The organism is Nocardia sp. NPDC057663, from assembly GCF_042799895.1.
In the GTDB taxonomy this organism is placed as follows: domain Bacteria; phylum Actinomycetota; class Actinomycetes; order Mycobacteriales; family Mycobacteriaceae; genus Nocardia.
In genome coordinates this window covers 224,575-280,880 of sequence record NZ_JBHVHX010000001.1, presented here as the reverse complement: position 1 = coordinate 280,880, position 56,306 = coordinate 224,575, and the positions used below count along the sequence as shown (strand labels likewise).

Sequence of the window (56,306 nt, the reverse complement as noted above, 5' to 3'; positions counted from 1 at the left end):
CGCGCTGTCGCTGATGTTCACCGACGTGACCTTCGGCGGTGTCGGCGGTAGCGCCCTGATCGGCCAGGCGGTGCTCGGCACGTTCGGCGTGTTCTTCGGCATGCTCGTCGTCTACAAGACGGGCGCGATCCGGGTCACCCCGCGGTTCACCCGCATGCTGCTCGGCGCCATGGTCGGCGTGCTGGTCCTGATGGTCGGCAACCTGATCGCGAGCTTCTTCACCGACGGCGGCTTCGGCCTGCGCGACGGTGGCGCGCTGGCGATCGTGTTCAGCCTGGTCTGCATCGCCATCGCCGCGTTCAGCTTCCTGCTGGACTTCGACGCCGCCGATCAGCTGATCCGCGCCCAGGCCCCCGAGAAGGCCGCCTGGGGCGTCGCCCTCGGCCTGACCGTCACCCTGGTCTGGCTCTACGTCGAGATCCTGCGCCTGCTGAGCTACTTCCAGCGGGATTGAGATAGCTAGCAACTGACGACTGGTAACAAGCGGCTCCCCATTCTGAAATGGGGAGCCGCTTTGCTATGTCCGGTGAGGACCGGGTACGAAGCCCGCTTTCCGGGCGCGCGGGCCGTCACTTCGGGTTCCGAGGTCGGCCAGCAGGGCGTCGAGGCTCTCCAGGTCGCCCCATCCGTTGACCTCGATCATGCCGTCGACACCCACTCTGACCTCGATCCGGTCCGGCGTCGCAGCGTAGTCCAGATCGGCGTATCGGCTGGTCAAGGCACGTAGCCCCTGGTTTGTCGACCCCACCCAGGGGCGGCGATGGTCGAGCAGGTCGGCACGGAACGGGCCGTCGGCGAGGAGGTCGGTGTGCGCGAGCAGATCGGCGATATCGCGACGATGCCGCGCCCACGTGCGGAGATCGGCGTAGGTGTATCCGGTGAAGGTCATGACCGACAGACCTCGCGCACGGACGGCTGCGGCGCAGCGTGCCAGCGGGGCGGCCTGGTCGAAGGGTTCTCCGCCGAGCAGCGTGATGCCCTCCGTCTGCGCGGTCACGGCGTCGTCGATGAGCTGCTCAATCCATTCGGCCACCGGCACGGCGTCGCCGCCCGCCGGTGCCCACATGTGCGGATTGAAGCAGCCGGCGCAGCGAATCGCGCATCCCTGCACCCAAATCGCGGTGCGAATGCCTGGTCCCTCTGCCGCGGTCGCGGTGACCACCCGCGCGATGCGCAACGAGTGATCGGGTACCGCGTCCGGAATCACAGATCTAGCTTTCGTCCCCGCGACGCGGACGCGGCGGCCACCGTCTCGGAGTAGGCGAGGCGGTTCGCGAAGGGCTGCAACTCATGGGGTTTCAACCCGGTGACCGAGGCGAAATCGCGCAGATCGCGCAGCGGTCCGTTGTGCTCCCGTGCGTTGACCACCGCGACCACCGCACCGACGGGTATACCCGCTTCCACCAATTCTTCCGCCGTCGCGGAGTTCACATCTACCCGGTCATCGCGAAGACTCCCGCCGGGTCCTGCCGATCCCCAGTTCGTCCCAGCCGCCACCGCGGGCACATCAGCCCGCTGTGCCGCGAGTCGTGGATCGAACGGCGGCATCGCGGAGACGGCAGGCTGTTGCCACGGTGTGCCAGGCAGGGGCGTGGACGCGGGCTGCGGGGCGGGCTGCGGTGCCCAGTACTGCCGGCTGCCATCGGCGAGCCAGGGGGAACCCGATTGCGGCTGAATCTGGTTGGGGTACACCGGCTGCGGGGGAACCTGGTTGGGATACATCGGCGCGAACATCGTCTGACGCGAGGTCAACCGGATCCACAGCAACTCCAGATACTGGGTTCGGATCAGCAGGACGTGTGCGAAACCCGCGATCCAGTTCGCGAATATCACCCCGGTGGTCCAGGTGTCGACAATCCGTTCCTGGCCGGTCTTCGGCGGCGCGCCTGCGGCGACCTCGGCCACGGTCGGCCCGGAATGCTCTACACCGACGAAAATCCCGATGAGCACCAGCAGGTAGACGAGGCCGGCGATCAGCCAGGCTCGTTTACCCGTCCTGGCACCGATATAGAAGAAGCTCGCCCAGGTGAGCATTCCGAGCACGAAGGCAGGCAGGATCCACAGGCTGTGCAGGATGCGCCAGCGTGGGCTGCCGGGCTGTTGGGGCAGGGTCATCCGCGCTGATCCAGTCGCGCTTGCGCCTGCTGCTGCGTAACCATCGGTGCACCTGCGGTTTTCCACCAGTCCTCGGTGAAAGCGCTGTCCACGGTTTCGGCGCCGAGTAGATCCTCGAGCGCGTTCAGGTATGGCAGGCACTGCTCGCCGATCGTGTGCTGGGTCTCGGCGTGCACCTGTCCGTCCGCGGCCACGGTCACGGTGATACGAATCGGCCGGCTCATCCCCGGACCTCGAGCACCATGGTGACCGACCGGTCGGAGTTGGCCGTTTCCGCGACGAGCGACATGCCCGCCGCCGGCGCCTGCTCACGAACCCGGCGCAACACTTCCGCTTGTACCCGCAGCCCATATGCCGCATCGATCGCGAGCACCCGGTCGACGCAGCGCTGCTGGTCGGCGGTGCCGTGGAAATGAGCCTGCCAGATGCCGTCGCTACCGCGACGCAACTGGGCGCTGAGATCGGCCCATCGCGCATCGATCGAGTCCGCGGCGGTAACCATCGTCTGGGCTCCGGTGTCCTGCGCTGCGAGCGTGAGCAGCCCCGCGTCCCGCAACCGGGTGGACACGCTGCACACCTGCTGAGCGGGCGAGCTCTGCGCGGCCGCGACCTTGGCGACCGTGCCGAGCGCGATCGGCAGCAATATCAGGGAGATACTCACGGGGGGATTATTCCGGGATTCGCCCCTCGCCGCCAGCGGTCTTGGACGCTGGAACTGTGCGCAACTTGGCCCACTCCCGCAATTCGTTGACCCGTGCGGCGTGCACGATCGACAGCGGAACTGTGCTCTCGACCGCGTGTTGCAGGTCGCGCGCGGTCAGCGCGCGCCGATCGAAATAGGCTTCGAAAAGCCCTGACACCACGGCCTGTTCGATCTCCGCTCCGGAGAACCCCGCCGAGATCCTGGCCAGTTCCCACAGCAGTTCGGGTGTGTGTTCCTGGCCGGTCGCCGGCCCGGGACGACGGGCCAGGTGCAGCCGCCAGATCTCGATGCGCTCGGCGAAGTCGGGCAGGTCGACGAAGAAGATCTCGTCGAATCGACCTTTGCGCAAGAACTCTGGTGGCAGGTTCTCGATGCGGTTGGCTGTCGCCATGACGAATACCGGCACGGTCTTTTCCTGCAACCAGGCCAGGAAGGAACCGAACACACGCGCGCTCGTCCCGGTGTCGGACGCGGTGCCCGCGCCCGCGAAACCCTTGTCGATCTCATCGACCCACAACACGCACGGTGCGCAGGCTTCCGCGGTCGCCAATGCGGTCCGCATATTGTGCTCACTCGCGCCGACCAGCCCCGCGAATACCCGGCCGATGTCCAACCGGATCAGCGGAATTCCCCACGCGGCCGCAGCCGCCTTGGCGGTCAGCGACTTTCCACAACCGGGCACCCCGGTGATGAGAAGGCCTTTGGGCGCCGGTAGCCCGTAGGCCGCGGCTTCGGCGAGCCAGGAGTCTCGTCGCTTGTCCAGCCAGGTCTTCAACGCGTCGAGACCGCCGACGTCGTCGAGGGCGACTTCGGTCGGAACCAGTTCGAGCAGACCGGATTTCCGGATCGTCTGGGCCTTCTCGGCAAGCACCACATCCACATCAGCTTCGGTGAGGCTGGTACCGGTGACCATAGCCAGGGAGAAGGCGTTCTCGGCTTCGGCGAGGGTCATTCCGAGCGCCGCCCTGGTCAGCCGGTCGCGACCGCGATCGTCGAGCCGCACGGAGACACTGTCGCCGTTGCGCGCGATCATGCCTGCCAGCAGGGCACGGATCTCGGCTGCGTCGGGGAGCGGGAAATCGACGACAGTGACGTCTTTTTCGAGTTCCGGTGGAATCTGGAGTACCGGCGCGACCACGATGATCGTGCGAGCGAGTTCGCCGGACCGGAAGTCGCGCACGACATCGCGCAGCGCGCGCACCGTCTGCGGGTCGGCGGGCTGGGTGTTCCCGCCGAGGAAGGCGTGCAGGTCGCTCAGCACGAACACAGCGCGTTCCTGTGTCCGCGCGATGGCCCGCAGCATGGCGACAGGCGCGTGCGTCTCGCGTTCGGGGGCTCCGCCCGCCCGTCGAAGTCCCTCGGTCGCCGACCAATGCCACAGCCCGCGAGGGTTTTTCAGACTGCCGACCGCAGCGTCGATCTCGTCGAGCACACGCTGTTCCTCGAAGGACTCGATGAACATCAACGGAAAACGCGCTTGCAGGAGATGGGTCAAGCCAGAGCGAAACGGCGGCACGGCAGCCGATACTAGTGGGTCCGCTACTACCGGTAACCTCCCTGACGTGAGTCAGGGTTTAGGGGTGGGTACCGACGATGCCGTCGGGATTGCAAGGGCTGCAGCAGAGTTCGAGTGGACGTGGACTGCGGACGATATCGGACGATTTGCTCGGCGCGTCGGCTGGACTGTATCGGCACCTGCGGCGGACCCGGACAGATCGCCGACATATGTCGAGTGCCGCACCTTTCTCCAGGTCAACGAACCCGAGGCGACCTTCGCGATCGGTGCCGAGGGCGGAGTCGATGTCGCGTGGCTGGGGGTCACCGATGTGCGCCCGGCGCGGCAGGGTCCGGTACCTGCGGTGGTGTTCGAGGAATTCGTCGACCGGTTCCGATCGGTCTTCGGCGAACCCAGTTCCCGCAGCGACAATCCCGGCTACACGCCTGCCGTCGACTGGGGGCTGCCCACTGTGGTCATCACCCTGACCAGAGACGACGCGGTCTACTTGCGGCTCGCCAAGCCGCGCGATCCCGAACCGGTCTCGACCGAAAACCGTGTCGACGAGCTGTTAACCGGCCTGACCGATCGCGCCCGAGCTGGAGCGGAATTCGCCGATCGGATCGCCATCGTGCTGGCCGCCGATTTCGGACGCGGCTTCGGGCCGATTCGGGTTCCAGGGCCCGGACCCGAACGCCAGCCACGCCCGGAAAAGCGCTGGGAGCCCGGCGCCGACGTCGTCGGTTCCTGGTCGAGGACCGAAATTCTGCGCCTGTGCCACGATCTGGGCTGGACGCTCGAAGCGAACACCTACGACGAACACGCTGATGGTCCCCATCTCCTGTCACTGCTGGTCTCGAAGGTCTCCGACTACCAAAAGCGTTTCGGCTATGGCGAATACGTTGCACTGCATCTCAATCAGTACCTTCCCGACAACGCGGTCGACGACGCGTTCCGGCTGGCATTGCGCGAATGTGTGCGGTTGCTCGGTACACCCCATCTGGTCGGCGGGCCCGACGCATTCGCGAAGTGGCGCTACACCGACACGACCATCGAATTGTCCCGCGACTTCGGCCTTCTGGGCGCGGTGATGCTGAGTGTCAGGCCGAGCCACGCCTACGAATGGGAAGAAGGCCGCGACCAGGAATACGGTGAATACGGCGAGGATTGGGTCGGCAAGCTCTGGCAATTGCAGCCGGATGTCGATCTCACCTACGCGCTCGGCGGGTCGATGTACTACCCGGAACCGCCCGCCGAGGATTGGGAAGAACTCGGCTGGAATCTCGAGCAGGTCTTCGCCTCACTGGCCGCCGATCTGCCGGTGCTCGACCCGTTCGCTACCGAAGTGGGGTGGGCGATCAAGCGCACTCGCGGAGCGGAGGCGATCGCGCGCGGCTGGTTCGCGCCGCAGGGCGGCATGCTGGAAGTCGCACGCGACGGAGTGTGGGAGCAGCAGCTGTATCCTTCCGGCGCCGAGGCCGGTCGGGCGATCGCCGCGGCGACCATCGCCGCGATCCGTGCCGGCGGCGCGAAGTCGCCACGCGAGCTGACGGTCACCGCGCAAGCGACCCGGCCGCCGCAGCGACTCAACGACATCCGATTCGGCATCGGCGGCGACGGTATCGACTGGGGCGACGGCGATGACGACGACCTCGATGACGATGACCATGACGACGACGATGCGGACTTCGACGTTCCGTCCCGTCCGGGGCGGGCGAGCGCGACACCGCGCACCAACGGCCAATGGGAACAGACCGCCGCCGCGGACGACGAGTTTCTGCACCGCCTGACCGCGATCGCCGAAAACCAACTTCGAGTCGGGGGTACGGCGGTTCCCGACGAGGATGCCTGGGTGATCGCGCAACAGTGGCGCGACGGTGCCGAGGCCTTCCGTGGCGTGGCCGGTTCACCACCGCCCGCCGTCGACCCGCACGCGACCGCCGCGCTGATCGGCATTCTCGATTCCTGCCGCCCCCGCCTGACTGCCATGCTGGCCGCGGCCGAACGCAACGGGCTGGCGCTGATCGCGCATGCGGCAGCGGCCTACCTCGCAGCGCCCGGCTCGCAGGCGAATGCGCTGGGTGCGGCGGCTATCTGGGTGTTGGTCGAGGAGGACTACTGGGAGTGCTGCCAGGCGGCCTTCCCACACATGGATCATGTCGAGCGCGATATCCTGCCTCGCTTCCTCGACAGCTGGATCGCCTGCTTCGGCCTTGCCTTCGCCGCGGAAACCGTTGTGCTCGCACGCGGTTTCGATGTCGAGTCGAGCTATCCGCACGGTGCGCTGGTCGCCATGGCCGCAACCGATTGCGGGCGAGGTTCATACGATCAGATGATCCGCCTGGTCCGTGCGCACCTCGCGGCGGCACCTGAGCCGACGTATCGCCACGTTGCCGCGCACTTGTCCGGGCTCCGGGCGCGCCTCGGTACCGTGTGGGGCCGCATCGCCACCTCGTACCTGCTGCCGCACCGGCAGGATTGGGTCGACGCGGATCTGGCCGTGGACGGGCTGGACCGGTACAGCGACTCGGCGGCGATGCTGGCCACCTCGGTGACGCGACCCGATCAATACGCCCGCCTACGCGACGCGGTCGGCATGCCGACGATCAGCCATCTCGCCCAGGTCTACAGCCTGCTTGTCCAGGTGGGTCCGGACTGCTTCGACGTGGTCGCCGACTGGATGACCGAGGCCGTGAACGGCGTCGACGATCTGCGCAGCGCCGCAGAGATTCTCGCGTGGATCCCCACCGACGAGGCGTATGAGACGCTGCTCGACCTGCGCGAGAACGACCAGGTGACCGGCGCCCTCACCCTCGCTACGGCGCGCTATCCGCACCGGGCGCTACGGCTGCTCTGCGAGGCGCGGGAGTTGGCGTGGACAGCGGATCGGGCCGGCTGGTTCGACCCATTCGGCCTCCTCGATGCCATGTCCGCGCTACGTACCCGCATCGGAATGCCGGCTCGGATGCCAGTGCGCCCGATACCCGTCGCATCGGTGAGCATTGTTGGTTTATGCGCTGTCGTCTACGTGATCGCCGCACTGCAAGCGCACAGCTTCTCGCCTACAACGCAGAATTCGACGTTGTACGCGCAGTTGATGATGTCGCGTGGTGCTGTGGTGAACGGGCAGGTGTGGCGGGTGTTCAGCGGCGGGCTTGTTGCCGGCAATCTATCGGGGCTGCTGTTCCTGGCGGTCTCCGCCATCGGCGCTGGATACTTCGTCGAACCGATCTTGGGTCGGCTCCGCGTCCTCGCGATCAGTGCGACCGCGACAGTGGGTGGTTCGGCCGCGATCATGTGGTTGGCGACCGGCCCCGCGGTATTCGGCGCCAATGTCGTAGGTACCTCCGTCTGCGCCATATTGCTCACCTTGCTGATGCTGAGCGATCGTTATGATCGGACGGTATGGATCGGCCTGCTGGTGCCGGCGGTCCTTGTTCTGTGGCGGCTATGGGTGAATCCGAACTCGGTATGGGGCCTCGTCGGAGCGGTCGTCACCGCGGTGGTGGCCACCTTGGGCTTCGTCCTGATGCCACGCAGGGCCCATGCCAGGACCGACCGCGCGGCCCGGACCAGCGGGTGGCGCGCTCTAGCCGTGATCGCACTGGCGGCGCTGACGCTGAATGGCGCGGTCATCGCAATTCTCGCCTGAGCCGACATGAAAGAGCGGCCCACCGGATTCGGTGGGCCGCTCTTTTCGTTCTATCTCAGCTCAGGCGCTCGATGACCAGAGCCATGCCCTGGCCGCCGCCGACGCACATGGTCTCCACGCCGAACTGCTTGTCGTAGGTCTGCAGGTTGTTCAGCAGGGTGGTGGTGATGCGGGCACCGGTCATGCCGAAGGGGTGGCCCAGCGCGATCGCGCCACCGGAGACATTGAGCTTGTCCTCGTCGATCTTCAGCTCACGGGCCGAGCCGAGCACCTGCACGGCGAAGGCCTCGTTGATCTCGAACAGGTCGATGTCGGAGACCGACTTGCCCGCCAGCGCCAGCGCCCGCTTGACCGCCTCGACCGGGCCGAGGCCCATGATCTCGGGGGACAGGCCGGAGACGCCGGTGGAGACGATGCGGGCCAGCGGGGTCAGGCCCAGCTCCTTGGCCTTGGTGTCACTCATGATGACCAGCGCGGCGGCGCCGTCGTTGAGCGCGCAGCAGTTACCGGCGGTGACGGTGCCGTCGGGACGGAAGACCGGCTTGAGCCCGCTGACCGCCTCGTAGGTGACGCCGGCGCGCGGGCCGTCGTCCTTGCTGATCACGGTGCCGTCGGGCAGGGTCACCGGGGTGATCTCCCGCTCGAAGAAGCCGGCCTTGATGGCCTCTTCGGCGCGGTTCTGCGAGCGGACGCCCCAGCGGTCCTGGTCCTCGCGGGTGATGCCGGTCAGCGAGGCCACGTTCTCGGCGGTCTGGCCCATCGCGATGTAGGCGTCGGGGAGCAGGCCGTCCTGGCGCGGGTCGTGCCACGCGCCGGCGCCGCCCTCGGCGGTCTTGGCGGTGCGGGCCTCGGCCTCGGCGAACTCGGGGTTCTTGGTGTCGGGCGAGCTGTCGGCCGAGCCACGGGCGTAGCGCGAGACCGTCTCCACACCGGCGGAGATGAACACGTCACCCTCGCCCGCCTTGATGGCGTGGAAGGCCATCCGGGTGGTCTGCAGCGAGGACGCACAGTAGCGCTGCACGGTGGTGCCGGGGACGACATCGAGACCCAGCTTGATAGCGACGATGCGGCCCATGCCGAAGCCGCCCTCACCGGCCGGGGAGCCGGTGCCCAGGATGATGTCGTCGATCTGCGTCGGGTCGAGCGAAGGCACCTTGGCCAGCGCGGCCTGGACCATCTGCGCGGTCAGGTCGTCCGGACGCATACCGGCCAGGGACCCCTTGACGGCACGGCCGATGGGGGAGCGGGCGGTGGAGACGATGACGGCCTCGGGCATGAGGACTCCTTTTCGGATGGCTGCGTGAACGGCTGTTTACCTTGCCGGTCTTTCGTGAATCTAACTCTCGCCGTGCGCGACGGGAAGAGCAGGGCGTGCGCGCACCGCCTCGATCAGGACGGGAAGCAGCTGAGCTGCGGCCAATTCGTACCCCGCCGCGGACGGGTGGAATCCGTCGGTGGCGAACAGGATTTCCGGGGCGGCGCGGAACTCGGAGGCGACCAGCGGTGAACCCATCGCCACCGGCGTACCACCCGCGAGCGTGGTCGCCACCGTCTGCGCCTTGGCCAGGCGCACGCTCCAGTTGGCCACCACCGTGCGCAGCGGCTGCTGGATCGCGGTGACGGTGCCCAGGTTCGGGCAGGTGCCGACGACGACCAGCGCGTCGGCCGCACGCAGCCGCGACACCGCGGCGGCCAGCCTGCGCGCCGACGCCCGGATGGAGTGCTTCTTGGTGATGTCGTTGGCGCCGACCAGGATGACCGCGGCGTCCGGCGGCGGACCGGCGATGAACATCGCGTCGACCTGACCCGCCAGCCCCTTGGAGGTGGCGCCGGAGATCGCCTTGGTGCTCAGCCGGATCCGCAGCCCGGTGGCCTCGGCCAGTCCGCGCGCCAGCCGCACCCCCGGCACATCGGCGGCGCTGAGGCAGCCGAGCCCGGCGGCGGTGGAGTCACCGAAGATCATCAGATGCAGGTCGCTCGGCACGCCCTTGCGCCACGGCTCCGGCAGTTGCGCACCCGGCGCGTAGACACCGTCGGCCTCCGGCGGCTTGGAGGTGTCGCGCCCGATGACCGCGCGCGCCGCCCCTGCCTGTGTCATCAGCAACCGATAGGTAGCCCAGGAAACGGTGCCCGCGCCGGACCCGGCGAGCACGGTGGTCGCCCCCGTGACGACAGCGGTACGCCAGCTGATTCGAGGTGCGCTCACATCCGAAAATTCTACGACGCGGATCGGCGCGGGCGCAGCTGCCGAACCGGCTCCGGCGGGGCGGCGCTCGTGGTGCCGCTGCTCACAGGATCCGACCAGGTCGCGACGCCGAGCTACGGTTCTGCAACGATGGAGGCATGCGCATTGCGGATCATGTCGTCGACCTCATCGGCAACACCCCCCTGGTTCGGCTGAACTCGGTGGTCGGCTCGAACGCGGGCCTGGTCGCCGCCAAGATCGAATACCTCAACCCGGGCGGCAGCTCCAAGGACCGGATCGCGGTCAAGATGATCGATGCCGCCGAGGAGGAAGGGCTGCTGAAGCCCGGCGGCACCATCGTCGAGCCCACCTCAGGTAACACCGGTGTCGGTCTCGCGCTGGTCGCCCAGCAGCGCGGGTACAAGTGCGTGTTCGTCTGCCCGGACAAGGTCAGCGAGGACAAGCGCAACGTGCTGCGTGCCTACGGCGCCGAGGTCGTGGTCTGCCCGACCGCCGTGCCGCCGGAGCACCCGGACAGTTACTACACCGTCTCCGATCGCCTGGTCCGCGAGATCGAGGGCGCCTGGAAGCCCAACCAGTACGCCAACCCGGGTGGCCCGGACAGCCACTACGAGACCACCGGTCCCGAGATCTGGGCCGACACCGAAGGCAAGATCACCCACTTCGTCGCAGGCGTCGGCACCGGCGGCACCATCACCGGCACCGGCCGCTACCTCAAGGAGGTCTCGGGCGGGAAGGTGAAGATCATCGGCGCCGATCCGGAGGGCTCGGTGTACTCCGGCGGCACCGGCCGCCCGTACCTGGTCGAGGGTGTCGGTGAGGACTTCTGGCCCTCGGCCTACGACCCGTCCGTCCCCGACGAGATCATCGCCGTCTCCGACGCCGACTCCTTCGAGATGACCCGCCGCCTGGCCCGCGAGGAGGGCCTGCTGGTCGGCGGCTCCTGCGGCATGGCCGTGGTCGCCGCGATCGAGGTGGCCCGGCGCGATCCCGACGCCGTCGTCGTGGTGCTGCTGCCCGACGGTGGCCGCGGCTACCTGTCGAAGATCTTCAACGACAAGTGGATGAGCTCCTACGGCTTCCTCACCACCCCGCTGGAGGCCGGTCCCGAACCGCTGGTCGGCGACGTGCTGCGCGGCAAGTCCGGCGAACTGCCCGACCTGGTGCACACCCACCCGTCGGAGACCCTGCGCGACGCCATCGAGATCCTGCGCGAGTACGGCGTCTCGCAGATGCCGGTCGTCGGCGCCGAGCCGCCGGTGATGGCCGGCGAGGTCGCGGGCAGCGTCACCGAGCGCGATCTGCTCTCGGCCGTCTTCGAGGGCCGCGCCCAGCTCACCGATTCGGTGGCCCAGCACATGAGCCCGTCGTTCCCGCTGATCGGTTCGGGCGAGCCGCTCTCGACCGCCACCAAGGCCCTGTCCGACACCGACGCCCTGATGGTCGTCGAAGACGGCAAGCCGGTCGGCGTCATCACCCGCCACGACCTCCTCGGCTTCCTCAGCACCGGCTCCATCGGCCACTGAGGAGGCTGATTCCTGACTCGCGTGCTGGGATTAGGTTTTCGGTTCGGTCTCCGACGACGACATGCGCTTTGCCGCCACGGCATTCGATGAACTCGACGGGGTAGCGGGCGTCCGGCGAGAGATCGCGTGACGCTGCCGATCGTGCTCGATTCGACGGGCTGAAACCACACGACCACCCGTGGCAGCGCCCGGTGGCTATCGTGCCTACCGACTTCGGCATGGACAGGCTGGTCGGTGCCGTCCTCCACGGCGCACAGGCCGGTAGTCGCTACCTGGTGGATGCTCACGTTGTGGCGCTGTGTGCCCGGTACGGCGGCGGTCTGGTGATCACCTCTGACCCGGACGACATCCGCCACCTGGCAGCAGCCGTCCCCTCCGCGCGAATCATCGTCCGCCCTCCGGACTGAGCTCCCTGAGTGAGCGAGCCGGCATCTCTCGGCAGTCGCTGGCGCGCAAGCGTTTCCGAGACGCTGTCGTTCGTCCAGGAATTGACAACCTGCCTGAACATCCGAGATGGTGGGGTTGAAACTCTACGGAGAAGGTCTGGACAAGCGGGGGATTGATGGCGATTCGACTCATGATGCCGACATCGTGCGGAATCGTCGAGGTTTGGTGATGGCGACTGGCGGCTGGTTCAACCACTATGACGATCCGGACGAGTTCTGGGACGACGAGCCACTGACAAGGCCTCAGGCCACCCGAAACACACACACGCCGGATCGGCTGCATGACTCCTACCGAGGTGAACAGGCTTATCGATCGGAGCCAGGCGCCGGCTTTGGTGATGACCGCCGGTACCAGGGAGTGGACCCATCGGTATCGAGAACCGGCGCGAGTGACCTCGATATCCGCCCCGGCGCGAACTCCAGCGACTACCAGGGGTCTTCCTTCGCAACAATTGAAGTCGACCTGGGGCTCTTGCCGTCCCGTGTTGAATTGAGCCGCCAGTGGAACCGGTACGTGAATCCGGCTGATGCTGGCGATGAGCTGATGCGCGCCTATAAAAAGCGGTGGCAGATCACATTGGACGTAGCGTCGCGTCTGGAAAGCTTCTGACAGGCGAGTTCCGGCACGCATGTCCGGTTCCGGATAAGCGCACAGTCACGATGCTTCTACTCGAATCCCGAAGCTGGGCTGATTATCGGGAAACTCAGACCCGAATTTTTACTCGAGGTGTCTTCGAGGTTCATGGTCGAGCGCTAATCGACAATAGGTTGATCGTGTCGATGACGGCGGACTGCTTTCAGGTGAAGTCTATGCATGTGTGGGTCGGGTGGGGGCAGCAAGTCGACCCGATCCAAATTAGTGACGAAGTTTTGAGCTGCGCCGATCGTGTGCGGACCCTCCGCCCGACCTTCAAGGTCGAGGGGGACTACTCACGGTACGCGGATGAGGACCTTGAGTATCAACTTGTTCGCCATCGAGACAATTTGATTCGAGAGTTGGGGAAATAGAAATATGGGTGCGCCATCGCAACAGGCAATCTCGGTCGCGGTCAGCGCTGTGCGGACCGCCGCAAACAACTGGGACGAGGCGATTGGAGAATTGGAGACTGCGAGGCTAGCTGCCGAAAAGGCCAAGTTCACCGACCTTGAGGCCGGTGTTTTCATCCTGGCATACGACAAGTACAAAGACGTTCCAGACTTCTTCGCCAGTAGGATGGCCGAGGGAAAACTAGTGTTCGCTGAAATCGCAAGTACCCTGCGCTATGTCGCGGACACATACGAGGCGGAGGATGCAGCCAACGAGCACGCGATCCGCAATCTTTACTAGTCGGGGGGCAACAGGGTGGCAGAAGATAAGAATCCGCAAACTCGAATAGACTTGAACGAGAATGCTGAAACAATAAAAACCAAAATGGCGGAGTTGGAGAAGAAGCCCGATGAGGTAAACGATGCCTTTGGGGATATCGTATTGGCGGTTCGCCTGACCGGATGGGTGGGCGGTGGTGTGCTTGGACCGATTGGTAACCTCGCGGGAGGAGTGGCCGCCGAAAATACTATCGACAGGCTTTGGGAGGAACGCGATAAGGTTCTCGACTGCATAAGTAAGGCAGTCGCAAAGCTGAAGGAGCTAATAAAAGGCATATTCGTACCTGCTACTTTTATCGACTATGCCAATTCATGGCGAGATGTCGCCAGTGCTGTCACCAATGCTGGAACTCAGATTGACGAGACGAAGCTGAATGCCAATTGGTCCGGGATCGCGGCGGAATCGTATGAAAATTCTCGACAGCGGCAAGCGAAACCGTGCTCGCAGCTGGCAATTCCGGCTTCATGCGAGACCATAGCACTGGCCCTTGAGGCTGTTGCGGTTAAGACTTTGGAGCTTTACCGGGAAATTGTTGAAGCAATTCTCTCGTTCATTTCGAGTATTGCCGAGATTGTCGCTGCCGCTGCTACCGGACCCATCGCGGCGGCGCAGACCGCGGACATCGTTGCCAGTATCGGAAATATGTACAACGCAATCGCCCTGGCGATTGGAAGCATTGCCTCATCTGCGCAGGAAAGCATTATTGGCGGGAATCAGATCGCGCAGGCGAGCTCGGATATCGACGGTCTACCTGAAAACAAGTGGCCGTCCATGGTTGTCGAGGGGACTCAGAAGTTTGATGATGCGACGGTTACTGACGGCACAAATAATTGGTCGGTAAATACTGACAGGCGCACACAGTGAATATATTTGCGAGACGCGCTGTCGGCGCTACGGTGGCAGCAATCGCAGTTTCGCTCTTGTCGTCGTGCGGGCTGAATTCTTCGGAAAGTCCTGTGATGACAGAGTCGAGTCATACTCGTCGCGAGCAGTGCGATCGGACGCTGGCCTTCTTCTCAAAAGATCTCGGAATATCCTCTGCGGATATTGAATACGGATCCGGCGCGCCCGACGAAAAAATTGAGCTGGGAGCTCACTGTACCATTACGCAGGATTATCTTGCAGTGGGGCAAACGCGCCTACGGGCAATGTTGCCGAGCGAGTCGAAGCCCGCCTTACTCAAGGACGACCTGAGCTACATCCCGCTGTCCGGGATTGACGAGAAGGTATGGATAAAGACGGCGGCCAGCGCGGTGTACATTGTTACCCAGGTTGATGGTTGGCAGGGCACTCTCCATATTGAGACGGCTCAGATCAACGCCGGTCGAACTAAGTTCGAGGTATCGGACTTGCAGATCCGAACCGCGTCTCAGTTCCTAATCACGTTGACCAAAGAACTCGGGGCACAGGGCTGAGCGAAGGCAGGTGCTAACCGGAAACCTCGAGTGATCCGGCGAGGAAGAGGGATATGCGCTTCTGGCGGGAGGCGAGGACGCTGCTCCAGTTCCGTAGCCTGAACATCTCTCCGGATGCACCGGTCGCGCAGTGGCGGACCGGCGCAGTGCAGACCGCCCTCGAGCGCGGCGACCCCGATGATTGGCGACGGATCGGCCGGAATTGCGTCGTGACCCCTGGGGCCTGATCGCCCGACGGCTGTGGAAGAGGTGCTGTCGCAGCAGTCGCCCCTATGGCGTCGCCGAGATAATGGAATGCCTCCTCGGCCTCGGCTTCCTCAGCACCGGCTCGATCTAGCGACCTGCCCGACCCGCGGTGCCGCCCAGGGGACGGCACCGCAGAACGGCTAGCCCGTCAGCGCCGAGTGCAGTGACACCCACTGTTCCGGGTGGACGTAGGCGACGACGGTGTCGTGGGCGACGCCCGCGCCACGCAGGGCCTCGTCCACGTCCTGGTAGCGGGTGCGCAGGGACGCGCGGACGGTACCGCCGATGCCCGAGAACCCGGTGCGTACCAGCTCTGCGTACGAATCCCGCTGGGCGACCAGCGGATTCGGGCGGCGGTCGATCCGCAGAACGGCGGAATCGACCGAGGGGATCGGGCGGAAACTCGTCCGGGGGACCTGGCCGCGCAACTGCCAGTCGAACCACGGCCAGTGCAGCACCGTGGTCAGGCTCCAGCGGCCGTAGTCGCCGGTGCGTTTGCGCGCGTATTCCCGCTGGGTGAGCAGGGTCGCCGAGGTGAGCGCGGGTGCGTTCAGGCACCAGGCGACGATGTCCGAGGTCACCGAGTACGGGATGTTCCCGACCACCGCGAACGGTTCTCGCGGTGCCCTGGCCTTGGTGAAATCGCCACGCACCACCTGGATTCCGGCCTCGTTCCCGGTCCGCGCCGAGAGCTTGGCCGCCAGCAGCGGATCGATCTCGTACGCGGTCACTCGCGCGCCACGCGCGGCCAGCGCCCGCGTCAGCACGCCTTCGCCCGCGCCGGGTTCGAGGACCTCGCCCGCCGGAGCGGCGACCGCCATTATCGCGTCGACGGCGGTCCGATCCACCAGGAAGTTCTGCGAGAGCGTCCTTCTGGCCAGGTCACGCGACGTCCGGCCGCCGCTGTGCCCGGTGACCTTGCGCTGGGTATGTGAGTAGTTTCGGTGTGCAAAATCCTGCGCCACGGCAGTTGCCCCTTCGGGTCATCGAGTGAATGAGAGCTCGATGGGCCCTGGGCACGCCGGTGGACGCCGATGCGATATCCGCGTCCGCTAGCGGGCCAGAGCCCGGGCGTGGCGGATGCGAATGAATACTTGGCACGACATGCGGCAAACCTTAGAAACCGGAGGCCACCCACGCAACCGAATTTCCGCGACCGCCGCCACGTCGCCGAAAAGCCGGGGCAGCGTGCGGTATTCCGCTCGAATTAGGGTGAGCGGAACCATGGTCGAGGTCGCGGATGCCCTGCTGAACTGGCGGCATGGGCACCGAACGCCGCAAGTTGAAGACGGTCACGGGCGTGAGCGGGTCGCGTGATGTCTACGCCGCCGCACTCGATCCGACCCGCTCCACCCTCGACGAGGCGCAGCGGATCGCCAGGATCGCCGAGGACAACAAGATCGGCGCGGTGTTCGCGGCCGACCTGCTCGCCTTCGGCGCCCAGGGCGCGATCGGCGCGCAGGAACCGCTGATCCAGCTGGCGGCGCTGAGCGCGGTGACCACCCACGTCGGCCTCATCGCGACGGTCACCACGACCTTCCACCACCCTTACAACCTGGCCCGGCTGTTCGGCACCCTTGACCACGTCAGCAACGGCCGCGCGGCCTGGAACGCGGTGACCTCCTCGCTCGGCGAGCAGAACTACGGTGACCAGGAGCTGCCGAGTCCGGAGGAGCGGTACGACCGCGCCACCGAGGTGCTCACGGTGGTCAACGCGCTGTTCGACAGCTGGCGGCCGGGTGCACTGCGGACCGATGGCGATGGCGGCGTGGTGCTCGACGAGACCCTCGTGCGGCCGATCGACCATGCGGGACAGCACTTCTCGGTGCGCGGCCCGCTGAACATCCCGCCGCTGCCGCAGGGCAGACCGGTGCAGTTCCAGGCCGGTCAGTCGGCCGGTGGCATCGAGCTCGGCGCGCGCTTCGCCGAGGTGGTGTTCACCTCGCTGCCGACACTCGAAGATGCCGTCACCTACACGAAGAAGATCCGTACCCGCGCCGCGGAGTGGGGCAGGGCCGACGGGCTGCCGCTGATCTTCAGTTCCTTTCACGCGACCTACGGCGCGACCGAAGCCGAGGCGCACAGGCTGGTCCGCGAGGCGGCCGAGTCCACCGACTTCGACGCGGGCCGCCGTCAGCTGGCCGACATGCTCGGCGGCGGGATCGATCTGTCCGAGCTGCCGCTGGACAAGCCGATCCCGGAAACTCTGCTCCCGCGGCTGGATTCGGTGCATCGCAGGCGCGGGCGAGTCGAGATCTTCGGCAAGCTGGCCGCCTCGGGCGCCACCCTGCGCGAACTCGTCGTCGCCGCCAAGGACACCGGGCACTGGGCCGCCGCCGGCACACCGGAGCAACTCGCCGACGCCATCGAGGAGCGCTATCGGGCGAACGTGCTCGACGTGATCTCGCTCGGTGGCCTGGCCGACGAACGTACGTCGGATTTCGTCGTCAACGGACTGCTGCCCGAGTTGCGCAGGCGCGGGCTGGTCGATACCGACTACCTGGGCGACACCTACCGGGAGAACCTGGAACTGCCCGCGCTCGGGTGACGCCGGTCAGAACGGCACTTCGGTACTCAGCAATCCGGAACCGCTCGCGCGGCCGGACAGGGTGCGGCAGAACTCGACGGCGTCGAGCTCGATCGCGGGCGCGTCCGCGTCGCCGCTGGTCCACGTGCCGCCCGCGGGGCCGTGCAGCGTGAGGCGGTACGGCTTGCCGTGGCGCTGTGCCCACTCGCGGACCACGTCGTCGACGATGCGGCCGTCGTGGTCGGCGGTGAGCTCCAGTGGTCGCCCGGTCGCCCGGCTCAGATCGATCCGGTGCATCCAGGGGTCGCGGGTGAGGATCACCTCGGTCAGGAATCCGACCGTCCACCGCTCGTCGACACCGTTCACCCGCTCGCTGCCCGGCAGTGTCAGCTTGCGCAGGAACGCGGGGAGCCTGCGCCGGGCGGCCGCGGCGCGGGGGCCGAGGCGATCGATCAGGGCGCGCAATTCGTCCGGCGGGTGGACGCTGTAGCGGGCCACCTGATAGCCGGTCAGCGCATCGATGCGCCGCTCCTCGCCGCCGGGCCGCCGGTCGGCGACCCGTTGCTGCCGGATCATCTCGGTGACCGACGCCGTCATCGCCGCCATCCCGACGACGTGCGAGATCATCTGGTGCACAGTCCATTCCGGGCAATCGGTCGGCCGGTTCCAGTCGGCCGGGTCGAGCGCCGCGACGGCACTGCCGACGCGTTCGTATTCGATCGCGGCCAGAGTCATCGAATCGGGGCGCGGGATCGTGCTGCGGCGCGGTTCGGTCGGCGCCGGGGTCGTCGTGGTCATGGGGGGTCCCTCGGTTCCGGGGGCAGGCCGACGCTGTCGGCCCACATGGTCATCGCGCGTTCGATCAGCCTGCGCCTGCTGTCGCCGGCCGGATCGTTGGCGAGTTGCTGGTCGATGAGGCCGCCGATCAGGCTGAACCAGATCTCGATGTCACCCCGATCGGTGACACCTGCCTCGGCGAACATGGTGACGGCGTCGCGCACCACCCGCTTCGAGGGCGCGAACGCCGCGGGTGACGGCTCGAATCCGGGCACCGTGCGCTGATTCATCAGCTGGTAGCGGGCCAGATCCGCCACCGCGAAGTCGAAGAAGCCGTGGGCCATCGCCAGCAGCCGGGCGCGCGGCGCGGTGGGCAGGGCGGCGGCCACGCGCGCCGCGTGCTCCTCGTACTCCGCCCACGCCTGCCCGAACATCGCGTCGTAGATCGCGTGCTTGGAGGGGAAATGGGTGTACAGCGAGGGCGCGCGCATGCCGACCCTGGTGGCGACATCGCGCAGGGTGATCTGCGCCAGGCCGTTCTCCCTGGCGAGGTCCCACGCGACCTGCAGGATCTCCCGTCGTGTTGCCTCACGGCGTTCGGCTTGCCTATCGCGAGTAGTTTCGCCTAACACAGTTAGAAGTGTGACGCAGATCACGTCCGCTTGTCAACGGTTGTCGCTGGTCGCGGCCGTCTCCGATTCCAGGGCGGGTGTGCCGGTCGGCGGCTGAACCGACCGGCGCGCAGCGAGCTACCGGAACGCGTTGGCGTCGGTGAGCGCCTTGCCGAGCACCAGCTGATGCACCTCGGCGGTGCCCTCGTAGGTGAGCACCGACTCCAGGTTGTTCGCATGCCGCAGCACCGGGTAGTCGAGGGTGATCCCGTTGGCGCCGAGAATGGTTCGGCACTCACGGGCGATGGCGATGGCCTCGCGGGTGCTGTTCAGCTTGCCCGCGCTGATCTGCTCGCCGGTGATCTCGTGCCGATCCTTCAACCGGCCCAGGTGCAGCGCCAGCAACTGGCCCTTGCCGAGTTCCAGCGCCATATCGGCGAGCTTGGCCTGGGTGAGCTGGTAGGCGGCCAGCGGCTTGTCGAACACCTCGCGGGTGCGGGCGTAGTCGATCGCGGCGGCCAGGCAGTCGCGGGCCGCGCCGAGCGCGCCGAAGACGATGCCGAAGCGGGCCTCGCTCAGGCAGGCCAGCGGTGAGCTCAGGCCGCCCGACTCGGGCAGCACGGCGTCGGCGGGCAGCCGCACGTCGTCGAAATCCAGTGCGGCGGTCAGGGATGCGCGCAACGAGAGCTTGCGGTGGATCTCCCTGGTGGTGAAACCGGGAGTGCCCGCGGGCACCAGGAAGCCGCGCACCCGCGGCTTGTCCTGGCCCGGTTCCTCGGCATAGGCCCAGACGACGGCGATATCGGCGACCGAGCCGTTGGTGATCCACATCTTGGACCCGTTGAGCACCCAGTCGTCGCCGTCGCGCTTGGCCCTGGTGCGCATCCCGCCGGGGTTGGAGCCGAAATCGGGCTCGGTGAGACCGAAGCAGCCGATCACCTCACCGGCCGCCATCGCGGGCAGGTACTGCTGCTTCTGCTCCTCGGAGCCGAAGAAGTGGATCGCGGACATCGCCAGCGAGCCCTGCACCGACACCATGCTGCGCACGCCGGAGTCGACGGCCTCGAGTTCCTGGCACGCCAGTCCGTAGGCGGTGGCCGACGACCCCGCGCAGCCGTAGCCCTCCAGATGCATGCCGAGCAGCCCGAGCTTGCCGAGTTCGGGGGCGATCTCCCTGGCCGGGAAGGTGCCGTCCTCGAACCAGCCGGCGATGTGCGGGCGCAGCCTGCGCTCGCCGAATCGGGCCACGGTGTCGCGGATTTCGCGCTCCTCCTGCGACAGCAACGGATCGATCGCGAACAACTCTTCGACAGTCACCATGTCGTCAGCCTAATTGGCACAGGCGCGGAGCGTCCTCAGTCTTTCGCGCATGGCCGCAGCGAAGGCGGAGGTACGCCTAACGCTGCGGTCCACGGCAAATCCGGCACATCGTGCACGGCCAATACCCCAGCGCTTCGACCCGAATCCGGTCTACTAGCCTGAGCTCATGAGTGAGCTGGGATTCTCGACCAGGGCCATCCACGCCGGATATGAACCCGATCCTCAGACCGGTGCGGTCAATGTGCCCATCTACGCGAGCTCCACCTTCGCCCAGGACGGCGTCGGCGGCATGCGCGGCGGCTACGAATACGCCCGCACCGGCAACCCGACGCGCACGGCACTGGAAGCCAACCTCGCCGCCCTCGAATCGGGCAGCTTCGCACGGGCCTTCGCCTCTGGCATGGCGGCGACCGACTGCGCACTGCGCGCCACTCTGCGTCCCGGCGACCACATCGTCATCCCCGACGACGCCTACGGCGGCACCTTCCGGCTCATCGACAAGGTCTTCAGCCAGTGGGGGATCGAGCACTCACCCGCCCACATCGCGAACCTCGACGAGGTGCGCGCGGCCATCCGCCCCAACACCAAGCTGGTGTGGGTCGAGACCCCGACCAACCCGCTGCTGAGCATCGGTGACATCCCCGGGCTGGCCGATATCGCGCACGCGGCCGACGCCAAGCTGGTCGTCGACAACACCTTCGCCACCCCGTACCTGCAGCAGCCGCTGCTGCTCGGCGCCGACATCGTCGTGCACTCGACCACCAAGTACCTGGGCGGTCACTCCGACGTCGTCGGCGGCGCGCTGATCACCAACAGCAAGGAGCTCGACACCGCGTTCGCGTTCCTGCAGAACGGCGCAGGCGCTGTCCCCGGCCCGTTCGACGCCTTCCTCACCCTGCGTGGCATCAAGACGCTGGCCGTGCGGATGGAGAAGCACTGCGACAACGCCGAGGTGATCGCGGAGTTCCTCACCAACCACCCGGCCATCTCGCAGGTCATCTACCCGGGCCTGCCCACCCATCCCGGGTACGAGATCGCGCAGAAGCAGATGCGCCGCAGCGGCGGCATGATCTCGGTGCGCCTGGCCGGTGGCCGGGAGGCGGCGCTGAAGTTCTGCTCGCGCACCCGGATCTTCACCCTGGCCGAGTCGCTCGGCGGGATCGAGTCGCTGATCGAGCACCCGGGCGCGATGACCCACGCCAGCACCGAGGGTTCGGCGCTGGAGGTTCCCGCCGACCTGGTCCGGCTGTCGGTCGGTATCGAAGACATCAGCGATCTTCTCGCCGATGTCGAGCAGGCGCTGAGCTGACAGGGACCCCGTAGATGACGAAGCGGCCGCATCCGATGTTCGGATGCGGCCGCTTGCGTTCGGGTTCAGGCTCTGTGGGCTCGGCGGGGCCCCGCTCAGCCGTGGTACGGCTCCGCGCTGACCAGGGTCACCTTCATGGTGTTGCCGTTGGGCAGCGTGTACTCGCGGGTCTCGCCCACCTTGGCGTCGATCAGCGCGCCGCCCAGGGGCGAATTCGGCGAGTAGGTCTCGAGGTTGGTCGCGCCGAGGCCCTCTTCGCGGGTCGCGATGAGGAAGGTCTCGGTGTCGTCGGAGTCGCCGTCGTAGTAGACGGTGACGACCGAGCCCGGGAGCGCCACACCGGACTTGGTGGGGGCGACGCCGACCTTCGCGTTGTTCAGCAGCTCCTGCAGCTGGCGGATGCGCGCCTCCTGCTGGCCCTGCTCCTCGCGCGCGGCGTGGTAGCCGCCGTTCTCCTTGAGATCGCCCTCTTCGCGGCGCTCGTTGATCTCGGCGGCAATGACCGGACGGTTGGCAATGAGCGAGTTCAACTCGCCCTGGAGCCTGTCGTGCGACTCCTGGGTAAGCCAGGTCACATTCTCGGTCATCTCGATCACTCCCTAGTAGTTGTTCCCGGCGCACCGGGATTCCCTGAAACCAGTGCGGTGCCCTCCGGCGGGAGGGCATGCACCAGCCCGACGGCTGGAGCGATCCTGGGGGTGAACCCGTAACCCGCTAACAGCACCGCTGGCCGCCAATGCAGCAAACACGGCTCCGAGCCCCGGAACCGTGTATCAGGCCATTTTAGCATGTCCCATAAATATGCAGGTCAGGCTAGGCGTACCTCCGCATTCGCTGCGGCCATGCGCAGGTCTGCGGACGGCTCCGCCGGGCAGCGTCCAATGGGCGAGGCTGCTATTCCACCCGCAGATAGCCCGGTACCTGCTCGGTGCAGCCATAGATATCGCCCGCCGAGGCGCGTGCCGAGGACTTGACCGTGGTCGTCACCTGGACGCTGGTGGAGTCCGAACCGGGGACCAGAACCTCACGCCTGCCGACCTCGGCGCCGTCGCGGTCCATCGCCCGGACGAAGCAGACGACGGCCTGCTGCGGTGAGTCTCTGGTCACCTTCATCCGCACCGTGAGCGTCGAGTCGTCGTCGACCACGTAGCCGAGCTGCTCGGTCTCGATCGCCTTCGGGCCGTACTTCTGGAACCCCAGATAGGCGACGCCGAGGCCTGCGACCAGCACTCCGACGCCGAGCACGACCAGGAGCCACCGCCGACGCACCGGGGGTTTCCGGCCGTATCGATCGGCGTGTCGCGCTGCTGCGGCGGCCGAGGTCGCCGCGGAGTCCGGTGCGGGCTCGGTCATCGGTTTCTCGCTCCCGGGGGTGGTCGGAACAAACGGGGGGTCGGATGGAACTATAGGGAACGAAGTTCTGACACCCGCGAGCGAGAGCGATGGTGAACGAGACGTGAGTGGCCTTCGCCTCATGGCGGTGCACGCCCACCCCGACGACGAATCGAGCAAGGGCGCCGCGACCATGGCCAGGTACGCGGCCGAGGGCGTCGACGTCCTGGTCGTGACGTTGACCGGTGGTGAACGCGGCAGCATCCTCAACCCGGCCATGGACACCCCCGGTGTCCTGGACCGGATCGAGGAGGTCCGGCGCGAGGAGATGGCCGCGGCCGCCCACGCGCTCGGCGTGCGCCAGCACTGGCTCGGCTTCGTCGACTCCGGCCTGCCCGAGGGCGACCCGCTACCGCCGTTGCCCGAGGGCTGCTTCGCGCTGGTGCCGCTGGAGGAGTCCACCGAGGCGCTGGTGCGGCTCGTGCGCGATTTCAAGCCGCACGTGATCACCACCTACGACGAGAACGGCGGTTACCCGCACCCGGATCACATCCGGTGCCACGAGGTATCGATGGCCGCCTACGAGACGGCGGGCGATCCGGCGAAGTTCCCCGAGGCGGGCGCACCGTGGACGCCGCTGAAGCTGTACTACGACCACGGCTTCAGTACGAAGCGCCTGGAGACCTTCGCCGAGGAGTATGAGCGCATCGGCGAACCGTTCCCGCTGCAGGAGTGGCTGGACCGGATGCATCAGTTCAAACGCGGCGCCGCCTGGAACCGGGTCACCACCCAGATCGAATGCTCGAAATACTTCCCCCAGCGTGACGACGCCCTGCGCGCGCACGCGACCCAGATCGATCCGAACGGGGCGTTCTTCGCGATCCCGTTGGAGATGCAGCAGCGGCTCTGGCCGACCGAGGAGTTCGAATTGGCCAAGACGAGGGTGAGTACCGCCATCCCGGAGACCGACCTGTTCGCCGGTATCGAGGACGTCGACCGGTGATGTTGGTCTACCTCGCTCAGAACACCCCGACCGGACCCGAGTTCGGCAAGGCGTCGCCGCTCGGCCTGCTGGTCATCCTGATCCTGCTGGCCGGCACCGTGCTGCTCGTCCGCTCGATGAACAAGCACCTCAAGGGCCTGCCCGAGACGTTCGAGCCCGAGCACCCGGAACCGGACCAGAAGGCCGACGAGGGCACCGAGCCAGGCGCCATCGACCCGGAACCCGGCGACGGCACCCCGAAGGCCCCGAAAACCGACTAGGGCAGCCGGGCGATATCGGTCACCAGCTCGCCGACCAGATCCCTGGCGACGGCCGCGTGCTCGGCCAGCTGCCGCGGCGCGCCGGCCGCGCTCAGCTCGATCATCTTGTTCATCAACCCGAAGATGACGACGAGCCTGCGCAGCGCGGCCCGGCGCTCGGCCACGGATAGCTCGGTGTTGTGCAACTCTGTCCCCGTCACAAGAGAGTGATCGTGACACCGCCACACAACGTTTCGCCGAAACCCGTTGACGTGGACTACGCGACCGAGCTGTCGGTGGGCCGGGTTCCTACCAGTCGATGAGGTCGAGTTCGTGGAGGCGGCGGAAGACCATCATGGAGCCGGGGGCTACGTGTTCCATGGCGGCGTATTCGCTGACGGTGAAGTAGCGGAATTCGGCGATTTCGCCGGTGGCGTGGGGTTCGCCGGTGAAGTCGGCGAGGAAACAGGTCATGTGCAGGCCGGTGTTGCGGCCGTGGCCGAACGCTTCGGCCTCGAAGATGCCGAGTTCGGCGACGCCGGACAGGCCGACGCCGAGTTCTTCCTCGATCTCGCGGTGTAGTGCCTGTAAGGGTGTTTCGCCCGGATCGATCTTGCCGCCCGCCATGTAGAAGACCTCCTTGCCTTCCGGGCGCGTCTGGATCAGCCTGCGGTCGCGGACATGGGCGAGGGCGGCGGTGCGGATCATGGGCATCACTCTATGGAGCGATCGGCTCCGGCTCACATCGAACCGGCTGCGCGTCGCCCTGGTGTCTGGGTCAGCTCACGGCGCGGGCGCCTCCAGCGGTGCGATGGTGCGGGTTTCGGAGCTGGTGAGCGTGTCGATGCGCGAGGTGTCCTTGAGGTCGACGCCCGAGCGGCCGAGCGTGCGCGCGCCCGCGACCAGACCGGCCACCACGCGGGCGGCGTCGGCGTAGGTGAGGCCGTCGGGCGGGTGGATGTTGGAGATGCAGTTGCGTTCGGCGTCGGCGCGGCCGGGGCGGGGGAGGTGGGTGAGATAGATGCCCAGACTGTCGGCGACCGAGAGGCCTGGGCGTTCCCCGATGATCACCAGCACCGTCCGCACACCCATGGCCTCGGCGATGTGATCGCCCAGGGCGACGCGCGCCTGGGTGGCGATCACCGGTGGAGCCAGGGTGTAGCGATCGGTGAGTTCGTCGGCCAGTGCGGTGAGCAGGCCGGCGCCGTGGTCGGTGAGCGCACGCGGGGACAGTCCGTCGGCGAGCACGAAACCGATATCGGCACTGTGGTTCTCGATGCCGGACAGGTCGGCGGGCAGCCTGCCGAGATCGGGCCGGCGCAGGTACTCCGAGCGGTCGGCGGCCATGCTGGTCACCGTCACCGGGTCGCCCAGACCCATACTCGCGATCTGTTCGGCGAAGATGTCGACTTCCAGCGGGACGTGCACCGCGTCCCGGGCGGCGGCATGGGCGGCCCGCAGCTCGAGGATCTCGGTGGTCGGCAGGGCGTCGCCGGTGCGCCCGAGCCCGATCCTGGCCTGGGTGTTGCGTCGCAGATCTCGCCAGAACTCCTGCGCCACAGCATCGTCGGAACTCGCTGCCGCACGCCCGCTCGATGTCGGCTCGCCCACTGCACTTCCTCTCCGCTCGGTGTTCGATCCCACGATGCGCGGAACCGGCTTCTTCGCAGTGGATTTCATCGGTTCGCCGCCAGGGCGCGCAGCGGTGACGACAGCGGTTCCACCTGTCGTATCCGGCCGTTGGCGTCGAGCATGCCGAGCCCGGACAGCCACGCCTCGAATTCCGGTGCGGGGCGCAGGTTCAGCACCTGCCGCGCGTAGAGCGCGTCGTGGAAACTCAGGCTCTGGTAGCCCAGCATCACATCGTCGGCGCCCGGCACCGCGATGACGAAGGCGCAGCCCGCCGCACCCAGCAGCGTGAGCAGGGTGTCCATGTCGTCCTGGTCGGCCTCGGCGTGGTTGGTGTAGCAGACGTCCACGCCCATCGGCAGCCCGAGCAGCTTGCCACAGAAGTGGTCCTCGAGCCCGGCGCGGATGATCTGCTTGCCGTCGAAGAGATACTCGGGCCCGATGAACCCGACCACCGTATTGATCAGCAGCGGTTGCAGATCCCGCGCGACGGCGTAGGCGCGCGCTTCGAGGGTCTGCTGGTCGACCGGCCGATCACCCACGCCCAGATGGGCATTCGCGCTCAACGCCGAACCCTGTCCGGTCTCCAGATACATCACGTTGTCGCCGACAGTGCCGCGCCCGAGTGAGCGCCCGGCCTCGTTGCCCTCGCGCAGCAGCGAGAGGTTCACGCCGAAACCGGCATTCGCGCCCTCGGTGCCCGCCACCGACTGGAACACCAGGTCCACCGGCGCGCCCGCCTCGATCAGCCCGATGGTCGTGGTGACGTGGGAGAGCACGCACGACTGGGTCGGAATGTCGAAGCGCAGGCGGACCTCGTCGAGCAGGTGCAGCAGATCGGCGGTCGCCTGGGGTGAGTCGGTGGCCGGGTTGATACCGATCACCGCGTCACCGCAGCCGAGCAGGAGTCCGTCGAGGGTGGCGGCCGCGATCCCGCGCGGATCGTCGGTCGGATGGTTGGGTTGCAGGCGGGTGCTCAACCGCCCGGGCAGGCCGATGGTGGTGCGGAAGCCCGCGGTCACCACGGTCGCCTTGGCGACGGCGATCAGATCCTGATTGCGCATGATCTTGCTGACCGCGGCCACCATCTCCGGCGTCAGCCCGGGCGACACCGCGGCCAGCGTCGCCGCCGCGTCGTCGGTGGCGGCGACCGTGAGCAGCCAGTCCCGCAACCCGCCGACGGTGAGGTGCGCGATCGGGGCGAAGGCGGTCCGATCGTGGCTGTCGATGATCAGCCGGGTGACCTCGTCGGTCTCGTACGGCACCACCACCTCGCTGAGGAAGGTGGTCAGCGGTACGTCGGCCAGTGCCCACTGCGCGGCCGCCCGTTCGGCATCGGTCGCGGCGGCGCAGCCGGCCAGCTGATCGCCACTGCGTTCGGGCGTCGCCTTGGCCAGGAGATCTACCAGACCGTCGAAGGTGTAGGTCGTGGCGCCGACAGAGCTGCGGTACACGGTCATCGGGTGCCGCCTCCTTTCGCGGATTCGGTGGTCGGTCGGTGAGCGCGTTACTCCAGCTCTTGTTCTGCCTTGGCCAGCGCCGCGAACTCCTCGTCGGGGGACTTGGCGACCAGACGTTTGCGACTGTAGAGGCCGAAGTAGGCCATGAAGGCGCAGAACACACCGAGGGTGAACAGCGCCGCCTTCTGGTCGACGAGGAAGGTCGCCGCCACCGACGCCGCCGCGATGACCAGCGCGAACGACGTGGTGGCGATGCCGCCGGGCGTGCGGTACGGCCGCGGCATGTTCGGCTCGCGGACCCGAAGCACGATGTGGCTCACCATCATCAGCACGTAGCTCAGTGCCGCGCCGAACACGGCCATGTTCAGCAGCATCGCGCCTTCACCGGTGAGTGAGAGGGCGAAGCCGATGATGCCGGGCACGATCAGCGCCAGCACCGGCGCCTTGCGGGAGTTGGTCACCGACAGGCTGGTCGGCAGGTAGCCGGCGCGGGAGAGCGCGAAGGTCTGGCGCGAGTAGGCGTAGACGATGGAGAAGAAGCTCGCGATCAGACCGGCGAGGCCGATGTAGTTGACCACCTTGGCCGCCGGGCTGTCACCGAGCGCCTCCACGAGCGGGTTGCCCGAGGCAGAGGCGTCCTGCGCGCCGAGCGCACCGGTCACCAGGACCAGCACCACCGCACCGGTGACCACCAGCAGCAGCATCGCCACGATGATGCCCTTGGGCACGTTCTTCTCCGGCTCGCTCGCCTCCTCGGCGGCCAGCGGCACGCCCTCGACGGCGAGGAAGAACCAGATGGCGAACGGGATCGCGGCCCAGATGCCCATGTACCCGAACGGCAGAAAAGACGAGGAGCCGGTCGCGGTCGAATCCACAGCGATATCGGTCAGATTCGCGACATCGAACCTGCCCACCGCGGCGATCGCGAAGACGACCAGACCGACCAGCGCGATCGCGGTGATCACGAACATCGCCTTGAGCGCCTCACCCGCACCACCCAGATGGATGCCGATGAACAGCGCGTACACCGCTAGATACACCCACCACCCGTCGGTGATCCCGAACAGGTTCAGCGACTCCACATAGGCGCCGATGAAGGTGGCGATGGCGGCGGGCGCGATCGCGTATTCGATGAGAACCGCCGTCCCGGTGGCGAATCCGCCCCACGGGCCGAGCGCACGCCGGGCGAAGGTGTAGCCGCCACCGGCCGCGGGCAGCGCCGAGGACAGCTCGGCCATACCCAGGACCATGGCCAGGTACATGCCCGCGATGACGATCGCCGCGATCAGCAGACCACCGAAACCACCCTCGGCGAGACCGAAATTCCAGCCGGAGTAGTCACCGGAGATCACATAGCTCACGCCCAGACCCGCCAGCAGCACCCAGCCTGCCGAGCCGGAGCGCAGGGTGCGTTTGGCGAGATAGTCGTCGGTGGACGTGTCCGCACCCGTGGCGGGAATCGCGTCGGTACTCACAGGGGTAGCTCCTCATCAACAAGCAAGCGCGTGCGACGGCAACGATGATCGTCGAGGGTTGAAGAATGGTTGACGACTGTTACAGCCGTGGATCCCACAGGTCAGCGGCGCGTATCGAGCGCCGCCGACCTGCGAAAACGATGTGATAGCGCGTGTTTCACATCACTGTTGAACGGTGTCACCGGTGGGCGGCGGCTGGGATTCCAGCTCGGCCACCTCGTCGTCGGTGAGCAGGCGTGAACGGATCAGGAACCGCACGCCCTCGGGGGCTTCCAGCGAGAAGCCGCTGCCCCGGCCGGGCACCACGTCGACGGTGAGATGGGTGTGTTTCCAGTACGCGAACTGGTCGGCACTCATCCAGAACGGGGTGTCGCCCGGTAGATGGCCCAGCAGCACATCCGAGGCACCCACGCGGAATTCACCGCGCGGGTAGCACATCGGGGAGCTGCCGTCGCAGCAGCCGCCGGACTGATGGAACATGACCGGGCCGTGTTGCCCGGCCAGTTCCCGCAGCAGCGTCGCCGCCTGTTCGGTGAGGTCGACGCGCCGCACCATCAGAAGAAGCCGAGCTTCTGCGGCGAGTAGCTGACCAGCAGGTTCTTGGTCTGCTGGTAGTGCTCGAGCATCATCTTGTGGTTCTCGCGGCCGATGCCGGACTTCTTGTAGCCGCCGAACGCCGCGTGCGCCGGGTAGGCGTGGTAGCAGTTGGTCCACACCCGGCCCGCCTTGATGCCGCGGCCGAGCCGGTAGGCGGTGTTCATGTCGCGCGTCCACACACCGGCGCCGAGACCGTAGAGGGTGTCGTTGGCGATCTTCAGCGCCTCCTCGGTGGAGTCGAAGGTGGTCACCGCGACGACCGGGCCGAAGATCTCCTCCTGGAACACGCGCATGTCGTTGCTGCCCTTGAAGATCGTCGGCTCGATGTAGAAGCCGTCCGACAGTCCGTCGACGCTGCGGACCGCACCGCCGGTGAGTACCTCGGCGCCCTCCTTCTTGCCGATGTCGATGTAGGACAGGATTTTCTCGAACTGGTCGTTGCTGGCCTGCGCGCCGATCATGGTGGCCTCGTCGAGCGGGTTGCCGCTGACGATCGCCTTGGTGCGCTCCACGCAGCGCGCCATGAACTCGTCGTAGATCGAGGAGGCGATCAGCGCGCGCGACGGACAGGTGCAGATCTCGCCCTGGTTGAGCGCGAACATCACGAAGCCCTCGATGGCCTTGTCGAGGAAGTCGTCGTCGGCGGCCAGCACGTCGGGCAGGAAGATGTTGGGGCTCTTGCCGCCCAGCTCCAGCGTCACCGGGATGATGTTCTCGCTGGCGTACTGCATGATCAGCCGGCCGGTGGTGGTCTCACCGGTGAAGGCGACCTTGGCCACCCGCGGGCTCGACGCCAGTGGCTTGCCCGCCTCGACGCCGAAACCGTTGACCACGTTGAGCACACCCGGCGGCAGCAGATCCGCGACGAGCTCGACGACCTTCATGATCGAGGCCGGGGTCTGCTCGGCGGGCTTGAGCACCACGGCATTGCCCGCCGCGAGCGCGGGCGCCAGCTTCCAGGTCGCCATCAGGATCGGGAAGTTCCACGGGATGATCTGCGCGACCACGCCGAGCGGCTCGTGGAAGTGGTAGGCGATGGTGTCCTTGTCGATCTCGCTGATCCCGCCTTCCTGCGCGCGCAGCACGCCGGCGAAGTAGCGGAAGTGGTCGATCGCGAGGGGGAGATCGGCGGCCAGGGTCTCGCGGACGGGCTTGCCGTTGTCCCAGGTCTCGGCGACGGCGAGGGCCTCGAGATTGGCCTCGATCCGGTCGGCGATCTTGTTCAGGATGTTGGCGCGCTCGGCCGCCGAGGTCTCACCCCAGGCGTCGGCCGCGCGGTGGGCGGCGTCGAGGGCCAGCTCGATGTCGGCGGCGGTCGAGCGGGCGATCTCGCAGAACGGCTGGCCGTCCACCGGGGAGGTGTTCTCGAAGTACCTGCCCTCGACGGGCGGAACCCACTTGCCGTCGATGAAATTGTCGTACCGCGGTGCGTAGCTGACGATGCTGCCCTCGGTGCCCGGCTTGGCGTAGATCATGTGCGGAGGCTCCTCGCTGATTCCGGTGAAGCGTGACGCCCATCACTATCCGCTGCCAGGGTTGATGAAACGTTGAAGCCGGACCGATCAGGCGCGAAGAGCGCTGTGCCGCCTGGCCGTGGCGACCGCCCGGCGCGCGTCGCGCGGGGGCAGCAGCGCCAGGGCGTGTTCGTGCACCGCGATGTCGTCGGGCGCGGATTCGCCGTAGGTCAGCGCGTGGTTGGCGTCGGGGCTCGACAGCACCGCATTGCGCATGGCGACCTCGAGATAGTCGCGCCACTCGCTGATGCCCGGCGTGTCCGAATCCGGGAGCAGCGGGCCGCGATACAGCCGGACGGCGGTGTCGAGGTCGCCCGCTTCGAGCGCGCGCAGGACGTCGACGGCGTCGCAGGACAGGGCGGTGGTGAAGCGGTAGACGCGGCTGGTGATGTCGCCGCCGGTGGCGCGGCGCAGGTACGACATCTCCGATTTCAGGGTGCTCGCGCCGACCGCGCGATCGCCGTAGACGGCGTAGTGCAGGCGTTCGTGGCTGTAGCCGTCGTCGTCGAGGGCGAGCAGGGTGAGGATCTCGAGCTGGCGCGGGCGCAGGCGGATCGGGGTGCCGTCGCGCATCAACCGGCCCGCGCCCAGGCAGGTCAGCCGCATGCCCGCCGGCGCGGGCATCGCCGCGTGCAGCTTGGACTCGATGGCGCTGGTCATGGTGCGCACGGTCGCCATGGCCAGCGGGTGCGAGCGCTTCCAGGTGGTCGACAGGTCGAGCACGCCGAGCAGGGTGCCGTCGGCGGCGCGGATCGGCGCGCAGTAGCAGACCCAGCCGTGCAGGGCGGCGACCAGGTGCTCGGCCGAGAAGACGGTGTGCGGCTGATCGGTGCGCAGGGCGAGGGAGAGGGCATTGGTGCCCATGTGCGCCTCGTCCCAGCGGCCACCCGGCGCGAAGTTCACCTGCTCGGCACGCCTGCGCATGACCGGCCCGCCGTAGGTCCACAGAATCGTGCCCGAGGCGTCGGTGACCGCGGCGACGTACCCGGCGTCGTCGGCGACGCTGTGCAGCTGATCGCTCAGTTCGGTGACCGGCCCGCGCAACGGCGATTCCGCCCACCGCGGTCCGATGTCGTCGGTCTCGCTCTCCGGCGCGCAATCCCGCCCCGGGTCCACCGTCCGCAACGACCGCAACCACGACTGCGCCACCTCGGTCCGCACCGCCGAACTACGCCCGAGCGCCGACTCGCCCGCGGGCACCCACTGCGCCCACTCGCGCTCCAGCGCGGCGCGCTGTGCCGAGAGCGTCAGCTGCGATGCCATGAGCCGGTTCGCGTCTTCCTGTTCGATTGCACGACGAGGGTGGCCCTTCATCATGCCCCACCCCTGCCCGCTGAGCAGCGGTTTCGACGGCGGTCGCATGGATATTGACCGATCATTCTAGATATAGGGAGTCCATGTGGCGCCCGATGGGCGATCAAAGCCGGTATGTGGCTGAAATGCTTGGTGTGAGCTAGGTTTCGATGCGAACGACCACCTCGACCGATCGGTCAAATATGTGAAACTTCGGGCCGCTGACCACCATGCGAGAGCGACACGTGATTCCGGGTTACAGATATATGGATTCAGGCGGCGGCCGGGCGTGGTCGGAATGCGCTCGATTCCTCACCGCTTATGGTTTGGTACAAGACCTTTCGTGGCTTATGCCCGGTTTCCGGGAGTACGTGCGCGGCCGGTCGTGCGCGGGTAATTCGGTCAATTCCCGCCGACACCGGTGCGAAATCGGCACCCTGTTACCCAGTTGTGTTAACCCGCGGCTACTCTCTGTACCGAATCTCGATGCTGTATCCGGTTTTCTCGACGTCAAGGGTTTCCCGAAATCGTAGGAGGATCGAATCGTGAGGAGTCGAGCACGCAGCTTGACCACCGTGTTGGCCTGCACCCTGGTGGTCGCAGGCGGCGCGGTCTGCGCTCCGCAAGCTTGGACCGAACCGGCCGCCGAGGTCCAGGGCGCTGATTTCTATCTGCCACCTGTTCCGCTTCCGGGCGGACCGGGCACCATCGTTCGAACCGAACCGTCGCGCCTGGCGCTGTCGGCTCCGGGCCAGACCGGCACGATCCCCGCGGAATCCACGCGGATGATGTACGTCAGCAGTAATACCCATGGCGGTCAGACCGCGGTGACGGGTACGTATCTGGAGCCGTCACAGCCGTGGACCGGCCCGGGCCCGCGCCCACTGGTCGCCTACGCGGGCGGCACGAAGGGGCAGGGCGATCAGTGCGCGCCCTCGAAGCTGCTCGCGGAACTCGTCCAGTTCGAGCCGCCGGTCAACATGATCTTCGAGTACGACGTCGTGGCGCTGTACTCGCTGCTGGCCCGCGGCATGGCGGTCGTGATGACCGACTACCAAGGCCTCGGCACGCCCGACGTGCACGGCTTCCTCAACCGGAAAGAGCAGGCCCACGCGGTGCTGGATGCCGCCCGCGCGGCCCTCCAGTTGCCGGCCGCGGGCATGAACCCCGACTCGCCCGTTTTCCTCTACGGCTACTCGCAGGGCGGTATGGCCTCCGCGGGCGCCGCCGAGTTGCAGCCCAGCTACGCACCGGATCTGAACGTGCGCGGCGCCTATATCGGCGGCCCGGTCGTCGACGACCAGTTCTTCATCGGGTTCAACGACGGTCGCTCCTCCGTGGCACCGGCCTTCGCCTGGATACTCAACGGCATGGCCGCCGGCTACCCGGAGGTTCGCGCGGTCCTGGACACCGAACTCAACGACACGGGCAAGGCGATCCTGAACGACTCCGCGGTCAAGTGCGCGGTCCCCACCGGGATGGCCCAGAATCATGGGCAAACCTCCCAGTGGACCGTCAGTGGCGAGCCGCTCACCGCGCTGATCGACCGGTCTCCCGAGCTGAAGGCGGTGTTCGACGAACAGCGCGTCGGCACCCTCACCCCGTCGATCCCGGTGCTCATCTCCTCGGCTCGCAACGACGAGGGCGCGCCGTACGTGCCCATCCGTGACATGGCCGCCGGTTGGTGCGGCGGTGGTGTGCAGGTTCAGCTGGATTCCAACGCCCAGATTCCACCGCTGACCGGCATCGCGGGCACCCACGTGCTGTCGTTCTTCCCTGCGCTCGATGCATCGCAGAACTGGATGATCGATCGGCTGGCGGACAAGCCCGCGCCGACCAACTGCGCAGCCCTTCCCTAGTCGCGGCACACCGGCGTGTTCCGGCCCGGGTTCGCCCGCGGACCGGCCCGCGCCGGTGGCCGACGACCACCACGATCGTGCCTTCGGCGCGGTCGTTTTCCGCGATCACAAATCCGATGGGTGCTGTTTGTTCCGATGGCAGTCTTCGAGCACACAAGCGTCAGCGACCCTAAACGTTATCTCTGGCTTCTGGGTCTGATCGCCCCGGCTTGCGCGCTGTTCCCCTCGCAATTAGTGGCTCTCTCGGGGCTGGCGTTGTTCTGGTGGATCGGCCCGATGATCGTGTTCGTGGCGATTCCGCTGCTGGACCTGACGATCGGGCGCGATGGGAGCAACCCACTCGACGAGGATTACGAGGCACTGTCCGACGATCGTTACTACCGCTGGTGCACTTACCTTTTCCTGCCGATCCAGTTCGTCAGCCTGGTTATCGCGGGATATTTCTGGGCCGGTAGCGAACTGAGCGTCGTCGACAAGCTGGGGCTCGCCGTGACAATGGGCGTCGTTTCCGGCATCGGCATCAATGCCGCCCATGAACTCGGCCACCGGGCCGAGCATCTGGAACGCCGGCTGGCGAAAATCGCCCTGGCGCAATCCGGGTACGGACATTTCTTCGTCGAGCACAATCGCGGCCACCACGTCCGCGTCGCGACGCCGGAAGACCCGGCCAGCGCGCGATTCGGCGAGCCCCTCTGGGAGTTCCTGCCGCGCAGCGCGCTCGGCGGCCTGCGCTCCGCCCTCGCCTTGGAACGAGAAAGGCTGGCACGCACAGGAAAACGCTGGTGGTGTCGCGACAACCAGATCCTGCAGGCGTGGTCGATGAGCGCGGTGTTGTTCGCGGCGATGGTCGCGGTCTTCGGGCCCGCGATCATCCCGTACCTGGTCCTGCAGGCCGTCATGGGCGCCGGGCTACTCGAGACGGTGAACTATATCGAGCACTACGGTTTGTTGCGCGGTCGCCGCGCCGACGGCAGCTATGCCCGGTGCTCGCCGCGGGACAGCTGGAACAGCGATCACCTGGTCACCAATGTCTTCCTGTTCCATCTCCAGCGGCACAGCGACCATCACGCCAATCCCAGCCGCCGCTACCAGACCCTGCGCAGCTGCGAGCAAGCACCGCAACTGCCCGCCGGTTACGCCACCATGGTCGTGCTGGCCACGGTGCCTCCGCTGTGGCGCGCGGTCATGGACAAGCGGGTCCTGGCTCACTACGGCGGAGATCTGTCACTGGTCAACAGCAAGCGCAGGTGACGCGGGTCCGAGGTCGAACTGGATTCCGGCGCGCAGCATCGTGGTGGCGGACAAGCCGATCATGTCGCGGAAGGACTCGCTGAAATGGGACGGGGTCGCGAAGCCTGCGTCGAGCGCGGATCGGGTGAGATCGTGGCCGGCCACCGCGCTGCTGACCGCCGAGATCATCCGGTTCCACCGCTGATAGCCGCGGAATGTGGTGCCGCAGTGCCGCGCGAACAGGTGCAGAAAATGGCCGGTCGACAGGCCCATGTTCGCGGCGACGTGGTCGGCGCGCAGGGCATGGGCAGGCTCGTCGCGGATCGCGGCGGCCAGCTTCGCGATGCGTGGATCGGTGACGGGGCTCGCGCCCGCGACGGCTCGGGCGTAGATGCGGTCCGGATCGACGACGGGCGCGCGGCACAGCTCGACGAGGTCGCGCTCGCGGCGATGGTGCAATCCGAAAGCGCCTGCGGCGGCGGTCATCTCGTCGGCAATCAAGGTGGCCGGCGCACCCGAGGGGTCGACGAACAGCGCCAGGATCCATCCCTGGGTGGCGACGATGCGGTGTGCCGTGCGGGCAGGCGCGAAGGAACTGCTCGTGCGGACGGGCCCGTGTGGGGTGTGCAGGACCAGCGGCCCATCCAGCCCGACGGTGAGCATCGCGACCGAAGGGGCATGCGGGTCGACGCCGAGGTCGGGTCCGACGTAGCCGATGTGACCAGGGCGGACCCACGCCGTCGGTGTCCGATCCATACGCACCCTTACCAGGGTATCGGCCTGCCACCTGGCCTGCCGTCCTACGCGTCTCGGCAGTGCGGACCGTGTGGGTCGCTTTGCGTGCCCGCCGGTTGTGGCAGGGTGGAACCGTGAACCGATTGGCCGGTGCAACCTCGCCCTATCTGCGTCAACACGCCGACAACCCCGTCCATTGGCAGGAGTGGGGTGCCGAGGCGCTGGCCGAGGCGGCGAAACGGGATGTGCCGATCCTGCTCTCGATCGGGTACGCGTCGTGTCACTGGTGTCATGTGATGGCGCACGAGTCGTTCGAGGACGCGGCGACGGCCGAGCAGATGAACGCGGGATTCGTCTGTGTGAAGGTCGATCGGGAGGAGCGGCCCGATCTGGACGCGGTGTACATGAACGCCACCGTCGCCATGACCGGGCAGGGCGGGTGGCCGATGACGTGCTTCCTCACCCCGGACGGCGCGCCGTTCTACTGCGGCACCTACTACCCGAAGCAGCCGCGTGGCGGGATGCCGTCGTTCACCCAGTTGCTCAGCGCGATCACCGACACCTGGCGCAACCGGCGGGCGGACGTGGATCAGGCGGCCGAGCAGGTCACCGAGGCGCTGCGGGCGCAGGCGACCGGGTTGCCCGATGCCGAATTCGCCGTCGTCCCCGATCTTCTCGACACCGCGGTGCGCGCGATCGCCGCGGACGAGGACCGCGAGCACGGCGGTTTCGGCGGTGCGCCGAAGTTCCCGCCGTCGGCGACGCTGGAAGGCCTGCTGCGGCACTGGGAACGCACCGGTGATCAGGCGGTGTTCGATCTGGTGGAGCGCACGGCCGAGGCGATGGCCCGCGGCGGCATCTACGACCAGCTGCGCGGCGGCTTCTCCCGCTACTCCGTCGACGCGGGCTGGCTGATCCCGCACTTCGAGAAGATGCTCTACGACAACGCCCTGCTGCTGCGCGCATACGCCCATCTCGCCCGCCGCTCGCCCGCCACGCCCCTGGAGTCGTTGCCGCACCGCGTGACTCGCGAGACGGTCGAATTCCTGCTCGCCGACCTCGGCACGGCGGACGGCGCGTTCGCCTCCGCGCTCGACGCCGACACCCAGCTCGAGCCGGGTGGTCCCGGCGTCGAGGGCGCCACCTATGTGTGGACGCCGTCGGAGCTGATCGGCGACCTCGGACCGCTCGACGGTGTCTGGGCCGCAGAGGCTTTCGGCGTCACCACAGGGGGCAACTTCGAACAGGGCACCTCGGTGCTCACCCGCCGCAGCGACCCCGTCGACGCCGAGCAGTCGACTCGCTTCGACCGGCTGCGCACGCGGATGCTCGAGCTCCGCGCGCAGCGCCCGCAGCCCGGCCGCGACGACAAGGTCGTCACCGCGTGGAACGGCATGGCGATCACCGCGCTCGCCGAAGCCGGTGCGGCACTGGAGGAACCGTCCTGGGTGGCGGCCGCGGTGCGCTGCGCGCGGTTCCTGCTCGATGTCCATCTGGTCGACGGCAGGGTGCGTCGCGCCTCGCTCGACGGTGTCGCGGGCACGCCACCCGGTGTCCTCGAGGACTACGCCTGGCTCACCACCGGCCTGCTCGCCCTCTACCAGGCGACCGGCGAAGCCGACTGGCTCGCGGCCGCGCAGGTGTTGCTGGACAGCGCGATCGAGCATTTCGCCGACCCCGAACGCCCCGGCAGCTGGTTCGACACCGCCGACGACGCCGAAACCCTGGTGGCCCGCCCCCGCGACCCGGTCGACGGCGCCACCCCGTCCGGCACCTCGGCCCTCGCCGAAGCCCTGCTGACCGCCTCCGCCGTCGCCGACCCCGAACGCGCTGTCCGCTACCGCGAACTCGCCGACCACACCCTCGGCCGCGGCGCGGTCCTGCTGGCCCGCGCCCCACGCTCCGCGGGCCACTGGCTGGCGGTCGCCGAGGCCTCGGCCCGCGGGCCCATCCAGGTGGCGATCACCGCCACCGAGAAGTCCTCCGCTGCTACCGAACTCCTCGCCGCCGCCCGCACCGGGGCGCCCGGCGGCTCGATCGTCCTCGCGGGCCCACCCGACACCGCGCCGCTGCTGGCCGACCGCCCGCTGGTCAACGGTGGCCCGGCCGCCTACGTGTGCCGCGGCTCGGTCTGCGACCTCCCGGTCACCGACCCCGCGGCGTTGACCGACGCGCTCCGCGCCTAGGTCCTGTCTCGACGTAGTGGACCGGCTTCTGCGTTCGTCGCCCCACGAGCCGAGTCGCCGCCCACGATCCCATCGACCACCGCGCTGAACGTTCACCATCCCGCCGATCGGGTCGCCGTGGGGACCATCGGAGCGGTTCGTGAATGCTCAGCGCGGTCGGCGGACTTCGAAACAGGTTCACCGACCAGGTGGGATATCGGTCCAGGTCCGCGTGCGGCCGGGGATGCCGCGCAGCCGGAGGTCCTTATATCGCTTCCAGTGCGCGCGCTCGTGGGGTGTGGCGGCCTGCAGGACCGGATCGCTGACCAGGATCCGCTGTGGCGCTTCCTTGGCCATGGCGGTGAGCCGGGCCGCCTCGTTCACCGCGTCGCCGATGACGGTGAACTCGAGGCGGGTGTCGGCGCCGACATCGCCGGCGAACACCTGACCGCGTGCCACGCCGATGCCGACGTCGAGTTCGCCGGTGGCGACCACTTCGTCGCGGATGCGGCGGGCGGCCCGCAGCGCGGGAGTGGCGTTGTCGTGCAGGGCCGACGGTGCGCCGAAGATGCACAGCGCGGCGTCGCCGGCGAACTTGTTGACCAGGCCGCCGTTGTCCTCGGTGGCGGCGACCACGGTCGCGAGCAGCCGGTTGAGCTTGTGCACGAACTGTTCCGGCGCCATCTCGGCCGACAGCTGCACCGACCCGGTCACGTCGACGAACAGCGCCGACACGATCCGCACGTCACCGGTCAGATCGGTGCTGCCCGACAGCGCGCGTTCGGCCACCGTCGAGCCGACATGCCTGCCGAACACGTCCTCGGTGTGCGCCTGGTCCTGCAGGGTCGCGGCCAGTTCGTTGACGGAGTGTTCGAGCCGCCCGATCTCGCTGGCGCTGCCGACGGGCACCCGCACGTCGAGTTCGCCGCGGGTGATCCGGTCCAGCGCCAGGTACATCGTGCGCATCGGGGTGGCGACCGAGCGGGCGAGCAGTGCGGTGGCGAGCGCGCCGACGGCGAGGGCGACGATCGTGAAGATCCAGGCGGCGCGCACCCGGTCCTCCGCCGGGGTGTCCGGGTCGCTGAGCACGACGATGATGATCAGCCCCGGCAGCGCGCTCGACACCGCCCAGGTGACGAGCACGCGCACGAGCACGGTGGAACTCGGATGCACGGTGGGCCCGAGCACCGCCGCGATGATCGGGACGGCGGGACGGATCAGCCGGTCGAGGATCAGGTAGGTCGCGCCCGCCGATTCCAGGGCGCCGAGCGCGAATCCGGCGATTACCACCGCGTCGTTGTCGTAGTCGGTGAACCGGTCGACCAGCCACACAGTCAGGGCGATGCCAGGGATCCACAGCACGATCGCGCGCACGGTGATCACCGCGGGCAGCGCGATCAGGCGGCGCGCTTCCTCCGGCGTCGGTTTGCGCCCGTCGTCGAGCCAGCGCAGGTATCGGCGCCGGTCGTAGATGGCCAGCCCGATGCCGATGGCCACGGCGAACGCCGGGTAGATGGCGAGCAGCCAGGCCGCTTCCCGCCAGTTCGGCCCGACCCGGCTGAACACCCCGTCCGCCCAGGCGACGAGGAAGATAGCGCCGAGCCCGACCAGGTTGGCGGTGATGACGACCAGCCCCAGCCCCCAGTAGCTGCGCAGCGCCCAGCGGACCAGCCCGTTCATCGCGCGCGCCAGAACCCGGAGCACCGAGACGCCCGGGTATCACGAGCTGCGCTGACGGGTGACACGAATATCGAGCATAGAAGGCCGGTCTGCGCCCGCCGCGTGCACTCGCCGTTCAGCCGAGCACGACCAGCCAGATCGCGACGTAGTGAAACAGCGCCGCGACCACCGTCGCAGCGTGGAAGAACTCGTGATGCCCGAAGTGCGCCGGCCATGGATTCGGCCATTTCGTCGCGTAGAGGATCGCCCCCGCGCTGTAGATCACGCCGCCCACCGCGAGCAGCACCAGCGGCAAAACCCCCACATTGCGCAGCAGTTCCGATGCGACGGGCACGATCGCCCACCCCAGCAGCAGATACAGCGGCACCCCCACCCAGCGCGGCGCGGTCGGCCACAGCAGCTTCAACGCCACCCCGGCCAGCGCCCCCGCCCACACCACGATCAGCAGGATCCGCCCGGTCGACCCGGGCAACCCGAGCAGCGCGAACGGCGTGTAACTGCCCGCGATGAACAGAAAGATCATCGAGTGATCCGCCCGCTTCATCTGCACCCTGGTCCGCACGCTCTGCCAGGTCACCCGGTGATACACCGCACTGATCCCGAACAGCGCGCACACCGCCACCCCATAGACGAGCGTCGACCACCCCGCGGTAGCCGACTCCCGAAACCCGAACACCACGAGCGCCGCCACCCCCACGGCGGCAATCCCCACCGCCCACGTATGAATCCACCCCCGGAACCGCGGCTTCCCCAGCACACCCGGCTCCCCGACCCCCACGGCAACAGCCTCCACGAAACCTCCCATGCCTGAACCTACGCTACCGTAAGTTACCGCCCAGGCTACGTCAGAACCAGCCCCCACCACACCAAACGTGCCCACAACCACACCACAACCAGCCCCTGATCTCGCGAGAACACGGATAACTCCCCAACCATGTTCTTGCGAGAACGAGCCCCCTGATCTCGCAAGAACATGGGTAACTCCCCACCCACCTCCAACCCACCCCGCCCATCACCGCATGCCCGATGCACGACGCGTTTCCTCCCTAGGACCGGCCAAAGTCCCGGGGAGGCGGGGGAGCGTAGGGTGCGGGGGTGGAGTTTCTCGCTCGGGTGCGTGGTCTGCCGTACCGCATCTACGAAGCCAGACTGTCCAAGCAGCTGGCCGACAAGCAGCATCCTCGCCATGTCGCGGTGATGTGCGACGGCAATCGCCGCTGGGCGCGCGAGAACGGCTTCACCGATGTCAGCCATGGTCATCGGGTCGGCGCGCTGAAGATCGCCGAACTCGTCGGCTGGTGTGCCGACGAGGGCATCGAGATGGTCACCGTCTATCTGTTGTCGACGGAGAATCTGCGCCGCGATCCGGAAGAGCTGGAGACGCTGTTCGAGGTCATCACCGATGTGGTGGAGGAACTGTCGGCGCCGGAGCAGAACTGGAGCGTGCGGATCGTCGGCTCGCTGGCGGGTTTCCCCGAGCTGATCGCGAAGCGGCTGCGGGTGGCCGCCGAGCGCACGAGCGGGCGCGACGGCGTGCACGTGAATGTCGCGGTGGGCTATGGCGGGCGCCAGGAGATCACCGACGCGGTGCGTTCGCTGGTGCGTCAGGAGATCGCCGCGGGTGAGTCGGGCGAGGATCTGGTGCAGTCGATCACCGTCGACGCGATCGGCCAGCACCTCTACACCTCGGGTCAGCCCGACCCCGATCTGGTCATCAGAACCTCTGGTGAGCAGCGACTTTCGGGTTTTCTGTTGTGGCAGAGCGCCTATTCGGAGATCTGGTTCACCGAGGCGTACTGGCCGGAGTTCCGGCGGGTCGACTTCTTGCGCGCACTACGGGATTACGCCGCGCGGCACCGCCGTTTCGGCGTTTGACGTCACCGGGACCGCGCGCACCGCGGATCCGCTGCGGGTGGTTATCGACGCGGCGTGGAAGTTGTAGGAGAGTCGCCCCGATCCAGGCCCGGTGCGGGCTAGGCTGCGCGAGACAAGGCCCGACGACACGTGCAGGGGTGTGCTGTGGGAGTTGCGAGGAAGCCAGGTCCCAGCCGGTTCGCGGCGATCGGGGTGGTGTCGAGTGTCGCCCTGCTGCTCGCGGGGTGCGGTGCCGACGGGACGGCGCTGCCGCAGATCACGCCGACCGAACAGCGGGATGCTGCGGGTTCGGTGTTCGCGTACCGCACCGCCGGTGAGCTGGCGGTCGTGCGTGGCGCGGGGACGGTGCGCGCGCCGGGCAGTTTCGGGTACTCCTCGGCCGCTGTCGGTTTCACCAGGGACGGGCAGTTCGCGTTCTCGGTGGAGACGAGCTCGAAGACGCTGGTGGCGTTGAGCGTGCGCGACGGTTCGGTGTCGCGGACGGAGTGCGACTGCACCGACGCGGTGGCTTTGCGTGGCGCGGTGGTGGCCTGGTGGCGGGAACCGGGGCAGATCATGACCCTGGATCTGTCGGGCACCGCGCCCGCCGCGCCCGAACAGGATGTGGTGCTGCCGGATTCGCCGAGCCCGCTCTCGGGCGGCAGCTGGGACGGCGCCAGGCTGGTCGCGGCCACCGCCGACTATGTGCTGCTGGCCAGGGTCGAGTCGCGCGGTCTGTGGTGGGAGAAGAACCACCTCTACGCGATCGGCGCCGATGCAGTCCTGCCGCTGGGCCGCGTACCCGGCGTCGACGCCCACCTCTCGGCCGCCGCCGGACCCGACGGCCACACCTTCGTCCTCGCCGGCGTGACCGCCCGCAGCGCCGCCTGCGGCACCGGGCACGTCGCGACCATCGACGCCCGCACCAATGCCGTCCAGGAACTGCCCGCGTTGCCGGGCGAGTGTTCGGCGGCCTACAGCCCGCGCTGGGGCGGTGAAGGCACGATCACCGTCGCCACCCGGAGATGGGCCGATATGGCGGGCGCGCCCAGCGCGGTCGACCGGTTGCAATCGGCGGCGCAGGGATGGGCGCCGGTCGGTGAGTACCCGGTGGTCGACATGCTGCCGCGCGCGCAGGAGTCCGTCGTCCAGGTGGTCGCCGGTGATCCGACCGACATGCGCGACACCCCGCACGGGGTGCTGGTCGTCGAGAAGGGCGGCGCGCGGACGGAACTCGCCACGCAGGTCGTCTCCCTGGGCGCGCCTGCGGCCACGAACGGGTAGCTCCACCGCGGCGATCGAACCACCGCGCGGTGCGGGCCGTATACCTCGGCACCGGGCGCGTGCCCGGTCGATCGGTGCTGTGGAGGCGGCGCCGATGGGGGAGCGCCGGAGGTAGTGATGCGAAGCAATGGGATGCGGATGGTCGTCGCGGCGGCGATCGGGTTACTCGGAGCGGGCTGCGGGACCGCACTGCCGCAGGGGCCGCAGATCGTGACGGCGGCGCCGTTGTCGACGCAGATGTACGCGGTGCGCACGACGACCGGGATGGGCGTGGCCGACGCGTCCGGCATGCGCGGCGACCGGGTCGGCGACTACCGGGAAATCGGCTTCAGCCAGGACAATTCACTCGCCTACGCGATCGACGGCGACGGCGTGGTGACGGCGATGGAGACCGCGGAACTGCTGGTGTCCTCGGGCCGCGTCGACTGCCGCTGCACCCGGGTGTTCCCGCTGCACGACGCGGTGATCGGCTGGTGGGGCGACGGCGTGATCATGCAGGCCGACCTGCGCACTGCCGATCCCGTTGTGCTGCGGTCGATCTCGCTGCCCGCCCCGCGTGATCCGCTGGGCGAGGGCGCCACGCTCACCGGCACCGAGCTGATCGCGCTGGACCGGAATCGGGCCGTGTTCACGCGGATCGAGTCCATCCCCGGCGCCAACTGGGGCATCAATCACCTGTATGTCGTCGACCTGAATTCCGGTGCGGTGCACCAGTTCGGCCGGATCGCCGAGGTGAATACCGTGTTCCGGCAGGCGGTGATCGCACCCGATGGGCGGTCGGTCGCCATCGCGGGCTACAGCCGCGACAACGTCGCCTGCGGCACCGCCTCGGTCCACCGCCTCGATCTCGTCGACGGGACGGTCGATTCCGCCGGACCGCCGTTCCCGTCGTGCAGCTCGATCGCCGACATCCGTAGCGACGGCACGGATATCGTGCTGACCCGGCTGGTCTGGGATCGCGCCGAACCGCAGACGCTCGTCTCGTCGACGGTGTGGCGCCACCGCGACGGCTGGACGCAGGCAGGCGCCGACCCGGTGCTGCGCGTCGTCACCACGCCGATCGCGCTCGAGCTGCGCCACACCGGTCAGGCGGCGCCGTTCGGCGCCATCACCGGCGACCTGTACATCGACGGTAAACCGGTGTTGCACAACGTGATCGAAGTGCGATTACCCCACTGATCAGAGCTTGCGCAGCCGCAACCGGTTGATCGTGTGGTCGGAGTCCTTGCGCAGCACCAGGGTGGCGCGCGGTCGGGTCGGCAGGATGTTCTCCACCAGATTGGGCCGGTTCGTCGAGTTCCAGATGTCGCGCGCGGCCGCGGTGGCCTGCTCGTCACTGAACCCGGCGTAGTGGTGGAAGTGGGCGTCGGGCTCGGCGAAGCCGGTCTTGCGCAACGCGAGAAAGCGCTGCACGTACCAGTTCTCGATGTCCTCGATCCTGGCGTCGACATAGATGGAGAAGTCGAACAGGTCCGAGACCATCAACCGCGGACCGGTCTGCAGCACGTTCAGGCCCTCGACGATGAGAATGTCGGGCTGACGCACACAGTGCGCCTCATCGGGCACGATGTCGTAGGAGACGTGCGAATACACCGGTGCGCACGCCTCTTCGGCGCCGGACTTCACCTCGGTGACGAAGCGCAGCAGCTTGCGGCGATCGTAGCTCTCCGGGAAACCCTTGCGGTGCATGATGCCGCGGCGGGTGAGTTCGGCGGTGGGGTAGAGGAATCCGTCGGTGGTCACCAGGTCGACTCGCGGATGGTGGTCCCAGCGGGCCAGCAGCGCCTGCAGGACGCGCGCGGTCGTCGACTTGCCGACCGCGACACTGCCCGCGACGCCGATCACGAACGGCACCTGCTTGTCCGGATGCTTCTCGCCGAGGAAGGTCGCGGTAGCGGCGAACAGCCGCTGGCGCGCGGCCACCTGGAGATGGATCAGACGGGCGAGCGGCAGATAGACCTCGGCGACTTCCTCGAGGTCGATCTGCTCGCCGAGACCGCGCAGGCCGGTCAGTTCCTCCTCGGTCAGGACCAGCGGAGTCGACTTGCGCAGGGTGCGCCACTGCTTCCGGTCGAACTCCACATACGGGCTCGGCTCGCTCATCCGTGCCACCTACCCGACGCTCCGTCCGAGCGCACACGCACAGCTGGGCTGCCCGTCCAGTGAGATCCGGGATAACTCTGACCGCATGCCGCGATTGTGCTCCGTCCCGGCCGACCACGCGCAACAGGGGGTTTGGCTACTGGCTGGTAACGAACGACAACCCCGAGGTAGGGCCCGCTTTTCCGATTCACCCCGTAAGGTCGGGCACTATGGGGTCACATCCACTTGTCACTGAATACCTGCGGCTCGGACTGGCTTTCGACCGGCTCGAAGAAGGCTTCGTCGACGCCTACACCGGCGACCCGCAGTTGCGTCGCGACGTCGAGAACGCGCCCGTCCCCGATCCGGCCGAGCTGGTGAAGCGGGCCGTCGACCTGCGCGCGGGCCTGGCCGACGCTGGTCTGTCGGCGCGGCGCACCGAATTCCTCGACGCCCACCTGGTGGCGATGGAGTGCTCCGCCCGCAAGTTCGCCGGCGAGGAGATCGGGTTCGTCGACGAGGTCCGCGCCTATTTCGACGTCGACATCGCCCCCGGCGACCCCGACGACTACCGCGAAGCCCACCGCCTGATGGACGAGGTGCTCGGCGGCGAGGGTCCGCTGGCCGAGCGCGCCGCCGCGTACAAGCGCGGTGACGAGATCCCGCCGGAGCGGCTGGCGGTGTGCGTCGAGGCGTTCTCCAGCGCGCTGCGCGAGCGGGTCCGCGATCGCTATCCGCTGCCCGACCACGAGACCGTCACCTACGAGGTCGTCGGCGACAAGCCGTGGTCCGGATTCAACTACTACCTGGGCAATTTCCGCTCCACGGTCGCGATCAACTCCGACCTCAAGCAGCACATGGGGCACCTGCCCGCGCTGATCGCGCACGAGGCCTACCCCGGGCATCACACCGAGCACTGCCGCAAGGAGGCCGGGCTGGTCGCCGCGGGCGAGGACGAGCAGACGCTGTTCCTGGTCAACACCCCGCAGTGCCTGATGGCCGAGGGGCTGGCCGATCTTGCCCTGCAGTCCATCATCGGGCCGGGCTGGGGTGCGTGGGCGCAGGAGATCTATGCCGATCTCGGCCTGCGTTTCGACGGTGAGCGGGCCGAACGCTTCTCGACCGCGTCGGCGAAACTGCTGAGTGTGCGGCAGGACGCGGCACTGCTGCTGCACGATCAGCATCGCAGCGACGACGAGGTGGCGGCGTTCCTGCAGCGCTGGAGCCTGGCCACGCCGGAGCGGGCGCGCCAGTCGCTGCGTTTCCTGTCCTCGCCGCTGTGGCGGGCCTACATCAGCACCTACGTGGAGGGCTATCGGCTGCTCGGCGGCTGGCTCGACAACGCCGTCGACGCGCAGGATCGGGTCGAGCGGTTCGGCCGGCTGCTCGACGAGCCGCTCACGCCGGGCGCGATCCGCCGGATGCCCATCGGATGACGGCGCAGCCACCGGGGTAGAACAGCTGTGAGCTGCGTCTCTCCGGTGGCGGCCGCACCGGTGTTGCGCTATCCCCGTGCTCGGGCGTCCGCGCGCGGCCCATAGACTGAAGGTCGTGACGCAGACGACCGCTTCGGTGAATACCCAGTCTCTCGGTGAGCTCGATCCCGAGTTGGCCGCCGCGATGGCGGGCGAGCTCGCCCGCGAACGCGACACCCTCGAGATGATCGCCTCGGAGAACTTCGTGCCGCGCGCGGTCCTGCAGGCGCAGGGCTCCGTGCTCACCAACAAGTACGCCGAGGGCTACCCCGGCCGCCGCTACTACGGTGGCTGCGAAGCCGTCGACGTGGTGGAAACCCTGGCCCGCGACCGTGTCAAGGAACTCTTCGGCGCCGAGTTCGCCAACGTGCAGCCCCACTCGGGCGCGCAGGCCAATGCCGCGGTGCTGATGGCTTTGATGAACCCGGGCGAGACCCTGCTCGGCCTCGACCTGGCCCACGGCGGTCACCTCACCCACGGCATGCGCCTGAACTTCTCGGGCAAGCTCTACGACGTCCACTCCTACGGTGTATCCAAAGAAGACCACCGCATCGACATGGACGAGGTCCGCGACATCGCGATCAAGGCCAAGCCGAAGGTGATCGTCGCCGGTTGGTCGGCCTACCCGCGTCACCAGGACTTCGCGCGGTTCCGTGAGATCGCCGACGAGGTCGGCGCCTACCTGTGGGTCGACATGGCCCACTTCGCCGGCCTGGTCGCCGCCGGCCTGCACCCCTCCCCGGTCCCGTATGCCGACGTGGTGTCCTCGACCGTGCACAAGACCCTCGGCGGTCCCCGCTCGGGTCTGATCCTGGCCAAGCAGGAATTCGCCAAGAAGCTGAACTCGGCGGTGTTCCCGGGCCAGCAGGGCGGCCCGCTCATGCACGCGATCGCCGCCAAGGCCGCCGCGTTCAAGATCGCCGCGACCGAGGAGTTCAAGGACCGTCAGGTGCGCACCCTGTCCGGTGCCCGGATCCTGGCCGAACGCCTGACCGGCGCCGACGTCAAGGACAAGGGCGTCTCGGTCCTGACCGGCGGCACCGACGTGCACCTGGTCCTGGTCGACCTGCGTAACTCCGAACTCGACGGCCAGCAAGCCGAAGACCTGCTCCACGAGGTCGGGATCACCGTCAACCGCAACGCCGTCCCGTTCGACCCGCGCCCGCCGATGGTCACCTCCGGCCTGCGCATCGGCACCGCCGCCCTGGCCACCCGCGGTTTCGGCGACACCGAGTTCACCGAGGTCGCCGAGATCATCGCCGCCACCCTGGCCGGCACCGCCGATGTGGAGTCGCTGCGGGGCCGGGTGTCCAAGCTGGCCCAGAGCGTCCCGCTCTACCAGGGCCTGGAGGACTGGCGCCTGCTCGGCTGAGCCGACAAATATCGAAACGCCCTCGGTAGCCGGACTTCCGGCCACCGAGGGCGTTTTGTTGTTGTCAGGACTCGGTCGCGCGATTGTTGATGTCGCCGCGCCGTACGGCGGGGAGCAGGTAGCGCTCCGGGCGTTCCGGAACGGTGCTGTTGCCGAGCACGAGCACCGGCATGATCACGCCGACCAGCCACACCGCCAGGAGCCTGCGCAGGCGGGGATAGCCGCCGGTGTCGCGGTCGATGACGACGAGCCCGAACACGGCCTTGCCCAGGGTGGTGTGGGTGACCGCTTGGATCAGCACCCGATCGACGAACGAGGCGAGCACGAAGAAGCCGACCACAATCGCCCAGTTGATCTGCAGGTTCCCCCAGTCCTGCTGCTCCACCGCTTGTCTGCTCGCCGGATTCGCCAGCAAACCGATCCCCAAGCCGATCGCGACGTGCACGGTGACGTCGAAAATGTAGGCGAGCGTGCGACGGAGCATGCGGGGCGACGGGAACGACTCGTCGTCCTTCCCACCACGCAACGGGGTGGGCGGCGGCTGCGGTTCATACCGAGGTCGTTCGGCGCGCGGCGGCGGCCCACCGGGATCACCGCCGCCGGCGAACAACGTCCGCCCGAATCGCGGTGCCGGGTACCACGGTGCCTGATAGGCGAACAGGGTCCGCGCGCCACCGGGCAGCGCGACCAGTCCCCCCTTGCGCGGATCACCCGCGAACCACACCTCCATGCCGTCGCGGTACCCCGAGGCCGAGATCCACCGGCGCAACTTCAACGTGCCGATCAGCTGGTCGTGGTGATCGATCAACTGCACCCACTCCCGCACCCCGCTGCGGAAACGCTGCACGGTCACTACCTGCCACCGTCGACCTCCGGCCCGCAGCCGCCGAATCGCCGTCCAGCTCATGACGATTCCCGTCACGGTGATCGGCAGGACAGCGAAGAAGCACAGGAGCGCCATCCGGTCGGCGTTCTCCGCCGTCCGCCCTGTCTCAGTCTGCGATACGTCGACGAAGTAGAAGAACGCCACCGCGCACCCCGCTCCGAGTCCGAGCACGACCAGCGCGCGCAGTGTGGTCCAGATGAGCGTCCAGCAGGTTCGCGGAGTGCTCCACGCGCGCGCCGCTCGGTCGTCCGTCCCGCTCACAGCGCGAGCGTGAATTGGGGATGGACAACGGTGTCGAAGGTGATCGAGCCGGCTAGCAGCACCATCATCGCCCCGAAATCGGGCCCGTACGCCACATCGACGGTCGACAGCACGGCGACGGCGATACGGGCGCCGTCGTCGGCGACGACGATCGCCTCGATCTGATGAACGGCGCGGCCCGGCGGCTCCGCCTGCGATGAATCGTCGACGACGGCATAGGTTGTCGTCGATTCGATGAACAGGACGGTGCGCCCGCCGAGTTCGACCGGCTCGATGTGTGCGCCGCGGCCGTCGGTCGCCTTCTCCTCGGCCAGCTCGGCGATGGTCACCCGGGGATTCTGGGTGCGTCCGCGATCCAGCAGCGAGATGGTCAGCCACGAGGTCACTGGTGTGCCGTCCGCGGACGCGTGCTGACCGATCGCGCAGTAACAGGCGTTATTGGTGCGCAGGACGGTGAGTAGGTCGGCGATGGCCGATGCCACTTCGGGAAAATCCCCGGCGACCTCGGCCGGCAGGAACTCGACGATGCTCTCGGCCGACTCGACCGCTTCGTGGATTGTGGCCAGCGGCAGCTCGTGATAGCCGCGCGGCAGGACGACCGACAGCGAGGTGGTCGACCCGCCAGGGGTGGTGTCCGCTGTCAATCTCCAACTCCCTGTGATAGGTCGATCGTCTTGTACGAGGCGCCGGTCATCCGCTGCAGAATCGCCAGCGCGGTGGCCGGGCTCTCTTGCATGAAGTGCTTACCCTCGGCCCCGGTGAGCTGCAGCAGCGAGTGCACACCGGTGGTCGCGCCGGAGGAGGCGAGCTTGTCGGAGACACCGAATACGTTCTTGTCGGTGAAGACTCGGGCGACGAGACCCGGATCATTCGCCGCTTCACCCCAGGTCTGCGCCATCATCCCGAACCGGCCGAGATCGTCGGCGCCGCTGCCCATGGCGAACACCTTGCCCGCTTTGAACACCCCCGAGGCACCGGGCACCACGCTCAGCAGGTCACCACCGACGGTCGCGGCGGCGCCGAGCTTCTCGGTCCAACTTCCGTTGACCAGGTCGTCGCGCAATTCGTCGTTGGTGGCGGTCAGGGCCAGCGCGCCCGCGCCCGCGGCCAACGAGATGCCCAACGCGATCGCGCTGATCGGTGGCGGAGTGACCAGCGCCAGGATGCCGCCGATCGCGGACGTGGTGGACAGCACCTCGTGAATCGCGTCGCGGTTCTCATCGATCCAATCGGTGAGACTGTCCCACCAGCTCTTGTCCGGTTCACTGGGCGCGAAGTTCGAGGCGGCTTCCAGCTCGGTCGCCGTCGTGGTGGCTTTGGCGTTGTGCGCGATCTCGAGGTCTTTCGCGCGGGCGATGATCGCGTCGATCGCGCCCTGGCAGTTGTCGACCGCGGTCGACGCCGAGGTCACCTGGGCGTTGGCGGCGTTCAGCCGGGACTGGGCGTCGGCCAGCTCGGACGCGTCGGAGAAAGTCTTGTTGGCCAGGCCGAGGTCGGGATTGGCCTTGGCCTGCTGGAGCGCGGTGACCGCTTGGGTGTGGTTGGCCCTGGCGGTGGCGGCTTCGGTCTCCAGACCTTTCGCGGTGTCCTGGAAGGCCACGAGATCGGTATGCCACGCGGCGATCGCGGTATCGGCCTGCTGTAGGGAGGATTGGGCGAGACCGAGGTCCTGGGCGAGCGTGGCGTCGAAGCTGGCGCGGAAGGCATTGCCCGCCTCGCCTTTCCACACTTCTTCGTTGCTGTTGCGAATGCTGGTCAGCAGCGTGTTGGTCTCGGTGACGGCATCGGCCGCGGTCTTGATCTTCGTGCTGAGGGTGGCGACTTCGGCGGCGTCCCCCGGGGTCGGATTGAAACCGAGGTTCGGGTAGGGGTTGTCGGTCATTTCGTGGTCCCAGGAGTGACCGCCTGCGGATCGGTTTGTGCGCCCGCCTGGGCGAGTGCCTGCGCGACCGCGGCATCGAGTTGCTGGTAGGCGGTGTGACACTGGGCGATCCCGTCGGCGGTGACGGTCGCGGACTCGCAGATCCGTTCGATGCCGTACTTCCACTTGCTCTGGAAGTTGTCTGCGGCGTCGTTCAGCTTGGCGGTACCGATGTCGGAATTCCCGTCCTTGGACAGCGCGTTCATGGCATCGGTGAGTACCTGCTCCGTTCCGCGCAGCAACTGGACGGTTTTGCCAAGGACATCGATGTCGACCTGGAGAATTCCGGTCATCTACCCTCCCTGTTTTCTCGTTCTTTTTGTTGGACGCACGAACTGTCGGTTCGGTTCCCCCCGGATGCCGGGCACGACACGGACCGCCGAACACGTGTTCCGGACCGTCAACATAGCCGCCCCGCGGTGCCGCTGTCGGCACCGCGGGGCGGGCAATTGCTCGGAACGAGAAAGGAGTGGTCAGCCGACCAGGGGCTTCAGTGCGCGTCCCGCCGCCTCGATGACGCCGGGCTCGTGACCGTTGGCGACCATGTTGACGATGATGCCGTCGATGCCGTGGTCGAGGACGCGCTCCTGGATCTGCTCGGCGACCTCGTCCGGGGTGCCGACGAATTGGCGGTCGGCGGGGGAGTTGCGGATCTCCTCGGGGGACAGGGCGGACAGGTCGATGCCGAAGCGGGCGAGCATGTCGGCCTGCAGTTTTCGGGCGCGGTCGCCGTCCTCGTCGGCGATCACGAACGCGAGGAAGCTGGTCTCGAGGGTCGACGGATCGCGGTCGGCCTCGGCACAGCGCTGGTGCAGCGCCTCGACCTTCTGCGGCAGCAGGGAGGCGTTGCTGATGATGTTGAGGTGGTCGGCGAAACGTGCCGCCAGCGCGAACGTCTTCTTCTCGCCACCGCCGCCGAGCATGATCGGCAGGTCGTCGCGGACGCGCGGCTCGTTCATCGCGTTCTCGGTGTGGTACCACTTGCCGTCGACAGTGGGCCGCTGTCCGTGCAGCATCGGGGCGATGATCTGCAGGGCTTCTTCCAGTCGCTGGAACCGCTCGGTGAAGGTGCCGAACTCGAAGCCGTACTGCTGGTGCTCGAGCTCGAACCAGCCCGCGCCGATGCCGAGGACGGCACGCCCGCCGCTGACCACGTCGAGCGTGGAGACGGTCTTGGCCAGTAGCGCGGGATTGCGGTAGGTGTTGCCGGTGACCAAGGCGGACAACTGGATTCGCTCGGTCGCGGTGGCCAGCCCGCCGAGCGCGGTGTAGGCCTCCAGCATCGGCTCATCCGGGCTGCCGATACCGGGTAGCTGGTAGAAGTGGTCCATCACGAAGGCGGCGTCGAATCCGGCCGCCTCCGCCGCCCTGGCCTGCGCGATCACCGTGGGAAACAGCTCGCGCACCGAGGACGTGTTGCTGAAGTTGGGCATCTGATAACCGAGACGAATGCTCATACTGCCGACGATATGACCTGGAGTGCACTCCAAGTCAAGAGCGACGCGCGAGCAGCCGTAGGCTCGACTCATGGCCAAGCCGTATCGAGCACGGTGGGGCGTCCGGGCGTCCAACGCCTGGATGCGGACCGTGATCCGCGCTGGATTGCCGATGTGGACCTTCCGGGTTCTCACGGTGCCAGGACGGCGCACCGGCCGCGCGATCGAGACGCCACTGGCAGTGTTCGAACAGGATGACCGGCGTTACCTGGTGGCCTCCTACGGAACGGTGAACTGGGTACGCAACCTGCGTGCGGCACAAGGACAGGCGACGCTGCGTCACGGCAAACACGTCGAGACCGTGCGGGCCGCGGAGTTACCCGTCGATCAAGCGGCCAAGGTGTTCCGGGCGTCGCTGCTGTCCGGGCCGCCACGCGTCCCGAAACCCCTTGTGGCGCTGTATCGACGGTTCTTCGTGCTGCCCTACCTGGACGTCGATGTGGACTCGTCACCGCAGCAATTCCTGGACAATGCCCGCACCCATCCGGTTTTCGAGATCGTTCCCGGCTAGGTGGGGTTGATCGCGCGTCGTTGTCACGGCCGCTCTGGTCCGCAGCTCGTGGTTCGCACGACATGCGCCGGGTAATCGGTCAGATCGATGTCGTTGGCGGCCTTGTCGCCGTATTTCAGCATGAGCGTGAACAGGCGGGAGCCGAGGAACCAGTTGCGGGCCTTGATGCCGAGGGCGGTCTTGGGGGTGAGGAAGGTGCCGGCGTTGGTGTTGCCCGCGATCTTGGCGTAGCGGCGCATGATCCGGTCGTAGGCGGCGAAGGCGGTGACGTGATCGCCTGCGGCGGTGGCGAGTTCGCCCGCGAGGACGTAGGCGCCGACGACGGCGAGTCCGGTGCCGAAACCGGCGAGGGTGTTGCCGTAGGCGGAGTCGCCGACCAGGGCTACGCGCCCGCGGGTGTAGGCCCCGTTCATCCTGACCTGGCTGATCGAGTCCAGGTAGATGTCGTCGAAGCCGGCCAGATCGGCGAGCATGCGCGGGGTGTGCCAGCCCATGTCGGCGTAGGTGGACTCGATGATGCGGCGGGCCGCGGCGGCGTCGTCGCGGGGGAAATCGAGTGCGGGACTGGTGAACATGTACATCTGCTGTGCCTTCGAACCGCCGTCGATGGCGAGCTTGCCCGGGGTGTTGTGGGCGAAGGCCCTGGCTCGTTCGCGGGGGACCCTCGCGTCGCTCCATCGGCTCGTGCCCGCCACGCAGTAGTAGTGGCCGAGGTGGTGCACGAAGTCCGATTCGGGGCCGAACGCGAGTTTCCTTACCCGCGAATGGATTCCGTCCGCGCCGACGACGAGGTCGAAGGTGCGTGGCCGCCCGTGCTCGAACCGCACCCGCATGCCGTCGGCGGTCTCGGTGAGCTCGGTGATCGTGTCGCCGAAGACATATTCGACGGAGTCCGAGGTCTTCTCGTACAGGATCTCGGCGAGGTCGCCGCGCAGGATCTCGACGTCGCCGCCGGTGAAGTCACCGGACAGGACGGCCAGCTCGCGTCCCTCGTCGTCGACGAACACCGTATCGGTGGTGCCGGTACGGCGGGCGCGGACCGCGTCCAGGACACCCATCCGTTCGAGCACGGTCAGGTGCGTCCGGCCCTTGAAGTCCACGGCCTGACCGCCGGGGCGCAGCGCGGGAGCGCGCTCGACGACGGTGACGGTGAAGCCGTATCGATGCAGCCAGTAGGCGAGCGCGGGCCCCGCGATGCTGGCGCCGGAGATGAGAACGGTCTGGTTGCGCATGGTGTGCTCCTCGCTAGGAATCTGTGTCCATCGGAATCTGTATCCGGTGGACACGAATAAGAGTATGGTAGACACAGTTCTACGTCAACCAGAGGAGGGGTCGATGCCGCCGCCGACCACCGTCGAACTGCTGTGGGGCACCACCGCGCGCCCCAAACGCGGACCGAAACCCGCGCTCACCCTGGACGGGATCGTCGCCGAGGCCATCGCGCTGGTCGACGCCGAGGGGCTGTCCGCGCTGTCGATGCAGCGCCTGGCCGAGCGACTCGGCTTCACCAAGATGTCGCTGTACCGGTACGTGCCGGGCAAAGAACAGCTGACGGCGCTGATGCTCGACGCCGCGATGGGCGAACCGCCGGGACCCGACGGCACGCGGGTCGACTGGCGCAGCGGCCTGCGACACTGGGTCGAGGCGATCTTCGAGCGCTACCGCGCCCACCCCTGGACCATCGAACTGACCCTCGGCATCCGCCCGATCGGCCCGAACGAGATGAGCTGGACCGAGGCCGCGCTCACCGCCCTCGACGGCACCGGGCTGACCGGCCCCGAACGGCTCGACACCATCGTGCTGCTCAACGGGCATGCGCGCAGCCTGGCTCAACAGGTCGAATCGGTCGGCGGCGGCGATGCGGCGATGCGGTTCGCCGAGCAGTTCGCCGCGATGATGACCGCGGCGGGCGACCGTTTTCCCGCCGTGCGCGCGGCCTTCGCGGAGGAGTCGGCGGCGGTCTCCCCGGCGGCCGCGCCGGGCGCCGCGTTCGGCTTCGGCGTCGACCGCATCCTGGACGGCCTCGCCGTGCTGATCGCGCAACGGGCGGATCGATAGCGCCGGGGTCTGGCCTGTCGAGGGTGAACGTCTTAGGCTCGCATCATGACCGACCAGCCGGAACTGCCGGAGAACGCTGTCACCGTCGTGCGCGAGTTCTTCGCAGCGCTAGAACTCGGCACCCTCGACGAGGCGCTGGATCTGCTCGATCCGGCGATCGTCTGGAAGAACACCGGCCTGCCGACCGTGCGTGGCAAGGATCGGGTCGCTGCCCTGTTGCGCGGCCTGAACCGGCCGCAGCTGGGATTCGCGGCGGACATGCACCACATCGCCGAGAACGGCGACATCGTGCTCACCGACCGCACCGACTATCTGCGCGTGGGCCCGGTCCGGATCGGGTTCTGGGTGAGCGGCACCTTCGAACTGCGCGAGGGCCGGATCGTGCTGTGGGACGACCACTTCAGCATGGGCAACGTGGCGCGCGGCACCGTCGTAGGCGCGGCGCGGGCGATCCTGCGCCGCTGAACGCGCCAGGCTACTTGTGCTTGTTCAAGTAGTCCAGGTAGGTCGGCCGCAGGACATCGGCCAATTTTCCGTCGCCGGCGTGCATGTAGCCGTCGATCATCGGCAGCACGTACTTGATATCGGCCTCGCTCTCGCCGAGCTCGCCCGCCTCGGCCTGGGCGGCCGGGATGGACTTGAGCAGTCGCCACAGGAACTTCACATCGCCGTGCCGCACGGCCGTCCGCACCGCACGATCGTGCAGTTCCTTCGACGACAGTTTCTCCAGATCCTGGTCTTCGGACATGCTTCGACTGTAACCCTCGGCGGCACCCCGGGGGCAGACCTTGTGCGTCGGCGCCGGTTAACGACAAATTCACGGACACGTCCGGCTGTCCGGCAGCGCGGCAGACAGTTGGACGGTAGCGTCGGTGATGCGGGCCGCGTCGTTGTGGCTCGTACGGGAGGTCCTGACCGTGACTGAGCAACTCAGTGCGAGAGGGCCGGCACCCGGCCCTCGTGGCGGTTGACCAGCGCGTCACCGCCTACCAGGACGGACCGGTCCAGCGAGATCGTTCGCGCGGGTGCCGTGCGAACACATAAGGAGCCCACCGTGACTGCTGCACGCTCCGTTTCCGCCCCCGCGATGCACACGGCCTCGGCCTCGAAGAAGGGGGCCCGCCCCTCGCGTTCCGGTCGCAAGACTTTCATCGTCGACACCTCGGTTCTGCTCTCGGATC

At 67.6% G+C, this 56,306-nt stretch carries 56 protein-coding genes (2 of these 56 only partly in view); 24 read left to right on the top strand and 32 right to left on the bottom strand.

From position 1 onward, the window contains the following. Positions 1-454: the 3' portion of a Bax inhibitor-1/YccA family protein gene (locus tag ACFVAV_RS01375; RefSeq protein WP_379028345.1), read on the top strand. 419 nt of this gene lie to the left of the window's left edge; 454 of the gene's 873 nt are visible here — the last part of the coding sequence; its start codon lies beyond the left edge, outside the window; the stop codon is at positions 452-454. A gap of 63 nt (positions 455-517) precedes the next feature. Here the strand turns inward: ACFVAV_RS01375 and ACFVAV_RS01370 are convergent, their stop codons facing one another. The 5 genes from ACFVAV_RS01370 to ACFVAV_RS01350 are packed head-to-tail and all read right to left on the bottom strand — an operon-like array spanning position 518 to position 4,280. Then, entirely contained in the window at positions 518-1,162 is a 645-nt protein-coding gene (locus ACFVAV_RS01370) for a 4Fe-4S single cluster domain-containing protein (protein WP_379029889.1), read from the bottom strand. Between the two features lie 41 nt (positions 1,163-1,203). Beyond that, positions 1,204-2,115, bottom strand: coding sequence for a helix-hairpin-helix domain-containing protein (locus ACFVAV_RS01365; protein WP_379028343.1), 912 nt, complete (start codon positions 2,113-2,115; stop codon positions 1,204-1,206). Beyond that, positions 2,112-2,339 (bottom strand): DUF2997 domain-containing protein, encoded by a 228-nt coding sequence (locus tag ACFVAV_RS01360; RefSeq protein WP_379028341.1) that lies wholly within the window; start codon positions 2,337-2,339, stop codon positions 2,112-2,114. Before ACFVAV_RS01360 ends, ACFVAV_RS01365 begins: the two co-directional genes overlap by 4 nt. Further along, positions 2,336-2,776, bottom strand: a complete 441-nt coding sequence (locus tag ACFVAV_RS01355; protein WP_379028339.1) for a hypothetical protein — start codon at positions 2,774-2,776, stop codon at positions 2,336-2,338. Before ACFVAV_RS01355 ends, ACFVAV_RS01360 begins: the two co-directional genes overlap by 4 nt. Positions 2,777-2,783: 7 nt before the next feature. Further along, complete coding sequence (locus tag ACFVAV_RS01350) at positions 2,784-4,280, bottom strand: AAA family ATPase (RefSeq protein WP_379028337.1); 1,497 nt, start codon at positions 4,278-4,280, stop codon at positions 2,784-2,786. 118 nt (positions 4,281-4,398) lie between these two features. Here ACFVAV_RS01350 and ACFVAV_RS01345 point away from each other — a divergent pair, with 118 nt between their 5' ends. Continuing rightward, positions 4,399-7,965 (top strand): DUF6301 family protein, encoded by a 3,567-nt coding sequence (locus ACFVAV_RS01345; protein ID WP_379028335.1) that lies wholly within the window; start codon positions 4,399-4,401, stop codon positions 7,963-7,965. Between the two features lie 55 nt (positions 7,966-8,020). Here the strand turns inward: ACFVAV_RS01345 and ACFVAV_RS01340 are convergent, their stop codons facing one another. Together ACFVAV_RS01340 and ACFVAV_RS01335 are read right to left on the bottom strand one after the other, a co-directional pair. Then, positions 8,021-9,241, bottom strand: coding sequence for an acetyl-CoA C-acetyltransferase (locus ACFVAV_RS01340; RefSeq protein WP_379028333.1), 1,221 nt, complete (start codon positions 9,239-9,241; stop codon positions 8,021-8,023). Between the two features lie 60 nt (positions 9,242-9,301). After that, positions 9,302-10,171 (bottom strand): SGNH/GDSL hydrolase family protein, encoded by an 870-nt coding sequence (locus ACFVAV_RS01335; protein ID WP_379028331.1) that lies wholly within the window; start codon positions 10,169-10,171, stop codon positions 9,302-9,304. 137 nt (positions 10,172-10,308) lie between these two features. Between ACFVAV_RS01335 and ACFVAV_RS01330 the strand changes: the two genes are divergently transcribed. From ACFVAV_RS01330 to ACFVAV_RS01305, 6 genes are all read left to right on the top strand, one after another. Continuing rightward, entirely contained in the window at positions 10,309-11,697 is a 1,389-nt protein-coding gene (locus ACFVAV_RS01330) for a cystathionine beta-synthase (RefSeq protein ID WP_379028329.1), read from the top strand. 218 nt (positions 11,698-11,915) lie between these two features. Beyond that, positions 11,916-12,104, top strand: coding sequence for a hypothetical protein (locus ACFVAV_RS01325; RefSeq protein WP_379028327.1), 189 nt, complete (start codon positions 11,916-11,918; stop codon positions 12,102-12,104). A gap of 115 nt (positions 12,105-12,219) precedes the next feature. After that, entirely contained in the window at positions 12,220-12,753 is a 534-nt protein-coding gene (locus tag ACFVAV_RS01320; protein ID WP_379028325.1) for a hypothetical protein, read from the top strand. Between the two features lie 402 nt (positions 12,754-13,155). Next, the gene (locus ACFVAV_RS01315) at positions 13,156-13,470 is read left to right on the top strand and encodes a hypothetical protein (RefSeq protein WP_379028323.1); all 315 of its coding nucleotides are present in this window, start codon (positions 13,156-13,158) and stop codon (positions 13,468-13,470) included. A 15-nt stretch (positions 13,471-13,485) separates the two neighbouring features. Continuing rightward, complete coding sequence (locus ACFVAV_RS01310) at positions 13,486-14,373, top strand: hypothetical protein (protein ID WP_379028321.1); 888 nt, start codon at positions 13,486-13,488, stop codon at positions 14,371-14,373. Positions 14,374-14,468: 95 nt separating this feature from the next. Next, on the top strand, positions 14,469-14,924 hold the full coding sequence (locus ACFVAV_RS01305; RefSeq protein WP_379028319.1) for a hypothetical protein: 456 nt from the start codon (positions 14,469-14,471) through the stop codon (positions 14,922-14,924). A 386-nt stretch (positions 14,925-15,310) separates the two neighbouring features. Here the strand turns inward: ACFVAV_RS01305 and erm are convergent, their stop codons facing one another. Next, entirely contained in the window at positions 15,311-16,051 is a 741-nt protein-coding gene (erm, locus tag ACFVAV_RS01300) for an ErmE/ErmH/ErmO/ErmR family 23S rRNA (adenine(2058)-N(6))-methyltransferase (RefSeq protein WP_379029886.1), read from the bottom strand. 380 nt (positions 16,052-16,431) lie between these two features. Between erm and ACFVAV_RS01295 the strand changes: the two genes are divergently transcribed. After that, complete coding sequence (locus ACFVAV_RS01295; RefSeq protein WP_379028317.1) at positions 16,432-17,718, top strand: NtaA/DmoA family FMN-dependent monooxygenase; 1,287 nt, start codon at positions 16,432-16,434, stop codon at positions 17,716-17,718. 6 nt (positions 17,719-17,724) lie between these two features. Here the strand turns inward: ACFVAV_RS01295 and ACFVAV_RS01290 are convergent, their stop codons facing one another. From ACFVAV_RS01290 to ACFVAV_RS01280, 3 genes are all read right to left on the bottom strand, one after another. Continuing rightward, positions 17,725-18,495, bottom strand: coding sequence for a maleylpyruvate isomerase family mycothiol-dependent enzyme (locus ACFVAV_RS01290; RefSeq protein WP_379028315.1), 771 nt, complete (start codon positions 18,493-18,495; stop codon positions 17,725-17,727). Continuing rightward, entirely contained in the window at positions 18,492-19,106 is a 615-nt protein-coding gene (locus ACFVAV_RS01285) for a TetR/AcrR family transcriptional regulator (RefSeq protein ID WP_379028313.1), read from the bottom strand. Before ACFVAV_RS01285 ends, ACFVAV_RS01290 begins: the two co-directional genes overlap by 4 nt. Before the next feature lie 117 nt (positions 19,107-19,223). Continuing rightward, entirely contained in the window at positions 19,224-20,405 is a 1,182-nt protein-coding gene (locus ACFVAV_RS01280) for an acyl-CoA dehydrogenase family protein (protein WP_379028311.1), read from the bottom strand. Positions 20,406-20,571: 166 nt separating this feature from the next. On the opposite strand from ACFVAV_RS01280, the gene ACFVAV_RS01275 reads away from it, so the two are divergent. Further along, positions 20,572-21,714, top strand: coding sequence for a cystathionine gamma-synthase (locus ACFVAV_RS01275; protein ID WP_378856506.1), 1,143 nt, complete (start codon positions 20,572-20,574; stop codon positions 21,712-21,714). A gap of 95 nt (positions 21,715-21,809) precedes the next feature. Here the strand turns inward: ACFVAV_RS01275 and greA are convergent, their stop codons facing one another. Next, positions 21,810-22,301, bottom strand: coding sequence for a transcription elongation factor GreA (greA, locus tag ACFVAV_RS01270; RefSeq protein WP_379028309.1), 492 nt, complete (start codon positions 22,299-22,301; stop codon positions 21,810-21,812). Positions 22,302-22,608: 307 nt separating this feature from the next. Next, positions 22,609-23,067, bottom strand: a complete 459-nt coding sequence (locus ACFVAV_RS01265) for a DUF4307 domain-containing protein (protein WP_379028307.1) — start codon at positions 23,065-23,067, stop codon at positions 22,609-22,611. A 121-nt stretch (positions 23,068-23,188) separates the two neighbouring features. Here ACFVAV_RS01265 and mca point away from each other — a divergent pair, with 121 nt between their 5' ends. Together mca and ACFVAV_RS01255 are read left to right on the top strand one after the other, a co-directional pair. Beyond that, entirely contained in the window at positions 23,189-24,049 is an 861-nt protein-coding gene (gene mca / locus ACFVAV_RS01260) for a mycothiol conjugate amidase Mca (RefSeq protein ID WP_379029883.1), read from the top strand. After that, positions 24,049-24,309 (top strand): hypothetical protein, encoded by a 261-nt coding sequence (locus tag ACFVAV_RS01255; protein ID WP_379029881.1) that lies wholly within the window; start codon positions 24,049-24,051, stop codon positions 24,307-24,309. Before mca ends, ACFVAV_RS01255 begins: the two co-directional genes overlap by 1 nt. On the opposite strand, the gene ACFVAV_RS01250 is transcribed toward ACFVAV_RS01255, so the two are convergent. The 8 genes from ACFVAV_RS01250 to ACFVAV_RS01215 form a co-directional block, all read right to left on the bottom strand. After that, a complete protein-coding gene (locus ACFVAV_RS01250) occupies positions 24,306-24,509 on the bottom strand; it encodes a hypothetical protein (protein ID WP_379028305.1) in 204 nt (67 codons plus the stop codon). The two genes, ACFVAV_RS01255 and ACFVAV_RS01250, sit on opposite strands and share 4 nt — an antisense overlap. 88 nt (positions 24,510-24,597) lie before the next feature. Next, complete coding sequence (locus ACFVAV_RS01245; RefSeq protein ID WP_379028303.1) at positions 24,598-25,002, bottom strand: NUDIX domain-containing protein; 405 nt, start codon at positions 25,000-25,002, stop codon at positions 24,598-24,600. 69 nt (positions 25,003-25,071) lie between these two features. Continuing rightward, positions 25,072-25,899 carry an ethanolamine ammonia-lyase subunit EutC gene (gene eutC / locus ACFVAV_RS01240; protein ID WP_379028301.1) on the bottom strand — a complete coding sequence of 276 codons (828 nt, stop codon included), beginning with the start codon at positions 25,897-25,899 and terminating at the stop codon, positions 25,072-25,074. Between the two features lie 65 nt (positions 25,900-25,964). Beyond that, positions 25,965-27,377: an ethanolamine ammonia-lyase subunit EutB gene (locus ACFVAV_RS01235; RefSeq protein ID WP_379028299.1), complete on the bottom strand. Its 1,413-nt coding sequence runs from the start codon at positions 27,375-27,377 to the stop codon at positions 25,965-25,967. A gap of 47 nt (positions 27,378-27,424) precedes the next feature. Next, positions 27,425-28,852 carry an ethanolamine permease gene (gene eat / locus ACFVAV_RS01230; RefSeq protein WP_379028297.1) on the bottom strand — a complete coding sequence of 476 codons (1,428 nt, stop codon included), beginning with the start codon at positions 28,850-28,852 and terminating at the stop codon, positions 27,425-27,427. Between the two features lie 162 nt (positions 28,853-29,014). Then, entirely contained in the window at positions 29,015-29,407 is a 393-nt protein-coding gene (locus ACFVAV_RS01225) for a DUF779 domain-containing protein (protein ID WP_379028295.1), read from the bottom strand. After that, positions 29,407-30,924 carry an aldehyde dehydrogenase gene (gene adh / locus ACFVAV_RS01220; RefSeq protein ID WP_379028293.1) on the bottom strand — a complete coding sequence of 506 codons (1,518 nt, stop codon included), beginning with the start codon at positions 30,922-30,924 and terminating at the stop codon, positions 29,407-29,409. The genes ACFVAV_RS01225 and adh overlap by 1 nt, the downstream gene beginning before the upstream one ends. 87 nt (positions 30,925-31,011) lie before the next feature. Then, positions 31,012-32,226 (bottom strand): transcriptional regulator, encoded by a 1,215-nt coding sequence (locus ACFVAV_RS01215; RefSeq protein ID WP_379028291.1) that lies wholly within the window; start codon positions 32,224-32,226, stop codon positions 31,012-31,014. Positions 32,227-32,801: 575 nt separating this feature from the next. Here ACFVAV_RS01215 and ACFVAV_RS01210 point away from each other — a divergent pair. Together ACFVAV_RS01210 and ACFVAV_RS01205 are read left to right on the top strand one after the other, a co-directional pair. After that, positions 32,802-34,115, top strand: coding sequence for a lipase family protein (locus ACFVAV_RS01210; protein ID WP_379028289.1), 1,314 nt, complete (start codon positions 32,802-32,804; stop codon positions 34,113-34,115). Positions 34,116-34,250: 135 nt separating this feature from the next. Continuing rightward, positions 34,251-35,366: an alkane 1-monooxygenase gene (locus tag ACFVAV_RS01205; protein WP_379028287.1), complete on the top strand. Its 1,116-nt coding sequence runs from the start codon at positions 34,251-34,253 to the stop codon at positions 35,364-35,366. Here the strand turns inward: ACFVAV_RS01205 and ACFVAV_RS01200 are convergent. Beyond that, positions 35,340-36,101 (bottom strand): helix-turn-helix domain-containing protein, encoded by a 762-nt coding sequence (locus ACFVAV_RS01200; protein WP_379029879.1) that lies wholly within the window; start codon positions 36,099-36,101, stop codon positions 35,340-35,342. The two genes, ACFVAV_RS01205 and ACFVAV_RS01200, sit on opposite strands and share 27 nt — an antisense overlap. Positions 36,102-36,214: 113 nt before the next feature. Between ACFVAV_RS01200 and ACFVAV_RS01195 the strand changes: the two genes are divergently transcribed. Continuing rightward, positions 36,215-38,266, top strand: a complete 2,052-nt coding sequence (locus ACFVAV_RS01195; RefSeq protein ID WP_379028285.1) for a thioredoxin domain-containing protein — start codon at positions 36,215-36,217, stop codon at positions 38,264-38,266. A gap of 177 nt (positions 38,267-38,443) precedes the next feature. Here ACFVAV_RS01195 and ACFVAV_RS01190 read toward each other — a convergent pair whose 3' ends face one another. Then, positions 38,444-39,949: an adenylate/guanylate cyclase domain-containing protein gene (locus tag ACFVAV_RS01190; protein WP_379028283.1), complete on the bottom strand. Its 1,506-nt coding sequence runs from the start codon at positions 39,947-39,949 to the stop codon at positions 38,444-38,446. Positions 39,950-40,040: 91 nt separating this feature from the next. After that, on the bottom strand, positions 40,041-40,730 hold the full coding sequence (locus tag ACFVAV_RS01185; protein ID WP_379028281.1) for a hemolysin III family protein: 690 nt from the start codon (positions 40,728-40,730) through the stop codon (positions 40,041-40,043). Positions 40,731-41,020: 290 nt separating this feature from the next. Here ACFVAV_RS01185 and ACFVAV_RS01180 point away from each other — a divergent pair, with 290 nt between their 5' ends. The 3 genes from ACFVAV_RS01180 to ACFVAV_RS01170 all read left to right on the top strand — a co-directional run bounded on the left by ACFVAV_RS01180 (position 41,021) and on the right by ACFVAV_RS01170 (position 44,242). Then, positions 41,021-41,800 (top strand): isoprenyl transferase, encoded by a 780-nt coding sequence (locus tag ACFVAV_RS01180; RefSeq protein ID WP_379028279.1) that lies wholly within the window; start codon positions 41,021-41,023, stop codon positions 41,798-41,800. Between the two features lie 144 nt (positions 41,801-41,944). Next, on the top strand, positions 41,945-43,063 hold the full coding sequence (locus tag ACFVAV_RS01175; RefSeq protein WP_379028277.1) for a hypothetical protein: 1,119 nt from the start codon (positions 41,945-41,947) through the stop codon (positions 43,061-43,063). A 117-nt stretch (positions 43,064-43,180) separates the two neighbouring features. Further along, positions 43,181-44,242: a hypothetical protein gene (locus ACFVAV_RS01170; RefSeq protein ID WP_379028275.1), complete on the top strand. Its 1,062-nt coding sequence runs from the start codon at positions 43,181-43,183 to the stop codon at positions 44,240-44,242. Here ACFVAV_RS01170 and coaA read toward each other — a convergent pair whose 3' ends face one another. Next, the gene (coaA, locus tag ACFVAV_RS01165; RefSeq protein WP_379028273.1) at positions 44,243-45,175 is read right to left on the bottom strand and encodes a type I pantothenate kinase; all 933 of its coding nucleotides are present in this window, start codon (positions 45,173-45,175) and stop codon (positions 44,243-44,245) included. It abuts the gene before it with no gap. 200 nt (positions 45,176-45,375) lie between these two features. Between coaA and ACFVAV_RS01160 the strand changes: the two genes are divergently transcribed. Together ACFVAV_RS01160 and glyA are read left to right on the top strand one after the other, a co-directional pair. Beyond that, positions 45,376-46,581 (top strand): DUF885 domain-containing protein, encoded by a 1,206-nt coding sequence (locus ACFVAV_RS01160; protein ID WP_379028271.1) that lies wholly within the window; start codon positions 45,376-45,378, stop codon positions 46,579-46,581. Between the two features lie 115 nt (positions 46,582-46,696). Further along, on the top strand, positions 46,697-47,992 hold the full coding sequence (gene glyA, locus ACFVAV_RS01155; RefSeq protein ID WP_379028270.1) for a serine hydroxymethyltransferase: 1,296 nt from the start codon (positions 46,697-46,699) through the stop codon (positions 47,990-47,992). A 64-nt stretch (positions 47,993-48,056) separates the two neighbouring features. Here the strand turns inward: glyA and ACFVAV_RS01150 are convergent, their stop codons facing one another. The 5 genes from ACFVAV_RS01150 to ACFVAV_RS01130 all read right to left on the bottom strand — a co-directional run bounded on the left by ACFVAV_RS01150 (position 48,057) and on the right by ACFVAV_RS01130 (position 52,517). After that, complete coding sequence (locus ACFVAV_RS01150) at positions 48,057-49,139, bottom strand: RDD family protein (protein ID WP_379028268.1); 1,083 nt, start codon at positions 49,137-49,139, stop codon at positions 48,057-48,059. Then, positions 49,136-49,783 carry a hypothetical protein gene (locus tag ACFVAV_RS01145; RefSeq protein WP_379028266.1) on the bottom strand — a complete coding sequence of 216 codons (648 nt, stop codon included), beginning with the start codon at positions 49,781-49,783 and terminating at the stop codon, positions 49,136-49,138. The genes ACFVAV_RS01150 and ACFVAV_RS01145 overlap by 4 nt, the downstream gene beginning before the upstream one ends. Then, positions 49,780-51,021 (bottom strand): hypothetical protein, encoded by a 1,242-nt coding sequence (locus ACFVAV_RS01140; protein WP_379028264.1) that lies wholly within the window; start codon positions 51,019-51,021, stop codon positions 49,780-49,782. The genes ACFVAV_RS01145 and ACFVAV_RS01140 overlap by 4 nt, the downstream gene beginning before the upstream one ends. Further along, on the bottom strand, positions 51,018-51,353 hold the full coding sequence (locus ACFVAV_RS01135) for a hypothetical protein (RefSeq protein WP_379028262.1): 336 nt from the start codon (positions 51,351-51,353) through the stop codon (positions 51,018-51,020). Before ACFVAV_RS01135 ends, ACFVAV_RS01140 begins: the two co-directional genes overlap by 4 nt. 180 nt (positions 51,354-51,533) lie before the next feature. After that, the gene (locus ACFVAV_RS01130; protein WP_379028260.1) at positions 51,534-52,517 is read right to left on the bottom strand and encodes an LLM class F420-dependent oxidoreductase; all 984 of its coding nucleotides are present in this window, start codon (positions 52,515-52,517) and stop codon (positions 51,534-51,536) included. A 70-nt stretch (positions 52,518-52,587) separates the two neighbouring features. On the opposite strand from ACFVAV_RS01130, the gene ACFVAV_RS01125 reads away from it, so the two are divergent. Continuing rightward, positions 52,588-53,067: a nitroreductase/quinone reductase family protein gene (locus ACFVAV_RS01125; protein WP_379028258.1), complete on the top strand. Its 480-nt coding sequence runs from the start codon at positions 52,588-52,590 to the stop codon at positions 53,065-53,067. Between the two features lie 23 nt (positions 53,068-53,090). Here ACFVAV_RS01125 and ACFVAV_RS01120 read toward each other — a convergent pair whose 3' ends face one another. Beyond that, on the bottom strand, positions 53,091-54,299 hold the full coding sequence (locus ACFVAV_RS01120; RefSeq protein ID WP_379028257.1) for an FAD-dependent monooxygenase: 1,209 nt from the start codon (positions 54,297-54,299) through the stop codon (positions 53,091-53,093). A 103-nt stretch (positions 54,300-54,402) separates the two neighbouring features. On the opposite strand from ACFVAV_RS01120, the gene ACFVAV_RS01115 reads away from it, so the two are divergent. Both ACFVAV_RS01115 and ACFVAV_RS01110 read left to right on the top strand, forming a co-directional pair. Further along, on the top strand, positions 54,403-55,125 hold the full coding sequence (locus tag ACFVAV_RS01115) for a TetR/AcrR family transcriptional regulator (protein WP_379028255.1): 723 nt from the start codon (positions 54,403-54,405) through the stop codon (positions 55,123-55,125). A 45-nt stretch (positions 55,126-55,170) separates the two neighbouring features. Next, on the top strand, positions 55,171-55,590 hold the full coding sequence (locus tag ACFVAV_RS01110) for a limonene-1,2-epoxide hydrolase family protein (protein WP_379028253.1): 420 nt from the start codon (positions 55,171-55,173) through the stop codon (positions 55,588-55,590). A 10-nt stretch (positions 55,591-55,600) separates the two neighbouring features. Here ACFVAV_RS01110 and ACFVAV_RS01105 read toward each other — a convergent pair whose 3' ends face one another. Continuing rightward, the gene (locus tag ACFVAV_RS01105) at positions 55,601-55,873 is read right to left on the bottom strand and encodes a hypothetical protein (protein WP_379028251.1); all 273 of its coding nucleotides are present in this window, start codon (positions 55,871-55,873) and stop codon (positions 55,601-55,603) included. Between the two features lie 306 nt (positions 55,874-56,179). Here ACFVAV_RS01105 and ACFVAV_RS01100 point away from each other — a divergent pair, with 306 nt between their 5' ends. Next, positions 56,180-56,306: the 5' end (the start) of a PhoH family protein gene (locus ACFVAV_RS01100; RefSeq protein WP_189026206.1), read on the top strand. It continues 1,247 nt past the right edge of the window; the window shows 127 of its 1,374 coding nt (coding positions 1-127); its start codon is at positions 56,180-56,182; its stop codon lies off the right edge, out of view.

Excerpts from the sequence above, each read along its gene's own strand:
- greA (WP_379028309.1), bottom strand. The coding sequence starts at position 22,301 with ATGACCGAGAATGTGACCTGGCTTACCCAGGAGTCGCACGACAGGCTC.
- ACFVAV_RS01115 (WP_379028255.1), top strand. The coding sequence starts at position 54,403 with ATGCCGCCGCCGACCACCGTCGAACTGCTGTGGGGCACCACCGCGCGC.
- ACFVAV_RS01265 (WP_379028307.1), bottom strand. The coding sequence starts at position 23,067 with ATGACCGAGCCCGCACCGGACTCCGCGGCGACCTCGGCCGCCGCAGCA.
- ACFVAV_RS01325 (WP_379028327.1), top strand. The coding sequence starts at position 11,916 with ATGGACAGGCTGGTCGGTGCCGTCCTCCACGGCGCACAGGCCGGTAGT.
- ACFVAV_RS01340 (WP_379028333.1), bottom strand. The coding sequence starts at position 9,241 with ATGCCCGAGGCCGTCATCGTCTCCACCGCCCGCTCCCCCATCGGCCGT.
- ACFVAV_RS01305 (WP_379028319.1), top strand. The coding sequence starts at position 14,469 with ATGACAGAGTCGAGTCATACTCGTCGCGAGCAGTGCGATCGGACGCTG.
- ACFVAV_RS01215 (WP_379028291.1), bottom strand. The coding sequence starts at position 32,226 with ATGGCATCGCAGCTGACGCTCTCGGCACAGCGCGCCGCGCTGGAGCGC.
- mca (WP_379029883.1), top strand. The coding sequence starts at position 23,189 with ATGGCGGTGCACGCCCACCCCGACGACGAATCGAGCAAGGGCGCCGCG.
- ACFVAV_RS01225 (WP_379028295.1), bottom strand. The coding sequence starts at position 29,407 with ATGGTGCGGCGCGTCGACCTCACCGAACAGGCGGCGACGCTGCTGCGG.
- ACFVAV_RS01135 (WP_379028262.1), bottom strand. The coding sequence starts at position 51,353 with ATGACCGGAATTCTCCAGGTCGACATCGATGTCCTTGGCAAAACCGTC.
- ACFVAV_RS01290 (WP_379028315.1), bottom strand. The coding sequence starts at position 18,495 with ATGACCACGACGACCCCGGCGCCGACCGAACCGCGCCGCAGCACGATC.
- ACFVAV_RS01255 (WP_379029881.1), top strand. The coding sequence starts at position 24,049 with ATGTTGGTCTACCTCGCTCAGAACACCCCGACCGGACCCGAGTTCGGC.
- ACFVAV_RS01160 (WP_379028271.1), top strand. The coding sequence starts at position 45,376 with ATGGGGTCACATCCACTTGTCACTGAATACCTGCGGCTCGGACTGGCT.
- ACFVAV_RS01235 (WP_379028299.1), bottom strand. The coding sequence starts at position 27,377 with ATGACCGTGTACCGCAGCTCTGTCGGCGCCACGACCTACACCTTCGAC.
- ACFVAV_RS01200 (WP_379029879.1), bottom strand. The coding sequence starts at position 36,101 with ATGGATCGGACACCGACGGCGTGGGTCCGCCCTGGTCACATCGGCTAC.
- ACFVAV_RS01170 (WP_379028275.1), top strand. The coding sequence starts at position 43,181 with ATGCGAAGCAATGGGATGCGGATGGTCGTCGCGGCGGCGATCGGGTTA.
- ACFVAV_RS01275 (WP_378856506.1), top strand. The coding sequence starts at position 20,572 with ATGAGTGAGCTGGGATTCTCGACCAGGGCCATCCACGCCGGATATGAA.
- ACFVAV_RS01330 (WP_379028329.1), top strand. The coding sequence starts at position 10,309 with ATGCGCATTGCGGATCATGTCGTCGACCTCATCGGCAACACCCCCCTG.
- ACFVAV_RS01280 (WP_379028311.1), bottom strand. The coding sequence starts at position 20,405 with ATGGTGACTGTCGAAGAGTTGTTCGCGATCGATCCGTTGCTGTCGCAG.
- ACFVAV_RS01360 (WP_379028341.1), bottom strand. The coding sequence starts at position 2,339 with ATGAGCCGGCCGATTCGTATCACCGTGACCGTGGCCGCGGACGGACAG.
- adh (WP_379028293.1), bottom strand. The coding sequence starts at position 30,924 with ATGATCTACGCCAAGCCGGGCACCGAGGGCAGCATCGTCAGCTACGCA.
- ACFVAV_RS01365 (WP_379028343.1), bottom strand. The coding sequence starts at position 2,115 with ATGACCCTGCCCCAACAGCCCGGCAGCCCACGCTGGCGCATCCTGCAC.
- ACFVAV_RS01245 (WP_379028303.1), bottom strand. The coding sequence starts at position 25,002 with ATGCCCATGATCCGCACCGCCGCCCTCGCCCATGTCCGCGACCGCAGG.
- ACFVAV_RS01205 (WP_379028287.1), top strand. The coding sequence starts at position 34,251 with ATGGCAGTCTTCGAGCACACAAGCGTCAGCGACCCTAAACGTTATCTC.
- ACFVAV_RS01140 (WP_379028264.1), bottom strand. The coding sequence starts at position 51,021 with ATGACCGACAACCCCTACCCGAACCTCGGTTTCAATCCGACCCCGGGG.
- ACFVAV_RS01125 (WP_379028258.1), top strand. The coding sequence starts at position 52,588 with ATGGCCAAGCCGTATCGAGCACGGTGGGGCGTCCGGGCGTCCAACGCC.
- ACFVAV_RS01120 (WP_379028257.1), bottom strand. The coding sequence starts at position 54,299 with ATGCGCAACCAGACCGTTCTCATCTCCGGCGCCAGCATCGCGGGGCCC.
- ACFVAV_RS01130 (WP_379028260.1), bottom strand. The coding sequence starts at position 52,517 with ATGAGCATTCGTCTCGGTTATCAGATGCCCAACTTCAGCAACACGTCC.
- ACFVAV_RS01295 (WP_379028317.1), top strand. The coding sequence starts at position 16,432 with ATGGGCACCGAACGCCGCAAGTTGAAGACGGTCACGGGCGTGAGCGGG.
- ACFVAV_RS01105 (WP_379028251.1), bottom strand. The coding sequence starts at position 55,873 with ATGTCCGAAGACCAGGATCTGGAGAAACTGTCGTCGAAGGAACTGCAC.
- ACFVAV_RS01350 (WP_379028337.1), bottom strand. The coding sequence starts at position 4,280 with ATGTTCATCGAGTCCTTCGAGGAACAGCGTGTGCTCGACGAGATCGAC.
- ACFVAV_RS01110 (WP_379028253.1), top strand. The coding sequence starts at position 55,171 with ATGACCGACCAGCCGGAACTGCCGGAGAACGCTGTCACCGTCGTGCGC.
- ACFVAV_RS01315 (WP_379028323.1), top strand. The coding sequence starts at position 13,156 with ATGGGTGCGCCATCGCAACAGGCAATCTCGGTCGCGGTCAGCGCTGTG.
- ACFVAV_RS01185 (WP_379028281.1), bottom strand. The coding sequence starts at position 40,730 with ATGGGAGGTTTCGTGGAGGCTGTTGCCGTGGGGGTCGGGGAGCCGGGT.